This is a genomic window from Deinococcus seoulensis, assembly GCF_014648115.1.
In the GTDB taxonomy this organism is placed as follows: Bacteria; Deinococcota; Deinococci; order Deinococcales; family Deinococcaceae; genus Deinococcus; species Deinococcus seoulensis.
This window is the reverse complement of the sequence record NZ_BMQM01000023.1, coordinates 1-56409: the sequence shown is the minus strand read 5'-3', so window position 1 is coordinate 56409 and position 56409 is coordinate 1. Positions and strand designations below refer to the sequence as shown.

Sequence of the window (56409 nt, the reverse complement as noted above, 5' to 3'; positions counted from 1 at the left end):
CGAAGGCCAGTCCGAACAGGCCGCCGAACAGCGCGCCGAACAGCAGCATGACGATCCAGTACACCTGCTGCCGCGTGACGACCGCGTGGATCAGGCCGATGATTGCCAGCAGGCGCAGGAGGTTCAGCAGGAAGGGCAGGTAGGGTTGCAGGGCGTCCACGGGTACATGGTACGGAAGGTGGGATGGGTCTGACCGTCAGCGCGGCTGGAATGGTCAGGTGCGGCCGGTTGTCATCAGGTCAGGTGAAGATGCGGATGGGGCAGTCAGGCGCGCAGACCGGATTGATTCCAGCGTGCGGCTGGGGCATACTTCCGGCACATCAGTAGACCGGGCGCCAGGACGCCGGGCGCGGCTCCTGCCGGCAGTTGACCTGTCATGGCGCGCGGGGGTATACTGTCCTGTGCTGACCATGATGGGTCGGGCAGGAGCTAGTTGCGGCGAACGGGTCTGCAAAACTAAGCCTTAATTCAGGGACCGCGACCGGAGGGGTTGCGTGTTCCGCCTGCGTCTTTTCCAGCCCCGGAAGGCGCAGCGCAGGACCCAGGGTGCGTGCGAGGTGGACATGAGTTTGACCGGTAAAGGACCCCGCATCGAGCGTTTCGGTGACATCGCGGAAGTGATTCCCCTTCCCAACCTGACGGAAATCCAGGTGAACTCGTTCCGCGCGTTCCTCCAGGCCGACAAGGCCCCGGAGCAGCGTGAGAACGTGGGCCTGCAGAGTGCGTTCAAAGAAGTCTTCCCCATCGACGAGACCGAGAAGGGCCGCAGCACGGGCCTGGTCCTCGATTACCTCGAGTACCGTCTGGGCGAGCCGCCCTACACGCCCGAGGAATGCCGCGAGAAGGACGTCACGTACCAGGCGCCGATGTACGCCAAGCTGCAACTGATCCACAAGGACAGCGGCCTGATCAAGGAAGACCAGGTGTTCCTGGGCGACCTGCCCCTGATGACCGAGGACGGGTCTTTCGTCATCAACGGCGCGGACCGCGTGATCATCTCGCAGATCCACCGCAGCCCCGGCGTGTACTTCACCTCGTCCTACAAGGGCATCAAGAAGATGTACACCGGCGCGATCATCCCCATGCCCAAGCGCGGCCCCTGGATCGAACTGGAGTTCGCGGGCGGCATCCTGGAAATGAAGGTCAACAAGCGCAAGTTCCCCGTGGCGATGCTGCTGCGCGTCCTCGGCTACGACGACACCAGCCTCAAGGCGCTGTTCACGGAGTTCGAGCCGGACATGGAACTGCCCGAGGACAAGAGCGCGGGCATGGGCGCCGACGAGGCGCTGCTGCGCCTGTTCACGGTGCTGCGCCCCGGCGATCCGCCCAAGCGTGACAAGGCCATCCAGTACCTGTACGGGCTGCTGGCCGACCCGCGCCGCTACGACCTGGGCGAACCCGGCCGCTTCAAGATGAACACCAAGCTGGGCGTGCAGCGTGAAGAACGCACCCTGCTGAACTTCGAGGACGGCAAGTTCACGGACGCCGGTCTGGTGGACACCATCCGTTACCTGATGGCGCTGCAGTACGGCCGCGAGACGGTCAGCATGGAAGGCGCGGACGGCGTGATGCACGACGTGCTGGTCGGCGAGGACGACATCGATCACCTCGGCAACCGCCGCGTGCGCACCGTGGGCGAACTGCTCGCCGATCAGCTGCGCGTGGGCATGGGCCGCATGGCGCGTGGCGTGCGCGAGCGCATGCTGCTCGGCAACCCGGACGCCGCGACCCCCACGAAACTCGTGAACAACCGCCCCATCGTGGCGGCCGTGCGCGAATTCTTCGGGCGCAGCCAGCTCTCGCAGTTCAAGGACCAGACCAACCCCCTGTCGGACCTGCGCCACAAGCGCCGTATCTCCGCGCTGGGGCCGGGCGGTCTGACCCGCGAACGCGCGGGCTTCGACGTGCGTGACGTTCACCGTACCCACTACGGCCGCATCTGCCCGATCGAGACGCCGGAAGGCGCCAACATCGGCCTGATCAGCAGTCTGGCCTCCTACGCGAAGGTGAACGGCCTGGGCTTCATCGAGGCGCCGTACCGCCGCGTCGAGAACGGCCTGGTCACCAGCGACGTGGTCTACATGACCGCCGACATCGAGGACCGTTACACCGTCGCGCAGGCCAACAGCCCGCTGAACGACGACGGAACCTTCAGTGACGAGCGCGTCCTGGCCCGCCGCAAGGGCGATCCCCTCTGGTACACGCCCGAAGAAGTGGACTTCATGGACGTGTCCCCGAAACAGATCGTTTCGATCAACACCAGCCTGATTCCCTTCCTGGAGCACGACGACGCCAACCGCGCCCTGATGGGTTCCAACATGCAGTCGCAGGCCGTGCCGCTCGTGCGTGCCGACAGCCCCGCCGTGGGGACCGGCGTCGAGAGCCGCGTGGTGACCGACAGCGGCACCAGCGTCGTCAGTGACGTCACGGGCAAGGTCACGTACGTGGACGCCCGCAACATCCAGGTCACCCTGACCGAGGATGCGCCCGGCATCGGCTACAGCGCCGGTAACGTCCGCACCTTCGAACTCGTGCGCTTCACGCGCAGCAACCAGGGCACCAACCTCGACCAGCACCCCATCGTGGACATCGGTGACATGGTCAAGGCCGGTCAGGTCATCGCGGACGGTCCCGCCAGCGACCTGGGCCGCCTCGCGCTGGGTCAGAACATCACGATTGCGATCATGCCCTTCGACGGCTTCAACTTCGAAGACGCGATCTGCATCAGCGAGGGTCTGGTCCGCAAGGACTTCTACACCAGCGTGCACATCGAAAAAGACGAGATCGAGGCGCGCGACACCAAGCTCGGGCCCGAGAAGATCACCCGCGACATCCCCGGCCTGAGCGAGGCCGCGCTGCGCGACCTCGACGAGGACGGCATCGTGCGCGTCGGGGCCGAGGTCAAGCCCGGCGACATCCTGGTCGGCAAGACCTCCTTCAAGGGTGAAAGCGAACCCACCCCGGAAGAGCGTCTGCTGCGCTCGATCTTCGGTGAGAAGGCCCGCGAAGTGAAGGACACCAGCCTGCGCGTGCAGTCCGGCCAGGGCGGCATCGTCGTGAAGACCGTGCGCTTCCGCCGCGGCGACGAGGGCGTGGACCTCAAGCCCGGCGTGAAGGAAATGGTCCGCGTGTACGTGGCCCAGAAACGCCAGCTGCAGGTCGGCGACAAGGTCGCGAACCGCCACGGGAACAAGGGCGTGGTCTCCAAGATCATGGCCCCCGAGGACATGCCCTACCTGGAAGACGGCACCCCCGTCGACCTGGTGTTCAACCCGCTGGGCGTGCCGTCCCGCATGAACCTCGGGCAGATCCTGGAAACCCACCTCGGTGAAGTGGCCCGCCTGACCGGACAGAAGTTCGAGACGCCCGTGTTCGACTCCGTGACCGAGGCGTCCATCAAGGAAATGCTGGAAGTCGCGGCGGCCGAACGCCTCCAGGCCCGCAAGGACGACGGTTTCGAGCTCGACAAGCGCGAGCAGGAAGTCCTCGACCGCGCCGGGAAGGTCGGCGTCGTCGACGCGCCCGAAGGCGACTACGAACGCGCCCAGATGCAACTGGCCCGCACCGGCAAGAGCGTCCTGTACGACGGCCGCAGCGGCGAACCCATCAGCGGCCCGGTCGTGGTCGGCACCATGTACGTCATGAAGCTCTACCACATGGTGGAAGACAAACTGCACGCCCGCTCCACCGGCCCGTACAGCCTCATCACCCAGCAGCCCCTCGGCGGGAAGGCCCAGTTCGGCGGCCAGCGCTTCGGGGAGATGGAAGTGTGGGCGCTCGAAGCGTACGGCGCCGCGCACGTCCTGCAGGAAATGCTGACCATCAAGTCCGACGACATCGACGGCCGCGACGCCGCGTACCAGAGCATCGTCAAGGGCGAGGAAGTCTCGGGCAGCACCATCCCCGAGTCGTTCAAGGTGCTCGTCAAGGAACTCCACTCGCTGGGCCTGGACGTCGAAGTGCTCGACGCGTACGACAAGAACGTCGACATCTTCGAAGGCATGATGCCCAAGCGCTAAGGCGCACTGACATGCGCCGCAGATGGCTGAGAGCAGATGGCAGATGGCCAACCGCACTCCAGCACAGGCCTGAATCCCGCTTCTCGCCATCTGCCATGAGCCTTCCGCCTTCCGCCTTCTCTGAAGGAGAGTCATGAAAGATTTCAGCAAAGTTCGTATCGCCATCGCCAGTCCGGAGAAGATCCGCGAGTGGTCGTTCGGTGAGGTCGAGAAACCCGAAACCATCAACTACCGCACCCTGAAACCCGAGCGGGAGGGTCTGTTCGACGAGCGTATCTTCGGGCCGCAGAAGGACTACGAGTGCGCCTGCGGGAAGTACAAGCGTCAGCGGTACGAGGGCAAGGTCTGCGAGCGCTGCGGTGTGGAAGTCACGAGCAGCAAAGTGCGCCGCTACCGCATGGGTCACATCGACTTGGCGACGCCCGCCGCGCACATCTGGTACGTGAAGGACACGCCCAGCAAGATCGGCACGCTGCTGGACCTGAGCGCCGGTCAGCTGGAGAAGGTGCTGTACTTCAGCTCCTTCCTGGTCACCACGCCCCGCAACGCCCAGAAGGACGGCCGCCCGCTCAAGCGCGGCGAACTGCTGAGCGACGACGAGTACCGCGAACTGCGGTTCGGTCGTCAGGAAACGTACGCCCTGACCGGCGGCGTGGAAGCCGAGGTGCGTGACGGCGAGTACGTCACGCGCGGCCAGATCCTGGGCGGCAACGTGGTCAGCAAGATGGACGGCCTGGCGCAGTACCGCTTCCCGCGCCGCGCGGTCATCGCGTACGCCGAGGAAGTCGAGGCCAGCCTGCCGCTGCCCGCCGACGCGCTGGTCGAGCAGGACGCCTTCCGCGCCGGGGAGATCCTGGCGGAACTGGAAGCCGACGTGCAGATCACCGCTCCGGTGGACGGCACGGTGTTCCTGCACGAGATGGGTGAGGACAGCGTCATGGTCGAGATCCGCGAGACCCTGGCCGCCGCGCCTGCCGCTGACGACGAGGAAGAGGCCGCCGCGCCCATGGGCGAGGTCCTGAGCCGCGTGTACGTGCCTCACGGCATGAACGTGCAGGTCGTGCACGGCGAGATCATCGAGGCCGGAGCCGTGCTGGCCGACGCCGCGAGCGGCACCCGCCTGCGCGTCAGCCGTGACAGCCGCCTCTCGGCCGTCACCTTCCCCAAGAAGAAGGGGGACGTGCAGGTCACGGCGCACTGGACGCGCCGCGCCGAGTACGGCATCCAGCCGCAGATGCACGTCCTGGTCGGAGACGGCAGCGAGGTCCGCCGTGGTCAGAAGATCATCGGCGCCATCGACAAGGAAGAGGAAGTCGTGGCGGAAGCCGACGGCGTCATCACCCTGCACAACCCCGCCAGCATCATCGTCAGCAAGGCCAAGGTGTACACCTACGACGACGAGCCCCTCGTCGTGAACGGTGACCGCGTCGAGCCCGGCGACGAGCTTGCCGACGGTGGCAACCTCCAGAGCGACATCAGCGGCCGCATCGAGATCGACCTGGTCCGCAAGCAGGTCCGTGTGATCGAGTCGTACGACTTCGAGGCGAAGATGGGCGCCGAGGCCGTCAAGGAACTCCTGGACGACCTGAACCTCGACGAGCTGGAAGTCGAACTGAACGAGATGATGAAGGACTCCAGCCGCCACAAGCGCGCCAAGGCCCGCAAGCGCCTGGAAGTGACCCGCGCCTTCAAGCGCAGCGGCAACCACCCCAGCTGGATGATCCTGAACACCGTGCCCGTCATGCCCCCGGACCTGCGTCCGATGGTGCAGGTGGACGGCGGCCGCTTCGCGACGTCGGACCTGAACGACCTGTACCGCCGCCTGATCAACCGCAACAACCGCCTGAAGAAACTGATGAGCCAGGGCGCGCCGGACATGATCATCCGCAACGAGAAGCGCATGCTTCAGGAAGCGGTGGACGCCCTGATCGACAACGGCCGCCGCGGCAGCCCCGTCACCAACCCCGGCAGCGACCGCTCGCTGCGTTCCCTGACCGACCTGCTCGGCGGGAAACAGGGCCGCTTCCGTCAGAACCTGCTCGGGAAGCGCGTGGACTACTCCGGCCGAAGCGTGATCGTGGTCGGCCCGCAGCTCAAGCTGCACCAGTGCGGTGTGCCCAAGCGCATGGCGCTCGAACTCTTCAAGCCGTTCCTGTTCAAGGTGCTCGAAGAGAAGGGCGAGGTCACGAACATCAAGCAGGCCCGCAAGATGCTCGAACGCTACCGCGACACCCGCGACAGCGTCTGGGACGCCCTGGAAGAGGTCATCGAGGACAAGGTCGTGCTGCTCAACCGCGCGCCCACCCTGCACCGACTGGGCATCCAGGCCTTCGAGCCCGTGCTGGTCGAGGGTCAGTCCATCCAGCTGCACCCGCTGGTCTGTGAAGCCTTCAACGCCGACTTCGACGGCGACCAGATGGCCATCCACGTCCCCCTGAGCGCCCAGGCGCAGGCCGAGGCGCGCATCCAGATGCTCAGCGCGCACAACCTGCTGTCCCCCGCGAACGGCGAGCCGAACGTCAAGCCCAGCCGCGACATCATCCTGGGGATCTTCACGCTGACCCTGCTGCGCACCGACAACCTCGGCGCGGGCAGCGAGTTCAGCAGCGAGCAGGACGCCCTGGCCGCCCTGGACGCCGGGAAGATCGCGCTGAACAGCGCCATCACCGTGAACGGCCGGGAAACCAGCGCCGGACGCCTGAAGTACGTCTTCAGCAACCCGGACGAGGCCATCATGGCCGTGAACCGCGGCACCATCGACCACCAGGACTTCGTGCGCATCCGCCTGAACGGCGTGACGTACGACACCAGCGCGGGCCGCGTGATGTTCCGCCGGATCGTGCAGGAGGCGCTGGGCACCCAGGCCGCCCTGGTCGACACCCTCGTGAACCTGGAAACGGCGTACGAGAAAGACCACCTGAAAGACATGATCATGGCGTGCTTCAAGCACCTGGGGATCGAGGCGACCGCCGGGCTGCTCGACGGCCTGAAGGACGCGGGCTTCAAGCTCTCCACGACCTCCGGCATCACCATCGGCATCGACGACATCGTCATCCCGCCCGCCAAGACCGAGATCCTGGCCGAAGCGGACGCCAAGGTCGCCGAGATCGAGCAGAACTTCGAGTTCGGCTTCATGACCGAGGAAGAGCGCTACAAGCAGGTCGTGCAGCTCTGGAACGACACCAAGGACGAAGTCAAGAACGCCATGTTCGACAACTTCGGCAAGAACTACCCCTTCAACCCCCTGTGGATCATGAGCCTGTCGGGCGCCCGTGGTAACGCGCAGCAGATCACGCAGCTCGCCGGGATGCGCGGCCTGATGGCCCGCCCCGACGGCAGCACCATCGAAGTGCCGATCCGCGCCTCCTTCCGCGAGGGCCTGTCCGTGCTGGAGTACTTCATCAGCACCCACGGCGCCCGTAAGGGTGGGGCCGACACCGCGCTGCGTACCGCCGACTCCGGCTACCTGACCCGTAAGCTGGTCGACGTGGCCCACGAAGTCGTCGTGCGCGACGTGGACTGCGGCACCACCGACTACACCGCCATCCCGCTGGGCGCCGTGGACGAGCGCACGGGCGAATGGCGCAGCCGCAAGGCCAGCGAGATCGAAACCAGCATCTACGGCCGCACCCTGACCGACGCCGTGGAAATCGACGGCCACACCATCGAAGCCGACACCATGCTGTCCCTGGAAGACGTCAAGGCGATCACCAGGAACGCCAAGGTCCTCCAGAGCGTGTTCGTGCGCACCCCCCTGAACTGCCGCGTCAAGAGTGGCGTGTGCCAGAAGTGCTACGGCTACGACCTCTCGCAGGCCAAGCCCGTCAGCATGGGCGAAGCGGTCGGTGTGGTCGCCGCCGAATCCATCGGGGAACCCGGCACGCAGCTCACCATGCGTACCTTCCACACCGGCGGGGTCGCCGGCAGCGGCGGCGGGGACATCACCATGGGTCTGCCCCGCGTGATCGAACTGTTCGAGGCCCGCAAGCCCAAGACCAGCGCGGCCGTGGCTGACCGTGACGGCACCGTCCGCATCGAGGAAGAGGAAGAACGCTACCTCGTGCGCATCGAGGCCGACGACGACCAGTACTCCAGCAAGACCGCCACCAAGATCAGCAAGAGCCTGCGCATGATCGTCAAGGACGGCGACCGCGTCGAGGCCGGCCAGCCGCTCACGCGCGGCGCCATCAACCCCCACGACCTGCTGCTGTACAAGGACACCGACGCCGCCCAGCGCTACCTGGTGGAAGAAGTGCAGCGCGTGTACCGCAGCCAGGGCGTGAAGGTCCACGACAAGCACATCGAAGTGATCGTCCGCCAGATGCTCCGCTGGGTCGAGATCACCGACGGCGGCGACACCGAACTGCTCGAAGGGCAGACCGTGGAACGCTGGGAAGTCGACCAGGCCAACGACCTGCTCGAAGACGGCCAGACGCCCAGCTCCTGGAAGCCGGTCCTGCTGGGCATCACCAAGAGCAGCCTGACCACCAAGAGCTGGCTGTCCGCCGCGAGCTTCCAGCACACCACGCACGTCCTGACCGAAGCCAGCATGAAGGGCCAGGTCGACGACCTGATCGGCCTGAAGGAGAACGTCATCCTCGGGAAACTGATTCCCGCCGGGACCGGCCTTCAGACCGTGCGCGACATGCAGGTCGCCGACGACCGCACGCTCGAGAAGTACGGCGAGAACAACACCAGCAGCGACTCCGTCACCGGGGACCGCTCCTACGACGACACCCGCCCGGGCGTCGTGAACGACAACGTCACGTACACCAACTGAACTTGATGACCTGACGACGGTTCAAAGCAGAACCCCCCACCTGACGACGGGTGGGGGGTTTTCTGCTGTGATGGTGTTGCCTGGGCCTCATACGGGTTCCGTTTGTTTCGTTGACCCGGAAGGGCGCCGGGTTGCCAACTCCACGTCCGGAACCCGCTTCGACTCCTACTCGCTCCGCTCGGATTCAACGGGCTTTGCAGCCCATTCAATCAGAGTCCATATCAGCCGGGCGTGACGGTCACGGTCACGTCCCGCCCCTCCTCCAGCACCTCGGCGCGGCGCACGGCAACCTTGACCGGCAGAAGGTACCCACCGTCCTTCGGGAAGATGGCCGTGCGGAAGGTCGTCCCGCCCACCCGCGCGTGGCAGGGAATCATGCCCCAGCCGTACGTGACCAGCCGCGCCGCGCCGCGCAGGTCCGGCACCAGTTCATCCGGCACGCGCAGGAAGTAGTGCGGGGCCGGGCCGCGCCACTGGAACAGGGTCGCCGTGAAGGTCAGGGACATGCGGGTAGCGTAGCGGGTCGCGGGCAGATGATCACGCGTCGAGTTGCTCGCCGACGTCTTTCATCAGACGCTCGTCGTACAGTCCGGCGTAGTGTTCGCCGAGCGCCACCAGGAATTTCATTTCCTCGCGGGTGGTGCTGGCGCTCAGGCGCGTCTCGAAACTCAGGAGCAGCGCGCCGTACGCGAGGCTGCCGGACCCGGCAATGGCGATCATGACCGGCAGCAGGCCCGCGCTCTGGCCCAGCAGGGCGCTGCCGCCGATCAGGATGCTGGTCAGGACCAGCAGTGCCACGGCGAGGTACAGGGCGGTCATGGCGCGCACGATGATGCGGCTGCGGCGGGCCAGTCGCGGGAGTTGCTTGACGATCAGGCGTTTCTCCTCGCGGGCGAGGCCCTCCTGGCGGCCGTCCTCGGTCACCAGAACCTTGAAGCGGGCCGTGAGTTGCCGCACGCGGTCCGTCACGCGGCCCAGGCGACTGCTGGTGCTCATGAGGAGGGTGCCGGCGCCGCTGATCAGAACGGCCGGAGTGATCATGGATGTCAGGACCTGCAGGCCGGAATCTGCCATGCCTTCAGGGTACGCGCTGCGGCACGCGGGAACTGCCGTGCGATCTGGATTCCGGCCGCGCGGCGGGATGGACGGCAGGCTCTTTTATCCATCTGGGAGGGATCACACAGGTTTTCTAAGGGTTCGTTCAAGGGGGGGCCGTGAACTTCGATAAATCTGCATATTCCCTGCACGGTCCCTGCATGCCCGGGGCGCATTCTCTATCTCAAGACGGGAGGCAGCCACGAGGCGCACCCGCCACCCAAGGAGAACCACCATGAAAAAGACCCTGATGACCGTGACCGCCGCTCTCGCCCTGACCTTCACCGCCGCTCCCGCCTTCGCCGCGACCGTGTACGCCACTGACGGCAACGGCCAGGAGTTCAGCGCGCTGTACACCGAGTCGAGCTGGATGGCCATCGAGGTGCCCCTGGCTGACCTGGGCGGCACGCTGCCCGGCGACCTGAGCCTCACCACCACCGGCCTGAGCAAGGGCACGACCATCACGCTGAACAGCAGCGAGGTCATGGGCGACCGCGCCCTGCTGTACGTGACCGTGGAACGCGACGACACCAGCGCCGTCGTGAACGACATGGCCAGCATCACCGTGAACGCCTCGGGCAAGGCCCTGACCACCGTGACCATCCCGGTGTACGGCGCCGCGTACGACCAGTAATCTACGCAGGAAACGCAGGGACAGGGGGTCCACTTCTCAGGAGGTGGACCCCCTCGCCTGCGTTGCCTGTTCTGCGTTGCCTGTTCTGCGCGCCCTGGCCTGGGGATGCCTGGGCTACCCTGGGGGCATGTGGCTGTCAGGACGGGCGGAAGCGGTGCCGGGAAGCGTGTTCGCGTTGATGGACGCGGCGAAGGGGCGGGCGCGGGCGGCGGGTCTGAGCGTGACTGACCTGAGTATCGGCAGCAGTGACCTCCCCCCGCCGGACGCGGTGCTGGACGTGCTGCGCGACGCGACGCGGGACGCCGGCACGTACCGGTACCCGCTGTTCAGTGACACGGCCCCGCTGCGGGAGGCGGCTGCCGACTACCTGCGCCGTCGGTTCGGGGTGACGGTGAACGCGGATGCGGAGGTGCTGCCGCTGATCGGCGCGCAGGAGGGGTTGGCGCACCTGCTGCTGGCCGTGACGGACCCCGGTGACACGCTGCTGCTGCCGGACCCGTGCTACCCGCCGTACCTGGGCGCGGCGGCCGTGGCGGGCCTGAACGTGGTGACGTTGCCGCTGCGGCCCGAGCGGGACTTCCTGCCGGACCTGGAGAGCGTACCGGACAGCGTGCGTCCGCGTGTGCTGCTGCTGAATTACCCGAACAATCCGACGTCGGCGGTGGCGGACGCGGCGTTCTTCCGGGAGGCGGCCGCGTGGTGCCGGGCGCGGGGCACGCTGCTGGTGCATGACAACCCGTACGCGGAACTGACGTTCGGGGAGTACCGCGCGCCGGGTGTGCTGGAGGCCGGGCTGGACGGCGTGGTCGAGCTGCACTCGCTGAGCAAGACGCATCACATGGGCGGGTTCCGGGTGGGGTTCGCGGCTGGGGATGCCGGGGCGGTCGCGGCGCTGGCGCGCGTGAAGGGCGCCGTCGATTTCCACCCGTACCTGGGGATTCAGCGGGCGGCGGCGCACGCGCTCTCGCTGCCGGACGCGGTGGGCCGGGCGGGCGCGGCGGTGTTCGAGGCGCGGCGGGACGCGCTGATTCCGGCGTTGCGGGCGCTGGGCTGGGAGGTGGCGACGCCGCAGGCCAGCATGTACGCCTGGGCGCGCGTGCCGGGCGTGCGGGACAGCGTGTCGTTCGCGGTGCGGGCGGCCGAGCAGACGGGCGTGGCCGTCAGTCCCGGCGCGGCGTTCGGGGCGGGTGGCGAGGGCTTCGTGCGTTTCGCGCTGGTGCAGCCGCCGCAGGTGCTGCGCGAGGCGGCGCGCCTGCTGGGGACCGTCCCGGTCGGCTGACAACAGCCGTGAGGCGCGGGCCGTTCATATCGGCTGCGCCTCACGGCACCTCTAACGGCACTTCTATCTGCGTGGCCTTCTGCCGACAGCCCACAGGAGCGCGGGGGTGCAGGCGAAACAGGCGGCAGAACGTATTTATACGGATTCCGTCTGTTTCGTTAACAACCCGGAAGGGCGCCGGGTTGCCAACTCCACGCCCGGAATCCTCTTTGCTCCTACTCGCGTCCGCTCGGATTGAATAGTTTTTGCAAACCATTCAATCGGAGTCCGTATTACTTGTCGAACTTGCCGTACCCGGCGGCGCTGCGGCGCTGCGCTCCGCGGGCGTAGTCCATCTGCATCTCGACGGTGTCGTGCTTGCCTTCGGTGAAGGTGCTGTCGTGAATCCAGTAGTTCAGGCGGTCGTCTCCGAGTTGCACCCAGAACTTGTGTTCGTCTTCGGGATCGCGCCAGAAGGCGACGTGTTCAAAGGCGTTCTTCTCGGCCCAGACCTGAATGTCCGTGAGGACACGGGCGGCCTTGGGGTGAGTCATCTCGAATTCCTTGCCGTCTGCCTCGTTGCGGAACTTGATCTCGACCATGGTGGGTGTAGCGTAACAGACCGGACGGGCGGCCGGAACAGGAACGGACTGAGCGTCCCTTCAGACGCGCCGGCGGGCGGCGGGCGGTATGCTCCGGCGCGATGACGGAACTGGAACTGGACCGGAGCGTCGGCCTGAAGGTCACGACCCTGAACGTGAACGGGCTGCGCAGCGCGCTGCGTAAGGGCCTGCTGGACTGGGCGGCGCGGGAACGGCCGGACGTGCTGCTGCTTCAGGAGGTGCGGGCCGACCCGATGCCGGACGCACTGGCGGGTCTGGGGTATCAGGGCGCGTGGTTCCCGGCGCAGAAGGCCGGGTACAGCGGCGTGGCGATCCTGGCGCGCCGCCCGCTGGAGGACGTGCAGACCGGCATGGCGCACGCCGAGATGGACGCCGAGGGCCGCGTGATCAGCGCCGTGGTGGGGGGCGTGCGCTTTGCGAGCGTGTACCTGCCGAGCGGCAGCAGCGGCCCGGAACGTCAGGGATTCAAGGACCGCGTGCTGGGCGACTTTCAGACCTGGACGGACGCGCTGCTGGCCGGGGGGATGCCGGTGGTGATCGGCGGGGATTACAACGTCGCGCACCGGGAGGTGGACCTGAAGAACTGGCGCGGCAACCAGAAGAACAGCGGGTTCCTGCCGCACGAGCGGGAGTGGATGACCCGTCACCTCGCGTCGGGCCTGACGGACACGCACCGCGCGTGGCTGGGCGAGCAGGCCGAGTACACCTGGTGGAGTAACCGCGCGAACGCCTACGCGAACAACGTGGGGTGGCGCATCGATTACCTGCTGGCCGCAGGTGTGGACGTGCGGGACGTGCGGGTGGGCCGGGACGCCCGCCTGAGCGATCACGCGCCGCTCAGCGCGCAGGTGCTGCCCGGCGCGGCGGCAAGGGCGGCGGGTGAAGGACCGGTCAGGTGAGAGCGGCGCGGCGCGTGTTATGCTGACCGTGCTGCCGGGTTCAGGACAGCGCCCCCATCACGCCCGTTGCCGGGCAACTGCCAGTTCGGGCGGTGGGTTCAAGGCGCAACCCGAGGAAGCGAAAACCAGTTCCCGTGGGCGGGTTGCGCGCGTGTTCCGCGTGCCAGATGCAGGCAGACTGACCGCGTCCCAAACGAGTTCACCCCCACGGGCGCGTCCTGAGTGACCAGGTACGTTCCATGCCGAAAACGAAGAAGACGGAAGCGGTGCCAGCGACCAAGCGTGCTGGCACCGAGGCCACCAAGAAAGTGCAGCGCAAGCAGAAGCAGCGGCCGGACGTGACCGCGACCCACTCCGAGGCGGACGCCACGACCCCCACGACCAGCCAGCCGGACGCGCGCACTGCGCCCGGCACCTCCAGCGCGGCCCGGCAACCTGCCGGCGCAGGCCGCAGCAGGACGTCCAGCGGCGCTCAACCCAAGCCGGAGGCGAGTGCATTGGCAGAAACTCCCAGAAAAACAACCCGCAAGGCCGCCCCCACGGCCGTCACGCCCGACCTCACCGGCCCCGCAGTGACCGGCAGTGACATCACTGACCGCGAGGTCCCCGCGCAGGCGGACGCTCCCGCGAAGCAGAAGAAATCTGCCCGTGCGGCCAGCCCGAAGAAAGCGACCAGCACGCAGAAGGCGACCGGCACGCAGAAGGCAACTGGCACGGCCCGCCGACCCAGGGCGACCGGGGCGGAGCCGCAGGTGGCGCCCGCACCGGAAGCTGCTGTGGCCGCACCGGAAACCCCGGTGAGGCGCGGCCGTGGCCGGCGTGCCATCACCGCTGACAGCGCCGTTGCCGCCGTGCCAGAGCCGGTCGCCATGCCAGAACCGGTCGCTGGGCCAGAACAGGTCACTGCGGCGCAGAGCACCGAGCCCGTGCAGGCGAAGTCCGGGCGTGGCCGCCGGGCCGCCGGGCCTTCCGCGACGGCTGTGGCCGACCCCGCCGCTGACACGGCCGGACCGCCCGCCAAGTCCCGTCGTGGCCGCCCGCCCCGCGCGCAGGCAGTCTCCCCCACTGCGGACGCACCTGCGGCCGGACAGGTCACGGACGAGGCACCTGTGCAGCAGGAGCCCGTGCAGGCAGTGCCGGTGCAGGAGGCGACCACCGTTTCGGCGGATGACCAGCCGGTCGTGGACGCACCTGCACCCCGCCGGGGTCGTGGGCGTCCCCCCGGCAAGAAGCAGACGGTCAGTGCACAGACTCCCGAGCCTGCCGCTGAACCGGCCACCGGGCCTGCTGCCGAGGCTGAAACGGACGCGCAGAGCGGCGCGGCGCAGGAGTCGGTGCGTCCGGCCCGCCGTGGCCGCAAACCCCGCGCGCAGACGGTGACCGGGGCTTCCGAGGAGCCTCAGGAGGCCCCGGCTGCCGGGCTGGAAGAGCCGTCCGGGCCGCTGATTCTGGAAGTGCCGAAGAAGCGGGGCGGGCGTGGTCGCCGCGCGGCGCTCGCGGCGGATCAGGCGCTGCCGGACGTGCTGTCGGGCGTGGAAGCCATCCCCACACAGGTAGAGTCCGCACAGGTAGACCCCGTACAGGCAGAGTCCGCTCTGGCAGACGTGGCCCAGGCGACCGTGTCGGACCCGGCGGGTACGCCGGAGCAGCAGAAACCCGCGCGGCGTGGCCGTAAGCCGCGCACGCAGGACGCCGGGCAGCCCACCGTGCAGGCCACTGAGGACACGGTGGCCGCTGCGGCGCAGACGCCCGCGGTGGACGGGAGCGACGGCACGGACGACATGGAGCGTGCCGGGCCGGAGGACGCCCAGGACGGTGACGACTCGCTGCTGGAGGCGAACCCGGCGCGGGACATCGTGGTGGCGCAGCTGCGTAAACTGGGCCGCCCGGTGCACGTCAAGGATCTGGAACGGACCTTCACGCGGCAGACCATCCGCCGCCTGGGGGACTGGCGGGACCTGACGGACCTGCTGGAATCGCTGGTCGAGCAGGGGCAGGTCATCCGCACGCGCAAGAAGACGTACGGGCTGCCCGAGGCGATGAGTCTGATCCGTGGGCGGTTCCAGGCGTCGGCGGCGGGCTTCGGCTTCGTGATTCCGGACAGTGGCGGCGACGACTACTACATTCCGGCCGAGCAGACCATGGAAGCCTGGAACGGCGACATCGTGCTGGTCCGCATGGAGGGCCGCGGCGACACGGGCCGGGGCGGCGGGCCGCGCCGTGGGCAGAAGGGCGACGGGAACCCGCGCGCCAGCGTCGTTCGCATCGTGCAGCGCGCGTACAAACAGCTGGTGGGCACGCTGGAATTCCATCACGGGCACCCGATCCTGAAACCCGACGATCACCGGGCGCGGCACCGCATCCTGGTGCTGCCTGACGGGCTGGGCGAGCTGGAGGCCGGCGCGCGCGTCGTGACCGAGCTGTTCTGGCCGGAGAACACTGGCGAGGACGAGGTGTTCGGGCAGGTCACGCGGGTGCTGGGTGCCGAGGACGATCCCGTGACCGAGACGGAAGCGGTGATCGTGAAGTTCGGGCTGCGCGGCGAGTTCCCGCCCGAGGTCGAGGAGCAGGCGAACGCCATTCCCTCGCAGATTCCCGAGGAGGCCCTGCGTGGGCGCCTGGACCTGCGGGAGTTCAACATCTTCACGGTGGACGGCCGGGACGCGAAGGATTTCGACGACGCGATCCACATTCAGCCCACGCCGGAGGGGACGTTCGTGGTCGGCATTCACATCGCGGACGTGAGCCACTACGTGACCGAGGGCACGCCGCTGGACGATGAGGCGTATGCCCGCGCGACCAGCGTGTACCTGCCGGGGCGCGTGCTGCCCATGCTGCCCGAGCACCTGAGTAACGGCGTGTGCTCCCTGGTGCCGTACGAGGACCGCCTGACTATGACGGCCATGGTGGAACTGAGTGCCGAGGGTGAGATCCTGAAGGTGCAGATCGCGCCCAGCGTGATCAACTCCAAGGCCCGCCTGACGTACGACGAGGTGCAGGCGTACAGCGAGGCGACCGCCACGCTGCCCGAGCAGGCCCGTCAGCTGGAAGGGGACCTGCACCTGCTGCTGAAGATCACGACCAAGCTGCGCCAGAAGCGTCTGCGTGAGGGGTCGCTGGACTTCAAGCTGCGTGAGGTGAAGGTGGACGTGGGGGCCGACGGCCGCATGGAACTCATCCCGATCCGGGAGGAGACGGCGCGCGGCATGATCGAGGACCTGATGCTGCTGGCGAACAAGGTCGTGGCGCACGAACTGCTGCAACGCGAGATTCCGGCGCTGTTCCGCATTCACGAGGAACCGACCCTGCAACGCTTCCAGGACGTGACGAACGCCATCGGGCGGCTGGGCTTCTCGTTCCCCGGTGGGGAGCCGACGCCGCAGGCGTACCAGGCGGTCCTGAAGCAGGTGCGGGGCACGCCGCGCGAGAGCGTGGTGAACACGCTGCTGCTGCGGTCCATGCAGCAGGCGAAGTACGCCGGGGAGAACCTGGGGCACTTCGGGCTGGCGTTCGACGAGTACCTGCACTTCACCAGTCCCATCCGCCGGTACCCGGACCTGCTGGTGCACCGCGTGCTCAAGGGCATGCTGAGCGGTGAACTGAAAGCCGGGAACCGTGAGGTGGCGCAGCTTCAGGGCCGCCTGCCCGCCATGGGCGACCACACCAGCGACCGCGAGCGCACGGCCAGCGAGGCCGAACGCGACCTGACCAAGTACTACCAGGCGAAGTGGGCTCAGGAGCACCTGGGCGAGAGCTTCATGGGGAACGTGTCGGGCGTGGTGGCCAGTGGCCTGTTCGTGGCGCTGGAGAACGGCGTGGAAGGTAAACTGCACATCAGCAACCTGGACGACGACTACTACGCGTTCATCGAGGACGCGCAGATGCTGCGTGGCCGCAGCCGGGGCCGTTCGTACCGCCTGGGCGACCCGGTGCACGTGACCATCGGTACCGTGAACCCGCTGGCCCGCCAGACGGATTTCACGCTGGCCGACCCGACCAGCCCGGACTACCGACCGGGCGACATTCATCAGGAGACCGACATGGATTCACCCGTTAAACCGCGCGCCCGCCGCCGCGAAGACCGCGAGCAGGAGAAACGCGAGAAGTTGCAGAGCGTGCCCGTCAGCGAACCCAAGAAATTCACGCTGGACGAGTCCGGACAGCAGGCCGCCGCGCCTGCCGGGGAACGCGCGCCCCGCACAGGACGCGCTCCCCGCGAGGGCCGTGAAGGCAGCCGTGACGGGGGCCGGGGCCGGACGTTCGGGGGCGTCAGCATGGGCGGGCGCGGCAGTCGCCGTGTGATCACGCTGGAACGCCCGCGCAACGAGCACCTGCGTCCCGTGAACATCACGGTGCAGCGCATGTACTTCGGGGACTGGACGCTGGAGAACATGCCGCCCGAGGACAGTCAGGGTGGCCGTGGTGGCCGCCCGGCGGGCCGGGGCGACCGCGCCGCCGAGCGGGGCGCGGACCGTGGGCGCAGCTTCACGCGTGGCGGCAGTGACCGGGGCGCCGTGCAGCGCGCCAGCGGCCGCCAGGGGCCGCAGGGTGGGCGCGGCGCGCAGAACACCCAGCGTGAATCCGTGACGGCGCAGGTGCCCGACACGGCCGCGACCGGGAACGCCGACGATGCCAAACGCAGGCGGCGACGCCGCGGCCGCCGGGGGAACGGCAGCAGCGGTTCACAGGGCTAAGCGACACACACCGGCCTGACTGGTGACTGGAAGCGGCGCGCGGGGCATGGACCCTGCCGCGCCGCTTTCTGCTGTACCTCTGCGGCGCCGTGTCGGGTGGGGTTCGGGGCGTCCCTGCGGCGGGGCGCGAGCGGAACTGCTCATGTTGCATTGGGGCGGTTCTCATGGTGGGGGGGCGCGTGGCCTCTAGCCTGACGTGATGGCCACGGGTTTTTCATGTGGCGCGTGAAGGAGTGAGATCATGAGCGACTCAGTGCAGGAACGTCAGACGGGGCAGGGTGACCGGTTGCAGTCGAGGCTGGGAGCGCACCTGCTGCCCGGTGAGCAGCAGACCCGCTTCCGGGTGTGGAGTACCCGCGCCTCGCAGGTGCAGGTGCGGGTGAATGGCGAGCTTCACCCGATGGAAGCGCTTCCCGGTGCGTACTTCGAGACGGTACTGCCGGTCGGGGCGGGGGCGCGCTACCAGTTCGTGCTGGACGGGCAGGCCCTCCCGGACCCCTACGCGCGGTCCCTGCCGGACGGCGTGCACGGCGAGGCCGAGGTGGTGGACCTGACCTCGTTCGCGTGGCAGCACACGGACTGGGCGGGCCTGCCGCTGGACGCGTGCGTGTTCTACGAGTTGCACGTGGGGACCTTCACGCCGCAGGGAACCTTCCGGGCCGCGCTGGAGCGCCTGCCGTACCTGAAGGATCTGGGCGTGACCGCCATTCAGCTGATGCCGCTGGCGGCCTTTCCCGGCACGCGCGGCTGGGGATACGACGGGGTGGGCATGTACGCGCCGTTCGCGCCGTACGGCCGCCCGGAGGACGTGATGGCCTTCGTGGACGCCGCGCACGGGCTGGGGCTGGCGGTGTTCGTGGACGTGGTATACAACCACTTCGGGCCGGACGGAAACTACCTGCTGTCGTACAGTCCGTCGTACTTCACGGACCGTTTTCATACCGCGTGGGGGCAGGGACTGGATTACGCCGAGGAGCACATGCGCCGCTACGTGACCGGGAACGCCCGCATGTGGCTGGAGGACTACCGCATGGACGGCCTGCGCCTGGACGCGACGGCCGCCATGCAGGACGACAGCGAGGAGCACATCCTGTGCGAACTGGCGCGCGAGGTGCACGCGCTGGGCGGCTCGCACGTCATGCTGGCCGAGGATCACCGCAACCACCCGGAACTCGTGACCGGGTACGGCCTGGACGGCATCTGGGTGGACGACTTTCATCATGAGGTGCGGGTCTCGCTGACCGGCGAGCAGGAAGGGTACTACGGCGGGTTCCGGGGCGGCGCGGCCGAACTGGCGCAGGTCATCAACCGTGGCTGGAAGTACGAGGGGCAGTTCTGGAACGTGACGGGCGAGGAGCACGAGCGTGGCAGGCCCGCCGACGCGCTGGAAGCGCCCAGTTTCGTGTACTGCATCCAGAACCATGATCAGGTGGGGAACCGGGCGCTGGGCGACCGACTGTACCAGTCGCAGGGCGTGACCCTCGAAGAGTACCTGGGGGCCAGCACGCTGCTGCTGACGCTGCCCATGACGCCGCTGCTGTTCCAGGGGCAGGAGTGGGCGGCGGGCACGCCGTTCCCGTTCTTCAGTGACCACCACGGGGAACTGGGGCGGCTGGTGACCGAGGGGCGGCGGCGCGAGTTCGCGTACTTCTCGGGGTTCAGCGGGGAGAACGTGCCGGACCCGCAGGCCGAGGCGACCTTCCAGAGCGCGAAACTGGACTGGAACGAGCACACGGGCGCCGGGCATGCGCGGACGCTGGCGCTGTACCGCGCGCTGCTGCGCCTGCGGCGCGAGGACCCGGTCCTGAGCGTGCGTTCACGCCGGGCGATCCGCGCCGGGTCGCTGGACGTGCCGGGCGAGGCGGCCGCCACGGGCCGCCGCGCCGGGACGCTGTGGGTGCAGTGGCAGACGCCGCAGGGCATGCGCGCGTTGCTGTGGAATCTGGGGGAAACGCCGCTGGACACGCCCGGCAGCCTGACTGGCCTGCCCTTCACGCTGCCGGAGCAGGTGATGCTGCGCTCCAGTGACGACCTGACGGGCGGCGCGGCCCCCACCCCGCTGGCCAGGCGGCCCCTGCAACCCGGCGAGGCCGCCCTGTTCGGAGCGGACGCATGACGCCGGCCGGAACGACCGCGCCCATGACGCACCTTCCGGCGGCCACGTACCGCCTGCAACTGCACCGTGACTTCGATTTCGCGGCGGCGCGGCGCACCCTGCCGTACCTGAAACGGCTGGGCGTGACCGACGTGTACCTCTCGCCCATCTGGACCAGCACGCCCGGCAGCACGCACGGGTACGACGTGACCGACCACACGCAGATCAACCCGGAACTCGGGGGGCTGACGGGACTGCGCCGCCTGTCGGGCCGCGCGCGGGAACTGGGCCTGGGCCTGATCGTGGATTTCGTGCCGAACCACATGGGCATCCAGGGTGGGCACAACCCCTACTGGGAGGACGTGCTGCGCCACGGGCAGGCCAGCCGTTACGCGCACTTCTTCGACATCTCGTGGCATCCGCTCAAGCGCGCGCTGGACGGCAAGGTGCTGCTGCCGGTGCTGGGCGACCAGTACGGTCGGGTGCTGGAGCGGGGCGAACTGCGCCTGCAACGCGATGGCGGGCACTTCACGCTGCAGTACTGGGAGCGCACGCTGCCCATGTCGCCGCGCAGCCTGTCACTGCTGCTCGGGTGGGTCGAGGCGGCCCTGCCGCGCGGCACCGATACCGGCGTGCGCGCCGAACTGGCCAGCATCCGCCGCAGCGTGGACAACCTGCCGCGCAGCACCACCGGGGACCTGACCGACACGGACCGCGTGATCCGCGCGCAGGAGGTCGAGGTCATGACCCGCCGCCTGAGCGGACTGGCGCAGGATTCCGGTTCCGTGCGCGCGGCGCTCGATCAGGCCGTGCAGACCGTGAACGACGACCCCGCCCGCCTGGACGCCCTGATCGGCGAGCAGAACTACCGGCTGGCGTTCTGGAAGGTCGCGGCCGAGGAGATCAACTACCGCCGGTTCTTCGACATCAACGACCTCGCGGCGCTGCGCATGGAGGACCCGCGCGTGTTCGCCTGGGCGCACGCCACGCTGTTCGAACTGCTGCGCGAGGGCCTGATCCAGGGCGTGCGGCTGGACCACACCGACGGGCTGTTCGACCCGGCCGGGTACTTCCGGGGCCTGCAGGCGGGCGCGGCGCACGCGCTGGGCCTGGACCCGCAGGCGCTGGAAGCCGGGGAGCCACTGCCGCTGTACGTGGTCGCCGAGAAGATCCTGGAACCCGGCGAGCAACTGCCGCCCGACTGGGCGATTCACGGCACGACCGGGTACGACTTCCTGGCACAACTGAACGGCGTGTTCGTGGACGGCACCAACGAGGAGGAGGTCAGTGCGGTGTACCGGCGGTTCACCGGGGACCGCGCGCCGTACAGCGAGCACCTGTACCACGGCAAGCACCTGATCCAGCGGGTCAGTCTGCCGGGCGAGGTGAACGTGCTGACCGAGCACCTCGAGCGGCTGGCCGAGGCGGACCTGCGCGCCCGTGACTTCACGCTCAGTACGCTGCGCGCCGCGATCCGCGAGGTCATCGCGACCTTCCCGGTGTACCGCACGTACATCCGCGCCGACGGGCAACGCGAACCCGGTGACGACGCCAAGATCGGGCACGCCATCCGGGACGCCCGCGTGCAGAGCCGCCGCTCGGGGGCCGCGCTGGACCCCAGCGTGTTCGATTACCTGCACTCGGTGCTGACCCTGAACGCCCCGGACGAGGCGACGCGCGCGGCGTACGCGGACTTCACCCTGAAATTCCAGCAGCTGACCGGCCCCGTGACCGCCAAGGGCGCCGAGGACACGGCCTTCTACCGCTACGCGCGCCTGCTGTCCCTGAACGAGGTGGGCGGCGACCCGGCGCTGTTCGGCACGCCGCTGCGGTCCTTCCACGAGTCGGTCACGGCGCGCGCCACGCACTGGCCGCAGGCGATGCTGGGCGGCAGCACGCACGACACCAAACGCGGCGAGGACACCCGCGCCCGCATCAGCGTGCTCTCGGAGATGCCGCAGACCTGGGCCGCGTACCTGAGCCGCTGGGCGCCGCTGCTGCGCTCGCTGAGCACCGAACTGGAACTGGGCGCCGCGCCCACCACCCTGGACACCTACGCACTGCTGCAGAACGTGCTGGGCGCGTACCCGCTGGACGGCAACCTGACGGACCTCCCGGACCGGCTGGCCGCGTACATGGTCAAGGCAGCGCGCGAGGCGAAACTGCGGACCAGCTGGGCCGCACCCGACGAGGAGTACGAGGCCGCGCTGGAATCCCTGGTGCGCGGTCTGCTCGGCAACGACAGCTTCATGACGTCGCTGCGGGAACTGCACGGCCGGATCAGTCCGTACGGCGCGCAGAACAGCCTGAGCGCCACGCTGGTCCGCCTGACCGCGCCCGGCGTGCCCGACACGTACCAGGGAAGCGAGGACTGGAACCAGAGTCTGGTGGACCCCGACAACCGCCGCCCCGTGGACTACGCCGCCCTGAACCGCACGCTGGGCCGCCTGGAACGCGGCGCGGGCCGCGCCCTGGCCCACCGCCTGCTGGGCAACTTCGAGGACGGGAACGTGAAGGTCATGGTCACCTGGGCCGCCCTGCACACCCGCGCACAGCACCCGGAACTGTTCCGCAGCGGCACGTACCACGCCATCGACGCCGGACGGCACGCCCTGGCCTTCCGCCGCGAGCACGCCGGGCAGGTGGCCGTGACCGTCGCGCCCCGCCTGACCCTGACCCTGACCCGCGAGCAGACACCGTGGGCCATGGCGGAAACCTGGGGCACCCGCCAGATCAGCCTGCCGACCGGCACGTACCGCAACACCCTGACCGGCGAGAGCCTCAAGGTGCGCGGCGCCCGCATGCCACTCGCCAAGGTCCTCGAGGATTTCCCGCTGGCCCTGCTGATCCGCGAGTAGACCGCGCCGGACCGGGCCGCCTCGACCTTTCCTGATCGAACGGGCGAGGCGGCCTGGGACCATGACCGGGAACGCCCCACGGGGATAAAGGCACGCTCAGGAACCGCCCGCCAAACCGGGAACTCGTATCAGCCTGCCCGCGTACTCTGGAGTGTATGCAGACCTACCCCACCACCCGAACCAACACGACGGATCTTGTCCGCACCTTCATGGCCCGCACGTACTCCTGGATGGCCGCCGGCCTGGCCCTCACGGCCGGCATCGCGTGGCTGACCGCCAGCAACGAGGCCCTGGCGTACCAGGTGCTGAACCTGCGCATGCCGCTGATCATCGCGCAGCTGGCGCTGGTGTTCGTCCTGAGCCTCGGCGCGCAGCGTCTGCCCAGCGCCCTGGCCGGGGTGCTGTTCATCGTGTACGCCGCCCTGACCGGCCTGACCTTCTCCTCGATCCTGCTGGCCTACGACATGAGCGCCGTGACCGCCGCGTTCGCCACGACCGCCGGCACCTTCGGCCTGATGAGCGTGGCGGGCTTCGTGATCAAGAAGGACCTGAGCGCCATGGGCCGCTTCTTCATGTTCGCCGTGATCGGCCTGTTCGTCGCGATGATCGTGAACCTGTTCGTGGCCAGCAGCGCCCTGACGCTGGGCATCAGCATCGTGGGCGTGCTGCTGTTCGCGGGCCTGACCGCCTACGACACCCAGATGCTGCGTAACCTCGCCCTGAGCGGCGTGCAGGGCGAGCAGGCCGAGCGGGCCGCCATCAACGGCGCGCTGGCCCTGTACCTGGACTTCATCAACATGTTCCTGTTCATCCTGCGTCTGTTCGGAATCGGCGGCAGCCGCGACTGACCCACGCACAGGAAAACGCCCCCGCCAGTGCATCGGCGGGGGCGTTTTCCTGTTCCGGTCACTTCGGGTACAGCGTCTTCACGAGCGGGCTGCCGAGGTTCGCGTCGCCGCGCAGCGTCGCGTACGGCAACGTGACGGTCTCGGCGCACACACCTACGGCGTGTGGCAGATCAGTGGGGGTCAGGTTCACCCCGGCGGCACTCAGGTACGCGGTGAAGGCGCTGGCACTGTTCCGCAGGATGTTCAGGCACTCGGTGTCCACCTTTGCTTTCACGCCCGACAGGTACAGCGTCTTCTGCCGCGCGGCACCCAGTTTCGGGAACAGGGTGGTCAGCGGCACGGCGCGGCCCGTGATGCGGTCCAGGATGACGCCCTCGGTCCAGTTGTCCGGGTGCACGCCGCCGCAGTAGTAGTCCACGTCCTCGCGCAGGCTCAGCAGACGGGCGTTCGACAGCGTGATCCCGGCACTCAGGTTGTACCCCTCCTGCGGGTCCTTCTGGGCGGGTTCGGGCAGCATGGCGCGGCAGTCCAGGGCGTCCGCTGCGTGGCGCAACTGGCGGTCCTGCAACGCGGCATTCAGCGCGCCGCTCGCGCCGGGCACGCGCGGGTACGTCACGCCGGACAGCGGCTCGCGCACCGCGCGCGCACCGGGCAGCGTGACCCAGGCGCGGTTCAGTTTCAGGAACGCCAGCGGGTCGTCACGGCGCAGCGCACTCAGCCCCGGCGAGAGGGGCAGCCGCAGCGGCAGGCGCGCAGCGTCCAGCGGCGCCAGGTTCACCTCCAACGCCCTGGCCGCGCCGGGGGCCTGCCACGTTCCCTTCAGGCCGCCGGGGGCAGGCATCAGGGTGAAACAGCCGCTCAGCACGCGCTCACCGTAGTCCCGGCGGACGCTTTCCTCCAGCACCAGCGCGTTCCCGCTGCGGCGCGCCTCCAGGAACAGGTCGAGGCTGCGGCCCTCGTAGAAGTACCGCGACTCGCCCCGGGGGTCAAGGCTCAGGGCGACCGGTAGCGTCCCGAGGGTGCCCCGGAACGTCCCGGCGCGCGCCCAGTCGGGCACCCCCTCGGTACCGCCGCACCCGGCGGCCTGCGCGCCCGCACCGAGAACAAGGGCAGCGGTGAAGATCCAGTTCAGCATGCGTGCAGCGTACACCGTCAGGGTTGCGGGCCTTCCCACACGCCGTCGCCGCGCGCGTCCATCGTGCCGGTCCTCAGGAGGCTGGCCTCGCCCTGACTGAACGGGGTGTGCGTGGCGGCCCAGGTGACGGCCGCCTCTATGTCGTACTCCGTGGCGTGGAAGGTGACGGCCCACTGGCCGTTCAAGCGGTCCAGCTGCGTCCAGCGGGCGCGGGGGTCGCCGTCCACCTGATCGCTGACCGCCCCGGCGTTCACGATCAGCGTGTCGCCCACGCGGGTCGCGCCCGCGCGGTGGGTGTGCCCGCACACGACCACGGCGGCTTCAAGGGGTTCCACCTGGGCACGCAGGGTTCTGGGGTCGCGGGCGCGGTAGTACCCGCCCGTGTCCCAGACCCACAGCAGGCTGTCCCAGGCGCTGTCCGGCGTGCCGTGAAAGGCCAGCAGGTCCCCGGCCCGCGCGGTCAGCGGCAGGGCGGCCACGCGGGCCAGCAACGCCGGGTCGGTGTTCGCCGTGAGCCACTCGCCGTACGACCGTGACAGCGGCGAACGGCGGCCGCCCGGCCAGAGTTTCTCCTCGTTGTTGCCGCGCACCTCCAGCGCCCCACTCCGGGCCAGTTCTGCCTGCATGCTCAGGGCGCGGGCGGGGTCGGCGCTGCCCTCGACCTGATCGCCCAGGTTCACGGTCAGGTCCGGCGCGGCGGCCCGGACCTCGCGCAGCACGGCCTCCAGCGCGAAGGCGTTCCCGTGCACGTCACTGATCACTGCGACCCTCATCCGGCGACCCTCATGGGGTGCAGGGTAGCGTGCCCGCCCCCCCTCCGGCGCCGCTCACCATGCAGGCAGGTCTTTGCTGCCCGGCCGGGCGGCTTGAGGCTCACTTCATCTCTGAAGTGCCGTTCACGCGGCCCGCAGACAGCGCACGCGGCGGCCTGTCAGGGTAAGGGCATGCCTGACAAAGACGACAAGAACAGCGGTCACACCAGCCAGCCCCAGGAGTTCGACCGCAACCGGAAAGAAGTGCATGACATCGCCGACGGTCACGAACCCTCCGTGAAAAGTGCGAACGACCGCGAAGCCCAGGCGCCCCGCAACAACGACGACGGCCTGAGCGACAAGGAACTCAGGGACCGCGAGGAAGCCCGCAACGTTCCCTCCAGCAACGGCTGAACCCGTCTGCACCTTCTGGAGCCTGCGGGCTCCTTTTCTTTTGCCGTGAAATGCGCGAGGCTGCCGCCATGCCCGATCAACCCGCCCGTGAACTTCAGCGGCCCACGCCCGGCGTCCTGCTGCTGAGCCTCCTGTTCGTGGGGGCGGGCGCGCTGCATTTCGTCACGCCGCGCGTGTTCGACAGCATCGTGCCCGGCTGGGTGCCCCTGCCCGCGCGCACCGCCACGCTGATCAGCGGCGCGGCCGAACTGCTGGGCGGCCTGGGGTTGCTGCACTCCGCCACGCGCCCGGCGGCCCGCTGGGGCCTGCTTGCCCTGCTGCTGGCCGTGTTGCCCGCGAACGTGAACATGGCGCAGCATCCGCAGCAGTTCGGACTGCCCGGCTGGGCACTCTGGGCGAGGTTGCCGCTGCAACCGCTGCTGATGTGGGCCGTGTGGCGGGCCGGACGGGACCGCGCGTTCCCGCACGGGTGACCGGGCAACACCTCTAACGCCCGTTAGACTCCGGGCATGAGCAAACTGGTGATCGTGGCGGCGAAGCGCACGCCAATCGGAAGTTTCATGGGCAGCCTGAAAGACGTGTCGGCCGCCGACCTGGGCATCACGGCCGCAAAAGCCGTGCTGGAAGGCGTGAACGGCGCGGACGTGACCGACGTGATCGTGGGCAACGTCCTTCAGGCCGGAAACGGCATGAACGTGGGCCGACAGGTGGGCATCGGCGCGGGCCTGCCCAATGACGTGCCAGGCCTGACCGTGAACCGCGTGTGCGGCAGCGGCCTCCAGTCGGTCATCAGCGCCGCGCAGGGCATCAGGGCCGGGGACGGACAGCTGTACCTCGCGGGCGGCACCGAGAGCATGAGCCGCGCCCCGTACCTCCTCCCCCGCGCCCGTGAGGGGTACCGGCTGGGGCACGCGCAGACACTGGACAGCATCCTCTCGGACGGCCTGACCGACGTGTTCGGGAACTACCACATGGGCATCACCGCCGAGAACATCGCAGAAGCGTGGAACCTGACGCGCGAGGAACAGGACGCCTTCGCGCTGGAAAGCCAGAACCGCGCCGCCACCGCGCAAGCCGGAGGCTTCTTCGCCGATGAACTCGTCAGCGTGGAGGTGCCGGGCCGCAAGGGCCCCACCACCTTCAGCGCCGACGAGTACCCCCGCGCCACCACCGCCGAGGCCCTCGCCAAGCTGAAACCCGCCTTCAAAAAGGACGGGACCGTCACCGCCGGGAACGCCAGCGGCATCAACGACGGGGCCGCCATGCTGCTGGTCGCCAGCGAGGAGTACGCCCAGGCGCACGGCCTGCCGGTCCTGGCCGAGATTGCCAGTTACGCCGCCATCGGCGTGGACCCCGCCATCATGGGCATCGGCCCCGCCAGGGCCGTCCCCGTCGCCCTGACCCGCGCCGGAATGAGCGTCGCGGACGTGGACCTGTTCGAACTGAACGAGGCCTTCGCCGCGCAGTCCCTCGCCGTCGTGCGCGACCTGAACGCCGACCCGGCCCGCGTGAACGTCACGGGCGGCGCCGTCGCCCTCGGGCACCCCATCGGCGCTTCCGGGGCGCGCGTGCTCGTCACGCTGATCCACCAGCTGCGCCGCCTGGGCAAGGAAACCGGCGTCGCCAGCCTGTGCATCGGCGGCGGCATGGGCATCGCCGTCGTGGTGCGCGCGCGGGCGTAACGCTGCGCCAACTGGCAGATTCCACTGTGCAGGCACGTCCCGTACCCTGGGGCGTGCCTCCTTCTATGGTTCAGGTGTCGCCGGAGTCTCAGGGTCTGCCGTCCGGGGCGGTGCTGGCGTGGCTGGACGCGCTGGCGGCGGACGGGCTGGAGCTGCATGGGTTCACGTTGCGGCGCTCGGGTCGGGTGGTGGCCGGGGGGCACTGGTTCCCGTACGGGCCGGAGCGGGTGCATCACGTGTACTCGCTGAGCAAGGCGTTCGCTGCGGTGGGCGTGGGGCTGCTGGTACAGGAGGGTCGTCTGAGCGTGGAGGACCGGGGGGTGGACCTCTTTCCGGACGCCCTGCCGCCGGTGGTGGGTGGGCACCTGCGGGCCATGCGGGTCGAGGATCTGCTGACCATGCGGACGGGGCACGCGGCGGACGTGACGGACGCGTTGGTGGCGACGGGGGACGGGGACTGGGTGACGGCGTTCCTGGCGCAGCCGGTCGAGTTCCAGCCGGGGACGCACTTCGTGTACGACAGTGGCGCGTCGTTCCTGCTGTCGGCGCTGGTGCAGCGCGTGACCGGGGAGACGCTGCTGGAGTTCCTGACGCCGCGCCTGCTGGAGCCGCTGGGGTTCCGGGGGGCGCGCTGGGTCAGCAACGCGCGGGGCGTGAATCTGGGCGGGTGGGGTCTGCACCTGCGCACCGGGGACGTGGCGAGCTTTGGTCAACTGCTGCTGAACCGGGGCATGTGGCAGGGGCAGAGGCTCCTGTCTGCGGCGTGGGTGGACGCCATGAGTGCCGCGCACGTCCCGCCCGGCACGAACCCCGGCGACGAAAACAGCGACTGGGCGCAGGGGTACGGGTATCAGGTGTGGCGCTGCCGTCACGGCGTGTACCGGGCGGACGGGGCGTTCGGGCAGTTCTGCGTGGTGATGCCGCAGCAGGACATGGTGCTGGCCGTCACGGCGGGCGTGAGGGACATGGGGCGGGTGCTGGATCACACCTGGACGCACCTGCTGGGCGCGGGGCAGCCCTCTCCCCTGCCACCCGGCGCCGACACGGAGGCGCTGCGGGTGCGTTGTGAAACCCTCACGCTGGACGTGCCGGAGCTCCTCGATCCGCCCCCGCTGCGGGACGTGCAGGCGCACTTCACGTTCGACCCGAACGACGAGGGCTGGGAGAGTGCGACCCTGACCATCGCGGGTGAACGCGGCACACTCGCACTTGATGGGCCGACATCGAACACGGTCCGGTTCACGCTGAACGCCTGGGAGGAGCAGACGCTGGACACCTGGGGCACCACCGTCGCCCTGACCGTCCGGGCAGGCTGGCAGGCCGACGGAACGCTGGCCCTGACGCTGCTGCTGATCGAGGACGGCGCCCGCTGGGAGGTGCGCTGGCCCGCGCCCGACGCGTCCCTGTCGGTGGGGCGGTGCGCCCCGCACTACGGCGAGGGCCACACGCTGAGTGCCCGACCCTCTACCCTGGGCGCATGACTGACGGAGCTGGTGAGGTGGTGGGGGACCGCGAGGCGGCGTTCTTCCTGGCGATCAAGACGCGCGACGAGGCACTGCTGCGCGCCCTGGTGGACGGGGACGCGGGGCTGTTGACCCTGCCCAGCCCGATGGGTGTGAGTCCGGTGCTGTTCGCGGTGTACTACGGCCGGGCGGACATGGCGCGCGTGCTGGTGGAGCTGGGCGCGCCCCTGGACGTGTTCGAGGCGGCGGCGCTGGGCGACGAGGCGGCCCTGACGCGCGCACTGGACGCCGACCCGGCACTGGTCAGTGGCGTGAGCGGGGACGGGTTCAGTCCGCTGGGTCTCGCGGCGTTCTTCGGGCAGGCGGGGGTCGCGGAGGCGCTGTTGTCGCGCGGCGCGGACGTGAACGCGGTGAGCCGCAATGCGATGCGGGTGCAGCCGCTGCACTCGGCGGTGGCGGGCGGGCACGGAGCACTCGCGCGGGCGCTGGTCATGGCGGGCGCGGACGTGAACGCCACGCAGCAGGACGAGTTCACGCCGCTGATGGCCGCCGCGCAGAACGGCGACGCGGGACTGGTGCTGTTCCTGCGTCAGCGCGGCGCGGATGCGGAGGCCCGCACGGGGGACGGTCGCCGCGCCGCCGACTTTGCGCGCGAGGAGGGGCACGCGGTCCTGGCCGACTCGCTGGATGGGCCCCTCCCGGCGTGATCAGCGCTGCGGTTCAGCCTTCCTGAACGGTTCCGTTCGGCCGTCTGAAGAAAGCCGGAAGGCAGCGCGGGTGGGGCGGGGGCAGACTGGCGGCATGACCAATCACGATGACCGCAACCCGCCCGTGACGGGCGAGCACGGCGCGCAGACGGGCTTCGACACGCCCGACCGCAAGGACGACCACCAGGAGGCGTACACGACGACGCCCGCCGGGGACCGCGTGGGGGCCGCCGATCAGGGCCTGGGCGCGTCGGCCCAGCCGCACGGCGCGAAGGACGTGACTGGCGTGTTCGATCACCTCGCCACGCGTGACGTGGTCGCCATGGAGCACGCGCCGCAGGACGCCGAGTTCGCCGGGGCGCAGACGGTCGCCGGGCTGGGCGGCGAGAACCTCGACACGATCATCCCGACGGCGGGCGTGGGCATCAACGCGTCCACGACGATGGCGCTGGAATCCCACCAGCGGGCCGTCGACCCGAATCCCGGCTACACGCCCCCCAGCGAGCAGGGTCCGCCTCACGTGAGCCAGCGCCCCGGCGACCTGCCCGAGGGTGAAACGCCGGAACTGCAGAGTCAGGTGCATGGCGACACCGAACGCGGCTTCTGAACGGAAGAGTGGAGGGGGACGCCGTGACGGTCACGGCGTTCCCCTTTTGCTGTGTGGTTACAGCTCGGAGACGTACAGCTGGCCGTCCTCGACCTGCGTCCGGTAGAGCTTCACGGGCTTCACGGCGGGCAGCGTCTTGGCCTTCCCGGTCGCGAGTTCGAATTTCGCGCCGTGCTTCTCGCAGGTGACGCGGCCCATGCTGACGTCGCCGCCCAGCAGCGGGAAGTCCTTGTGGGTGCAGTTGTTCCGCAGGGCGTAGTACGTGCCCTCGAAGTTCACGACGAGCACGCTGACGCCGTTCAGGTCGACGGCAGTCTGGTGCCCTTCGGGCATCTCGGCGGTGTGTCCGGCCAGGACTCGGGTGGGGTCGCTCATGACTGCCGAGTGTAACGTCCGGCGGGGCGGCGTTCAGGCACCGCAGCCGCTATCGAGGGGCGTGGCGCGCAGTCCGGCGGGCGTCCATTCCTGCACGCTGAAGCCTGCGCCCTCGTAGTAGGTGTCGTGCAGCGCGAGTTCCATGCGGCCGTCGCCGTTCAGGTCGGCCACGCCGGCCAGTCGGTACTGGGTGGCCAGGGGCATGGGGTCGCTGCTCTCGGGGTTCCAGGGGGTGGGGGGCGCGACGTACTCGCCCAGCGTGGTCGTGACGACCCGGCCGTCGGTCACGTGCCGCAGCAGCAGCAGGCTGTAGTCGCCGGGTTGCCCGGTGGGCGGCGGGAAGTCCCGGTTGCCGTCCCGGAAGTGGCGGGCCTCGATGATGATTTCCTGCGTGCCGTTGCCGTCCAGGTCGGCGCGGGTCAGGCGGGTCAGGGTGACCTGCGGGGACCGGACGCCCCGGCGGATCAGTTCGTCCCGCACGATGCGTTCGTACGTGGCGTTGCGGGTCGGCAGGTCCGTGACGGGGCGGGGCTGGGCGTTCAGGGTGGCGGGCGCCAGGACGGCCAGTCCGGGCGGCAGGGCCGGGACGGGCACCTCGAACGTTTCCTCGCACGGCTCGCCCAGGGAGGTGGCGGGCCCTCCGGCGCGCAGTGGGGTGGGGGCCGCGCCGGGCGCGAGGCGGCGGTACTGTTCGTTGCCGCGCAGGCGGGCGCGGGTCTGCGTGGCGTTCAGCCAGCGGCTGCCCTCCCAGCTGCCCAGCAGGTACGCGGTGGGCGTATCGGTGCTGGGGCTGCCGGGCATGACGGCCAGCGTGGGGTGCAGTCCGGCGGGCGCGGCGGCGTGCGCCGTGACGAGCGGCAGGGTCAGCAGGGTCAGGGCCAGCGGGAGGGAGCGGAGGAAGGGGCGCATGATCCAGCGTACCCTCTTGCGTCCGGGGCGAGGTTCAGTCCGGGGCGAGGTTCGGCCCAGTGTCGCTGTTCGGCCCAGCTCGGCCCAGTGTCGCCGTTCGACCCAGTGTTCCCGCTCAGCCCTGCGTCACGGTCAGGTGGTTGCCCCAGGGGTCGGTGAGGGTCAGGGAGTCCGGGCTGTGCTGGACGTCCGGGCGGCCGCGCAGGTGGGCGCGCAGGGGTTCCAGGTCCGGGCTGAGCAGCGTGAAGGCGCGCAGTCCGGCGGCGGGTGTGGTGGGGGCGGGCTGCGCGGCGCTGTGCCATTCGTTCAGGCCGATGTGGTGGTGGTATCCGCCCCAGGACAGGAAGGCGGCGCTGCCGAGGTCGGCGACCACATCCAGGCCCAGGGTGCCTGTGTACCAGTGGGCAGCCTGGGCGGCGCTGCCGACTTTCAGGTGAATGTGCCCGACGGTGGTGCCGGCGGGGGCGCTGAAGGGCTGGGCGCCGTCCAGGGTGGCGGGGTCGATTCCGGCGGCCTGGAGGACTCCGGCGGCGTCCACGGCGTTCGTGGCCATCTGCACCTGTCCGCTGCGCCAGGTCCAGGTGTCACGGGGGCGGTCGGCGTAGACCTCGATGCCGTTGCCTTCGGGGTCGCCCAGGTAGAAGGCCTCGCTGACGAGGTGGTCGCCGCTGCCGATGCGGTGGCCCATCCGCGCGGCGTGCGCCAGCCAGCGGCCCAGGTCGGCGCGGGTGGGGAGCAGGAAGGCGGTGTGGTACAGGCCGGGGCGGGAGGGGGCGGGAGCGGGCAGGTCGGGCGCGGCGTGCAGGTGCAGCAGTGGGGTGCCGTGGGCGCTCAGGACGGCCTGGGTGGGGTCAGGCCAGAGGACGTGCAGGCCCAGCAGGTCGGTGTAGAAGCGGGTGAGGCCGGGCAGGTCGCGGGCGTTCAGGTGGACGGCGCCGACGTGGGTGCTGGCGGGCAGGATGGGCGGGGTGGGGGCGTGGGTCATGGCTGCATTCTGAACCCGATGGTTTAAAAAATCAAGCAGTTTACTCTATGGGGGATTGGGCGACCCTCCCCCACTCCGGGCGTCACGCACCCCAGCGTTCCGGCAGACGCAGCGCCGCCTCCAGCGCCTCCCGCGTGCGCGACAGGTACCCCGCCCCGAACATGTTCACGTGCGCCAGCAGCGGGTACAGGTTCCACAGCGCCACCCGGTCCTCCCAGCCCTCGGCGGGCGGTAACGCCTCCACGTACGCCGCGAACACCCGCGCCGGCACCCCCCCGAACAACCGCATGGCCGCCAGGTCCACCTCCCGGTGACTGAACGCGGCGGCCGGGTCGATCAGGGCCGGGCCGCGCGCCGTGAACAGCAGGTTCCCGTGCCACAGGTCGCCGTGCACCAGCGACGGCGGCTCCGGCGGGATCAGGCGCGGCAACCGCTCCCGCAACTCCGCGAACCGCGCCCGGTCCGCCGTGCCCAGCGCCGCCCCCGCCCGCTGAAGCTGCGGCCACAGCCGACTGCACCAGAAGAACTGCGCCGCCGAACCCGCCGCCAGATTCTGCTGCGGCAGCGACCCGAACAGGTTGTCCGGCGTGCCCCCGAACCCCGGCGCGGCCAGTGCGTGCAGCGCCGCCAGTCCCCGCCCCAGCGCCCCGTGCAGGGCGGGCGTGTCGTCGGCGGGCGTCAGGTACGACAGCAGCAGGTACTGCCAGCCGCCCGGCCCGTCCCCGAACGCGATCACGTCCGGCACGGCCAGCGGTCCCGCCGCGCGCAGCAGCGCCAGCCCCTCGGCTTCCGGCGCGTACATGGGCAGGTGCGTTCCTCCTGCGGGCCGCGCGGCCTTCAGCACGAAGTCGCCGCGCGTGGTCCGCAGGCGGTACGCGGCGCTGATGTCCCCGCCGTGCAGGCGCACGCCGCCCTGCACGGCCGCGCCCAGGTGCATCTCGATCAGGGGAGTCAGGGGACGCAGGGCGTCCGGCAGCACCGTGTTCATGGCTCAACCGTGTTCATGGCTCAGCATGCACTGCAGGCCACTGGCAGCGGTGCAGCGGACCGTTACCGTCCCTTACGACAGCGGGCGGCAGGCGACCGGGATCACCCGCCGCCCACCGCCCGCGCCGCTCGCTTACGTGAACAGCGTGCTGACGCTCGCGCCGGTGTGGATGTTCGTGATGGCGTCCGCGAACAGCGGGGCCACGTCCAGCACGGCCAGCTTGCCGCCCGCCGCTTCCTGCTTGTCCTGGCTGACGTGCACGGTGTTGGTACTGGCGACCTGCGTGACGTCCAGGGCCGCGATGCGCTGGATGGCGGGGCCGGTGTACACGCCGTGCGTGACGGCCACGTACACGTCCTTGGCGCCCATGCTGCGGGCGATGTTCACGGTCTCCACCAGCGACCCGGCGGTGCTGATCTCGTCGTCCACGATGAACACGGTCTTGCCGTCCACGTCGCCGATCAGGGCGCGGGGGCGGACCTCGGTGTCCGAGATGCGTTCCTTGTCGATCATGGCCAGCCCACTGTCGAGGCGGCGGGCGATCTGAGAGGCGCGCTTGATGCTGCCCGCATCCGGCGCGAGGACCACGCCGTTGTGCGCGTCGGGCACGCAGCTCTTGAAGTGCTGACTGAGGACCAGATCGGCGGACAGGTGATCGACCGGCACCTTGAAGAAGCCGTGCACCTGCGGGGCGTGCAGGGTCATGGTCAGGATGCGGTCCGCGCCCGCCTCCTGCAACAGGTCCGCGACGAGGCGCCCCGCGATGGAGATGCGGGGGCTGTCCTTCTTGTCGCTGCGCGCGTACGAGTAGTACGGAATGACGGCCGTGACGCGCCCGGCGCTGGCGCTCTTGGCGGCGTCGATCATCAGCATCAGTTCCATGATGGCGTCGCTGACGGGCGTGCTGAAGGTCTGCACGATGAACACGTCACCTTCACGCAGGGATTCCTCGTAGTGCACGATGATGTTGTCGTTCGTGAACTTCTCGGTCTTGCTGCGCCCCAGCGGCACCCCCAGGTGGTCGCAGATGGACTGGGCCAGGGCGCGGTTGCTCTGACCGGCGAACACCAGCAGGGGGGAACGACGACTGTTCAGCAGTTCGGACGGGGCGCGGTGTGAAACGGGCAAGGGGTGATCCTCCGGAAGGAAAGGGGGGGCGGGGGCGGTGAAGTGGGCGTGCTCGTCACGCCGGACCCGCCCCGCGAACGCCGGGTGGGGGGGTCGGACGAACCGCCAAGCAGCATACCCGTCCGCCGCGCCGGGTGTCAGAGTGCGGGCGTGCCCGCGCCGGGAACACGGCCCGCGCCGCTCATGAACGTCTGTTCAACAGGGACGGCCCGCGCCGGGCGGTACGCTGCGCGCATGACCGCTCCTCCCGCAGGACCGCCCGCCGCGCTGGACGCGGTGATCGTCGGGGCCGGACCGAACGGCCTGTCGGCGGCCGTGACCCTGGCCCGCGCGGGCCTGCGCGTGCAGGTGATCGAGGCGCACGCGCAGGTGGGCGGCGGCCTGAGCAGCGCGCCCATGACCCTGCCCGGCTTCGTGCATGACTTCGGGTCCGCGATTCACCCGCTGGCCGCCGCGAGCCCCGCGTTCCGGCAGTGGCCGCTGCATGCCTTCGGGCTGGACTGGATTCACCCGGACGCGCCCGTGGCGCACCCATTGCCGGGCGGGCGCAGCGTGACGCTGGAACGCGACCTGCACGCCACCGCCGACGCGCTGGGCCGCGACGGCCCGGCCTGGGTGCGCCTGATGGCCCCGCTGCTGGCCGACTGGGAGGGCCTGCTGCACGACATCCTGCGCCCGCTGCCGCGCGTGCCCTCGCACCCGCTGACCCTGGCGCGCTTCGGTGTGCGGGGCCTGCCACCCGCCGCGCTGCTGGGAGACACCCTGTTCCGCACGCCCGAGGCCCGCGCCCTGTGGGCCGGACTGGCCGCGCACAGCTGCCTGCCGCTGAGTACGCCCGGCACGTCCGCCATGACGCTGGTGCTGGCGCTGCTGGGCCACGCGGTCGGCTGGCCGTTCCCGCGTGGCGGCGCGCAGGCGCTGGCCGACGCGCTGCGCGCCTACCTGGAGTACCTGGGCGGCACGGTCGTGACCGGCGTGACCGTCAGGGACGCCCGCGACCTGCCGCCCGCCCGCGTGACCCTGGTGGACAGCAGTCCCGCTGTGCTGCTGGGCATCCTGGGCGACCGCGCCCCCACCCACTACCGCGACGCGCTGGAAGGCTACCGCTATGGCCCGGGCATTCAGAAGTTCGATTACGCCCTGTCCGGCCCCATGCCCTGGCAGGACCCGCGCGTGGCCCGCGCCGCCACCGTGCACATCGGCGGGCACGCGGCCGACATCGCCGCGTCGGAAGCCGTCACGCAGGCGCACCTGCACCCGCGTCCATACGTGCTGGCCGCGCAGCACACCCTGTTCGACCCGGGCCGCGCCCCCGCCGGGCGGCACACCTTCTGGGCGTACGCGCACGTCCCGAACGGCAGCGACCACGACGCCCAGGCGCAGATCGAGGGGCAGATCGACCGGTTTGCGCCCGGCTGGCGCGACCTTATCCTGGCCCGCACCCGCACGACCGCCACGCAACTCCAGGCTTTCAGCCCGGTCTTTCATGGCGGCGACGTGAACGGCGGGCGCGGCGACCTGCCCGGCCTGCTGGCCCGCCCGGTCCTCACGCCCACCCCGTACCGCACGCCCGTGAAAGGGGTGTACCTGTGCTCCAGCGCCACGCCCCCCGGCGGCGGCATTCACGGCATGGCCGGACACCACGCCGCGCTGACCGCCATGCAGGATGAATTCAGGTTGAAAGTCGAAAGTTGATGGTTGACAGAATTTGACTCCTGCAACCATCAACTTTCAACCATCTACTCTCTACTCCCTTACTCGCCCCGGAAGATCTTCCCGACCTTGCCGAGCAGGCTCTCGTGCCGCTCGTTCACCTCGTCCCCGACGGCGCGGGCGTAGGCGTGCAGGGCCTCGCGCGCTTCGGGGGTCAGCTGGGCGGGTCTGGGCACGATGACGTCGTACTCGACGATCAGGTCGCCGCTGCCGGACCCCTGGAGGCGCGGCATACCCTGGCCGCGCAGGCGGTGCAGTTCGCCGTGCTGCGTGCCGGCCTTCACCTCGACCGTCTGCGGGCCGTCCAGGGTGGGGACCGTGATCTGCCCGCCCAGCGCGGCCTTCGCGAACCCGATCTTCGCCGGGTAGATCAGGTGCTCCTGCTCGCGGCGCAACTCCGGGTGTTTCTCCATCTCGATGTGCACGTACAGGTCGCCGTTCCCGCCCGGTCCCTCGTTGCCCATGCCGCTCACGCGGATGCGGTAGCCCTCGTCGATTCCTCTGGGGAGTTTCACGCTGACCTGCTCGGATTTCAGGGTGCGGCCCCGGCCCTTGCAGACCGTGCAGGGGTCCTGAACGATCTGACCCTCGCCCCGACAGGTGGGGCACGCCTGCTGCGTCTCGACCACGCCGAAGATCGTGCGCGCCTGCGCCCGCACCGCGCCCGCGCCGCCGCAGGTCGAGCAGGTTTTCGGGGGTTTCCCGCCCGGCTCGGTTTTCGTGCCGTGGCAGTGATCGCAGGCGGTCAGGCGGTCCACGCTGACCTGAATCTCCTCGCCCGCGCGGGCCTGGGCCAGCGTCACGTGCGCCTCGGTTTCCAGGTCGTCGCCGCGTGCCGGGCCACGGCGGCCACCCCGGCCGCCCACCGCGCCGCCGAACAGCTGCTCGAAGATGTCCATCGGGTCGAAGCCCGCGCCGCCCATCCCGCCGAACGGATCGCCGCCCGGCATTCCGGCGCCCGGCGCGCTGCCGTACCGGTCGAAGTGCGCGCGTTTCTCGGCGTCACTGAGGACTGCGTAGGCCTCGTTGATCTGCGTGAACTTCTCGGCGGCGCCCTCTTCCTTGTTGCGGTCCGGGTGGTACTTCAGGGCCAGTTTGCGGTAGGCGGATTTGATTTCATCGGCACTTGCCGTACGGGCCACGCCCAGCAGTTCGTAGTAGTCCATGATTCGTTTATCGCCTCGGCGCCTTCCAGACTCCCACAGGCAGCGTCACGCCGCCAGGGCCGGTGCCGGGCCTCCAGCAAGCAGGTTAACACGACCACACTCAGGAAAAGTAGGCACGGGAGCACACGGTGGGGGGCAGGGGAGAGTGGACAGCGGCCAGTGGCCCCCCACCCACTCTCCCCTGCTACGGCCGGGCCGCCGCCTCTGTCAGGTGCAGCGCGGCCCGCACCTGCGCCAGCGTGTGCGCGGCGACCTCGCGGCCCCGTTGCGTTCCCTCGCGCAGCAGCGTCATGACCGCCTGCGGGTCCTGCGCGTACGCGGCGCGGCGTTCGCGGATGGGGGTCAGTTCGGCGTCCAGCACGTCCAGCAGGTGCCGTTTGACCTTCACGTCGCCCAGGCCCCCGGCGCGGTAGTGGTCCTTCATGGCCTGCACGCGCGCCGCATCCGGGTCGAAGGCGTCCAGGTACGCGAACACCGGGTTCCCCTCCACCTGTCCGGGGTCACTGGCGCGCAGGTGCGCCGGGTCCGTGAACATGCCCATCACCTTTTCCCGCAGTTCGTCCGGCGGGTCGCTCAGGTACGCGGCGTTCCCGAGGCTCTTGCCCATCTTCGCCTGCCCGTCCAGACCCGGCAGGCGCGGCGACGCCGAGAGCAGCGCCTGCGGTTCCACCAGCACGTCCGTCCCGTCGGCGGCCGGCCCGTACAGCCCGTTGAAGCGCCGCACCACCTCACGCGTCAGCTCCAGCATGGGCAACTGATCCTCGCCGACCGGCACGACCTGCGCGCCGAACGCCGTGATGTCCGCCACCTGCGCCGCCGGGTAGATGAAGAACCCCGCCGGAACCGACTCGCCAAAGCCCTTCTGCGCGATCTCGGTCTTCACGGTCGGGTTCTGCCGCAGCTTCGACACGGTCACCAGATTCAGCAGGTACACGGTCAGCTCGGTCAGTTCCGGCACGCCCGACTGCCGCACGAACGTCACCCGCGCCGGGTCCAGGCCCGCGCCCAGGTAATCCAGCATCACCTCCGGAATGTTGCGGCGCAGCACGTCCGGCCTATCAAAGTGATCGGTCAGGCCCTGCACGTCCGCGACCAGCACGAACACCTCATGCGAGTCCTGCAACGCCACCCGCGACCGCAACGACCCCGCCAGATGCCCCAGGTGCAGACGCCCCGTCGGGCGGTCCCCGGTCAGCACGCGCGGCCTCTCCCCCATTCCCTGCCCTGCTGCAATTTCATTCGACATGATCCACTCCTCCATGAGAGACACAAACGAGAGACACAAAAAAGCCGCGCCCGGACACTGAATCCGGGCGCGGCGCGACGATGAACGTCAACAGGCAAAGGCACCCGGATCACCGGGCCACCACACCTGAACGAGAACGCTCATGCGCCGCAGCATGCCGCACGAGGGGAACATGAAACATCCGCCAGATGGCGAAGGGGTGTGCGAATCGCGAAAGATCACCACATGCCACCTTCCCGGCGACCCGCGTTTACTCCCAGTTCAGGATGACCTTGCCGCTCTGGCCGCCGAGCATGGCGTCGAAGCCTTTCTGGTACTCATGAATGGGGTAGTGGTGCGTGATGATGGGGGTCAGGTCCAGGCCGGACTGGATCAGGGCGGCCATCTTGTACCAGGTTTCGAACATCTCGCGGCCGTAGATGCCCTTGATGGTCAGCATCTTGAAGATGACGGCGTTCCAGTCGATGTCCACGCGTCCGGCGGGAATGCCGAGCAGGGCGACCTTGCCGCCGTTGTTCATGACGTCCACCATCTGCGCGAAGGCGGGACCGCTGCCGCTCATTTCCAGGCCCACGTCGAAGCCCTCGGTCATGCCGAGTTCCTGCATGACGGTGCGGAGGTCCTCCTGGGCGACGTTCACGGCGCGCGTGACGCCCATCTGGCGGGCGAGGTCCAGGCGGTAGTCGTTGATGTCGGTGATCACGACGTTGCGCGCGCCGACGTGCCGGGCGACGGCGGCGGCCATCACGCCGATGGGTCCGGCGCCCGTGATCAGGACGTCCTCGCCCACCAGATCGAAGCTCAGGGCGGTGTGCACGGCGTTCCCGAAGGGGTCGAAGATCGCGGCGATGTCGTCGGGGATGTCGTCCGGGAGTTTGAAGGCGTTGAAGGCGGGCAGCACGAGGTACTCCGCGAAGGAACCGGGGCGGTTCACGCCGACGCCCAGGGTGTTGCGGCACAGGTGGCGGCGCCCGGCGCGGCAGTTACGGCAGTGCCCGCACGTGACGTGGCCCTCGCCGCTGACGCGGTCGCCGATCTGGAAGCCCCGGACCTCGCTGCCGATGGCGGCGACCGTGCCGACGTACTCGTGCCCGACGATCATGGGGACGGGGATGGTGTTCTGCGCCCAGGTGTCCCACCGGTAGATGTGCACGTCGGTGCCGCAGATGCTGCCCTTGCGGACCTTGATCAGAATGTCGTTCGGGCCGGGCGTGGGCACCGGCTCCTCGGTCATCCAGATGCCCTCCTGGGCGTGTTGTTTGCTCAGGGCGCGCATGGTAGCGGGGGCGTCGGTGGGGGTGGTCACGGGCGCAGTTCTACCCCCCGGCGCGGGGCGGGCGCAACGGCCAGGCTTACAGGGGGGTCGCCTGGGCCGGACAGCCGGGCGGGGTGCGGGAGTCGCAAGTGTGACTTAAGGTCCGGCCCGGCGGGGTGCCGTAGGCTGGGGGCATGATCAAGTACCGTCGTCAGAACCCGCTGGAACCCGAGAAAGATGCCGAGATCAGCGTGAACCTGCTTCCCCTGCTGTTCTTCGTGGTGGGGTTCCTGGCTGTGCGCGCCCTGACCCGCACCATTCAGAGCGAGTAGTTTCAGGGCGAGTCGTTCGCAGCCTACCCGCGCCGGGCGGCACTGTCGGAACCGTGTGACCGTTCAGGCGGTAGTCTGTAGCGCATGACTGATCCCGCCCCGCAGCAGTTCAAGAGTGCCAGCAGTGGTCGCCTGGTGGTTCCGGGCTGGATGAACCTCGTATCCGGCCAGAACGACAAGGTCGAGATTCAACTGGATGTCGCCAAGGGCGACCTGAGCCGCACGCAGGCGAGCCTGCTGATCGAGTACTGGGCGACCCCGGACGACCTGACGCTCCAGAGCGTCCTGCCGGTCCGGGCATTCACGGCCGCGCCGGAAAGCTGGTGCGCGTTCGTTCCGGCGCAGGGGCGGGTGCTGGTGCGCGCCATCGACCCGCAGCCGAACCCGCCGGTCCTGGCGAGCCACTGGATCAACGTGGACCCCGCCACGCCCGCCGGGACGACCGTGAACGTCACGGTCAGTTTTCCCGCGCAGACCACGCCGATCCAGTCCCTGATGAACCCGAACTGATGAATCCGAACTGAGCCGTCCTGCTGGACCGATCCCGCGCCGCCCCCAGTCCATTGGGGCGGCGCGGTTCAGTCCAGCGCGATTCAGTCCAGCAGGGTCAGCAGGGCGGCCTCCACGCCCCGGCGGGTGGCGGCCAGGGCCTGCGGGATGCGCCACGCGGCGCGGTCGCGGGGGCCGACGGGGTTGCTCACGCCGCGCACCTCCAGGCTGGGCACGGCGGCCAGCCGCGCGGCGTGCGCCACCCCGGCCCCCTCCATGCCCTCGGTGAGGGCGCCGGGGTGGCGGGCTTCCAGATGTCGCGCGGCCCGGTGGTCGCCCGTGACGCTGCCCAGCGTCAGCAGCGGCCCCAGCTGCGCCCCGGCGCGCGCGGCGACCTGCGCGGCCTTCTCCCAGGCGGGAAAGTGCCCGGCGGTCACGGCCGGGTCGGCGGGCGGCGCGGCTCCCTCCGTTGCGGGTGGCAGTACGGACAGGCCCAGCGCCGTGAACTCCAGGAACTGCCCGTCATCCCACGCGCCCAGGTCCGCCTGGATGATGCGGCTGGACACCGCCAGGTCGCCCGGTTTCAGGCCCGAGGCGGGGTACGCGCCCCCGATCCCGGCGCTGATCGCCAGGGCGTACGGGGCGGCCAGCAGGGCACGCTGCGTGGCGAGGGCCGCCGCGACCGGCCCGACCCCGCTGACCGTGACCTGCACGCGCAGCCGCTCCCCGAAAGCCCCGGTCAGGGGGGTCAGGTGCGCGGCCTCGCCGGACGTGGCGACCACGATCAGGACGGCCGGTCGGTGCGGGTCTGGCGGGGTGGGGTTGGGCCGGGTCATGCGGGCAGGGTAACGCGTACCCGGCGGGCGCGTGGGGGCGGGTGTACCCTGGTGGGTATGACGCTGTTTCGACTGGACGGCAGGCGCGCGCTGGTGACGGGTGGCAGTAAGGGGATCGGGCTGGCGGCGGCGCACGACCTGATCCGCATGGGGGCGCACGTGACGGTCGCGGCGCGCGGCGAGGACGCCCTGAAACGCGCCGCCGACGCCATCGGGGCGCGCTGGGTGGTGGCGGATGTCAGCACCCCGGAGGGCGTGGAGGCGGCCGTGGCGGCGGCCGGTGACGTGGACATCCTGGTCAGTAACGCGGGCGGCCCGGCGGCCGGACTGCCCAGCGGCGTCAGCGAGGATGCCTGGGCGCAGGGCTTCCAGACGACCTTCATGAGCACCGTGCGGCTGGCGAACGCGACCGTGCCGGGCATGCGCGCACGCGGGTGGGGGCGGGTGATCGCCATCACGAGCCTGACGGTGGGCCGCCCCTCACCCACCCTGCCGGTCAGCAACGCACTGCGGGCCGGGGTGACCAATTACCTGCGGACGCTGGCGCTGGAGGTCGCCCCGGACGGCGTGACCTGCAACACGGTCGCCCCCGGTTACACCGCCACCGAGCGCCTGCGGCAGCTGCACGCCGACCCGCAGGACGCGCAGAAGCTCGCGGCGCGCATCCCGGCCCGGCGCTTCGGGGAGCCGAACGAGGTGGCGGCCGCCGTGGCGTTCCTGGCCTCGAAGGAGGCGGCGTACATCACGGGTCAGGAACTGCTGGTGGACGGCGGCTGGAGCATCTGACGCCCAAGACATGTGCCGCCCTGCACGGCGTTTACGCTTCCCTGACCGGCCCCCATTAAGGTTTGATAGGTAAGCTGCGTCTGATCCGATCCGGGCGTCATCGCATACCTTCATGTCAGAGGAGCTTCCGCCCGGCCACGAGGCCGGACGCTTCGGCCCCCCCTTCCCTACCCCCGACCTCATTCACCCGTGGCCGCGCACCTGCCCGGCCCGCAAGGAGCCACATCATGGGACCCCTCGAAATCATCCTGATCGTTGTCGTCATCGCCCTGATCTTCGGCGCCCGCAAACTCCCGGAGCTCGGCAAGGGCCTGGGACAGGGCATCAAGGAATTCAAGAAAGAAACGCACGAGCCGGTCGTGCCTGTCACGGACGTCGCCTCGCGTCAGCTGGACCCCGTGACGGGCGCGCCCATCGTCACCGAGCAGGCCGCGCCCGTCACCGAACGGCGCAACTGAGGACCGGACCATGACCGCCGATCCCAACGCCAACCTGAAAAGCGCGCCGCTGTTCGACCACCTGGAGGAACTGCGTAAACGCATCGTGATCAGCGCGGTCTTCCTGGTGATCGGCATGGTCGCCGCCTTCCAGTACCGCCTGCAACTGCTGGAACTGGTCAAGGTGCCCCTGAACGCCTCGGTGCTGTACCAGCAGGACAAGGTGCAACTGGTCACGCTGAACCTGACCGATCAGTTCATCCTGAGCCTGAACCTGTCGTTCTGGGCGGGACTGGCGATCGCGCTGCCGTTCATGCTGACGCAGGTGTGGGCGTTCATCGCGCCGGGCCTGTACGACCACGAGCGCCGCTGGGCGCTGCCGTTCATCATCGGGGCGGGCTTCTCGTTCATCGTGGGCGCGATCTTCGGGTACACGCTGGTCCTGCCGACCATGGTGCGGTTCCTGCTGGACTTCCTGAACGGGGCGGTCACACCGATCCTGAGTCTGGGCAGTTACATCGGGACGGTCACGACCTTCCTGGTGGCGTTCGGCCTGTCGTTCGAGCTGCCGATCCTGGCCGTGATCCTGACCCGGATCGGGATCGTGAACCACGTGCTGCTGCGCAAGGGCTGGCGTATCGCGCTGGTCGTGATCATGGTGTTCGCCGCGATCATCACGCCCACCCCGGACCCCACCAGCATGCTGATCGTGGCCGTGCCGCTGTACGTGCTGTACGAACTGGGCGTGATCCTGTCCCGCGCGTTCCGCCTGCCTCCCCCCGAGACGGCGCCCGACGAGACGCCCGCGCTGGGCCTGTAACCCTCGTCCCTCTCCCCCTTCACTTGGCGCGTCCAGGCTCGCAGCAGCCGGACGCGCCTTTCCCTGACTGCCGGATCCCGGGCGCAGTGGCCCGGACCCTGGCGGGCAGAAAGCCCTAGACTGCGAGGCACGTATGGATCCTGTATTTCTTCAGATAGGCAGTTTCACGATTGCCTGGTATGGCGTGCTGATCACGCTCGGCATCGTGGCAGGCGTGTGGGTCGGCACGAAAATGGCGCGCGAACGCGGCCTGAACGTGGACCTGTTCAACGACATGATTCTCTGGATGATCATCTGGGGCCTGGTGGGCGCGCGGATCGTGTTCGTGGCGACCTCCTGGCACCAGTTCGAGAACACGCCGTTCCCGCGCGTGCTGCTGGACATCGTGAACCTCCGGCAGGGCGGCATCAGCATTCACGGCGGCCTGATCGGCGGGATTCTGGTCATGCTGTACTACGCGCGGCGCAAGGGCATGGACTTCTACCGTTACGCGGACCTGTGCGTGCCCGGCGTGGCGTTCGGGATCATCGGTGGGCGCATCGGGAACATCATGAACGGCACGGACACCGTGGGCCGCGTGACCGGCTGGGCCGTCGGGTACCGCTGGCCCGACAGCGCCCGCGCGTTCCACGAGGGCATGTGCATCAAGAACCCCAACCCGGACCTGGACCTCTCGCAGTACTGCCAGCAGATCGGCGGGCAGATCGTCATGACCGCCCCCGTGCACTACACGCAGATGTACGGCGTGATCATCGGCGTGATCCTGTCGGTCGCGTCGTACTTCTGGCTGCGTAGCCGCATTCCCGGCTGGGCGTTCTGGCAGTTCTGGCTGTGGTACTCGGTGCTGCGCGCCGGGTGGGAGGAAACTTTCCGCCTGAACCCCCTGTCGCCCAAAGCGTACCTGAACCAGGGTCTGGACGCCCCCGGCATCGGCCTGTTCACGGACACGCACGTGATCAGCATTCCGCTGATCCTGGTCAGCATCTGGATGCTGGTGCGCCTGCGCCGCCAGGGTGCGCCTGCCGCTGCGCCGGCCGACACGACCCTCAAACCTTCCTGAACCACCCACCTGCCGGGGCCGCCACGTTGAACGCGTGGCGGCCCCGCTGCCGTTCCGGGCGGCCCGGCGCCCTGACCGCGAGCAGTGTGGGTGCGCTGGTACACTGCTGGGCGGTATGACTGATACGAACCGTCCGCTGGACGTGGTGATCCTGGCCGCCGGTCAGGGCACGCGCATGAAATCCTCGCTGCCGAAGGTGCTGCACCCGGTCGCGGGCCGCCCGATGGTCGCGTGGGCCGTGAAGGCCGCGCAGGAACTGGGCGCGCGCAACGTGGTCGTCGTGACCGGGCACGGGGCCGGGGCGGTCGAGGCGGCCCTGGCCGGGAGCGGCGTGGTGTTCGCGCGCCAGGAGCAGCAGCTGGGCACCGGGCACGCGTTCCTGGCGGGCATGGACGCCCTCGACGACCACCGGGAGGCGGACGTGCTGGTGCTGTACGGCGACACGCCGCTGCTGCGCACCGAGACGCTGCGCGACCTGCTGGCCGACCACCGCGCGCGCAGTGGGGCGTTCACGGTCCTGACCGGCGTGCTGCCGGACGCGACCGGGTACGGCCGGATCATCCGGGACGCGCAGGGGAACGTGGAACGCATCGTGGAGCAGAAGGACGCCACGCCCGAGGAACGCGCCGTGGGTGAATTCAACTCCGGCGTGTACCTGATGGACGCCCGCGCGAACGAACTGGCGCACCGCATCACGAACGAGAACGCCAGCGGCGAGTACTACCTGACGGACCTGCTGGGCCTGTACCGCGCCGAGGGGGCCGAGGCGCACGCCTTCCGCCTGAACGACCCGGACGAGGTCATGGGCGCCAACGACCGCACCGGGCTGGCCGAGGCCGAGAACATCATCCGGGCGCGCATCACGCAGGCGCACATGCGGGCCGGGGTGACCATCCACATGCCGGAGACGGTGTACATCGAGGACACGGTCGTGCTGGGCCGCGACGTGACCCTGGAACCCGGCGTGATCCTGCGCGGCGCCACGCGCGTCGCGGACGGCGCCCAGATCGGCGCGTACTCGGTGGTCACGGACAGCGTGCTGGAAGGGGGCGTGATCGTGAAGCCGCACAGCGTGCTGGAAGGCGCGCAGGTGGGTGCGCGCAGTGACGTGGGGCCGTTCGCGCGCCTGCGCCCCGGCACGGTGCTGGGCGAGGCGGTGCACATCGGGAACTTCGTGGAGACCAAGAACGCCCGTCTCGCGCAGGGCGTGAAGGCCGGGCACCTCGCGTACCTGGGCGACGTGAGCATCGGCGACGAGACGAACGTGGGGGCCGGGACCATCATCGCGAACTTCGACGGCGTGAACAAACACCCCAGCCGCATCGGGGCCGGCGTGTTCATCGGCAGTAACTCCACCATCGTCGCGCCCCGCGTGATCGGGGACGCCGCCTTCATCGCGGGCGGCAGCACCGTCCACGACGACGTGCCCGAGGGCGCCCTGGCCGTCGCACGCGGCAAGCAACGCAACCTCGAAGGCTGGTCCCACCGCTACTGGACCGGCCTACGCGAGAAGGTGCAAACGAAACTGCCGTGGCTGGCCGGGTGGCTCGACCGGCAGGACTGAAGAACGGAATGTGAAGGGGGGACGCCATCGGTCGGCGTCCCCCCGCTGCTGCCGGATTCATACGGGTTCCGTCTGTTTCGCTCCCACTCGCATCCGCTCGGACTGAACGGTTTTTACAAACCATTCAGTCGGAGTCCGTATCACGCCGTCAGGGGCGGCGCTTCGGGCAGCGGGTCCTCCACGCGGCGCAGGTGCGGGTTCAGGAGTTGCGCGGTCGCCAGGACGGCCATCAGCACTCCGGTCCACAGCAGGATCGACCCGGCCCCCACCCGCGCGGCGAGCAGCCCGGCCAGCGCGGTACTGAGCGGCGCGGTGAACTGCGCGATCAGGCGGCGCACGCTGAACACCCGGCCCTGCAGTTCCGGCGCGACCTGCGCCTGCCAGATGCTCTGCGAGTGCGCGTTCATGATCGGCGTCATCACCCCGAAAGCCAGCACGCACGCGGCCGTCAGCGGCAGGCTGCCCGCCACGCCGCTCAGGGCGTGCGCAGTCCCGGCGGCGATCATGGGCAGCAGCACGCCCAGCACCCGCCGCCGCTTCAGGCCGCCCGTCACGCTGACCAGCAGGCCGCCCAGCAGGCCCCCGGCACTCAGGGCCGTCCAGACGGTCGCCAGGGCCGCGGCGGTCCCGTCGGCCGGGACGCCCAGCGTGAACCGCACCAGCAGCGGATGCAGGACGCCCACGCCGCTGGTCAGCAGGTTCACGCCCGCGAAGGTCAGCAGCAGGTGCAGCAGCGCGGGCCGCCGCCCGATGAACGACCACCCGAAGCGCATGTCCTGCGCCAGCGAGGGCCGCGCGCTCCCCCCGTCCCGGCGGTGTGGTTGCGGCCAGTGCAGGCGCGACACCACCAGCGCCGCCAGCAGGAACGACGCCGCGTCGATCCCCAGCGCCAGCGCCACGCCGTCCGGCAGGCCCGCCAGCGCCCCCGCCAGAAGGGGCACCTCTCCCTGCCGCGCCAGGGCTGGCAGTCCGATCAGCAGCGCCGCCAGCGCCGGACTCAGCAGCCCGGACAGGCTCCAGAGGGTCTGCATCAGGCCGTTCGCGCGCGGCAGGCGGTCCCGCGTGACCAGCGACGAGTAACTCGTGTCGAACGCCGACCCGTGAAACGTACCGACCAGACCCAGCCCCGCCGTGAACAGCGTCAGCAGCCACACGGGCGGCGTGCCCAGCGTGACCATCAGCACGCCCAGCACCAGCAGCAGCGCCCCCAGCAGGTCGCAGGTGATCATCATGCGCCGCCGGTTCCAGCGGTCCGCCAGCGCCCCCGCCAGCGGCGCCCCCAGGATCGCCGCCGCGCCCCACCCCAGCCCGGTCAGGGCCAGCGCCGCCGCCAGCTCCGGCTTCTGCGCCTCCAGCGGAAAACGTGACTGCGTCAGGTAGATGTTCATGGCAAACGCACTCAGGCCGCCCCCCAGCACACTCAGCGCCTGCGACCCCCACAGCCACAGGAACGTCCGCCAGCGCGCCGCGTCCGACAGGGCGGGCGGGTCGGGCAGGGGGGCAACAGGCGGCAGCGTCATACGCCCAGCGTAAGGCAGCGTCCACCGCCGCGAATCCGCACACTGGCCGATGCACCCCCGCAGCCCGCCCCTCTACCCTGCCGGGCATGCTGCGCCTCCACACCCCGCTCACCCCAGAGACCGACGCGCTGCTGGCCCGCGCGATGTACCCGGACCCCGCCCGCGTTCAGGCCACCCTGCGCCGCTACCGCACCGACCCGGACTGGCAACTGCACACCTGGGAGGTCGGCGGCCTGCCCGTCAGCGCGGCGGGCCTGACCATCAATGGCGACGCAGGCACCGTGCAGCACCTCGGCACGCACCCCGACCACGCCCGGCAGGGCCACGCCCGCGCCCTCCTGCACAGCCTGATGACCGCCCTGAACCTGGGCACCCTGAGCGCCGACACCGACGGGGACGCCACCGACTTCTACCGCCGCAGCGGCTTCCGCATTCAGGAACTCCCCAGCCCCTGGGGCCGCCGATACTGCTGCACCCTGGCGCGCTGAGCTACTTCTGCCGGAGTTTCTTGCGTTCCTGCACGGCGAGTTCGTCGACGCGTTCGTTCTCGCCGTGCCCGGCGTGGCCCTTGACCCACACGAACGTCAGGGCGTGCGTTCTGGCCTGCGCGATCAGTTCTTCCCAGAGGTCCTGGTTTTTCACGGGGTCCTTGGCCGCGGTTTTCCAGCCGTTGCGTTGCCAGTTCAGGATCCAGCCGTCCGTGAAGGCCTTGCGGAGGTACTGGCTGTCGGTGACGACCGTGACGTGGCAGGGGCGTTTGAGGACTTTCAGGCCTTCAAGCAGGCCGCGCAGTTCCATGCGGTTGTTGGTGGTGCCTTCCTCGTTTCCGCTGAGGACGAGTTCGCGGCCTTTGCAGTTGAGGATGGTGGCCCAGCCGCCGTGTCCGGCCTGGGTGTCGCAGGCGCCGTCGCTGTACAGTTCGACGTGGTCGCCCACCACGGGTTGCGCGGGTTGAATGCCGGCCGGGAGGGGCTGGCGGTCACGCGCGGCGGCCTGCGCTTTGCGCGCGGCGGACTGGGGTTGGTGCGGGCGCGACATTCTGGGAACTGTAGGGAGGTGCGGGGCGTACTGTCAAGCATGAGCCGTTCCCTGCCTGTCATTCCGGAATCCGACCGTACTGCGGCGATCGTCACGCACCTGTCGCCGCTGGCGGGGTTTGTGCTGCCGACCCTGGGGAACGTGCTGGGGCCGCTGGTGGCGTGGCTGGCGTTCCGGGACCGCAGCGGCGCGCTGGACGAGCAGGGGAAGGAAGCCCTGAACTTTCAGCTGAGTTTCTGGCTGTACGGGCTGGTGGTGGGGGTGCTGGCGTTCATTCTGTTCAGCGCGGGTCTGATCGGTGGGGCGGTGGGGGCGGCGGCGGGGACGCCGGACCTGGGGACGCTGGCGTTCCTGGGGACGTTCGGGGCGTTCTTCCTGTTCTTCCTGCCGGTGATGGCGGTGCTGGGGTTGGTGCCGTTCGTGTTCATGCTGGTGGCGGTCGTGCGGGTCAGTGCGGGGCAGCCGTACCGGTACCCGCTGAGCATCCGCTTCCTGCGCTGAGGAAATCGGGCGTGGGCGGGTATGCTGTGTCGCATGCGGATCATGGCTGTGTTTGCGCACCCGGACGACGAGATCGGGTGCATGGGGACCCTGGCGAAACACGCGGCGCGTGGCGACGAGGTCATGCTGGTCTGGACGACACTGGGCGAACTGGCCAGTCAGTTCGGGGACGCGCCGCACGCGGAGGTCACGCGGGTGCGCCGCGAGCACGGCGCGTGGGTGGCGGCGCAGATCGGGGCGCAGCATCACTTCTTCGACATGGGGGACAGCCGCATGACCGGCGGGCGGGGCGAGGCGCTGCAACTGGCGCGGCTGTACGCGCGGTTCCGGCCGAACGCCGTGATCACCTGGAGTGACGATCACCCGCACCCGGATCACCGCATGACCGCGAAGATCGCCTTCGACGCGATCACGCTGGCCCGCATTCCGAAGATCGTGAACGAGGTGGGCGGCGGGGCCGCCATGCCGCCCGCGCCGGACCTGAGCGGCGACGACGCCATCGAGAGCGGCGAGGACGTGCGCCGCCTGGATGCGTGGCGGGAACCCGTGCGCTTCTACCAGTACTACGCGCCGGCCAGTCCGTACCCGGAGGTCAGCGTGGACATCACGGACACCATCGACGTGGCGGGGCGTGTGATGGAGTACTACCACGACTTCTACCGCTGGCAGTGGACGAAAGAGCAGTTTCTGGAGGGCCGCGCGGGCGTGGGACGGCTGACGGGCGTGCGCTACGCCGAGCGTTTCAACCTGCGTGTGTCGCAGCTGCCGGCGCGGGCCTACTTGGACTGACCGTCCCCGCGCGGGTGTGGGCGGCTTCGCGCTACAGTGACGGTTACTATGTCCGAGTCCATCAGTATCAAGCAGACCATCGTGGTCAGGGCCCGTCCGGACGTGCTGTACCGGCTGGCGCTGGAGCCCAGGCGGCGCGTCAAGTGGGACCCCAACCTCGCGAAAGCCGATTATGAGGGCGAGAATGCCCGGCTGGCGAACAACGCGCTGGTGCGGTTCAAGTTCACGCGCCGCCTGCTGGGCCTGAGTTTCACTGCGAAGTACGGGCAGTTGCAGGCGCCGCAGCGGGGCGGCTGGGAGAGCGTGCGGAACGTGGGGCCGCTGGAGAAACTCACGCAGGGCTGGACGTTCAAACCCATGCCCGGCGGGACCGAGGTGACCCTGACCCTGAATGCCCGCGTGATGTACCGCTGGATCAGGACGCCCATCGAGCGGGTGCTGCACAACATGGTCGCCACGACCCTGCTGGAATTGCAGCGCAGCGTGGACGCCCAGGGCGCGCAACTGCTTGAGGACATGGGCCGCGAGATGCAGGAGCGTCAGAAGGCCGAGCAGAAAGCCGCGAAGGAGGCGGCGAAGGCCGCGAAGAAGAAACGCTGAACCTCAGCTATTGAGAAACACGCGCCCCGCACGGAAGCTGCGGGGCGCGTGCCTTCCGGTAGACAGGCGACAATCAGCCGGGTTGCAGGGCTTCCAGCGCGACGCGCAGGACGGGGGGCAGGGGCGCGGGGCGGCGGGTGTCGCGGTCCACGTACACGTGCACGAAATGCCCCTGCGCGCAGGCCACATCGTCCCCTTCGCGGAACACGGCCAGTTCGTAACGGACGCTGCTGCTGCCCAGGCGGCCCACGCGCAGGCCCACGCTGAGGGATTCGGGGAACGCGGCGGGCGCGAAGTACGCGCAGCCGCTCTCGACGACCAGCCCGATCACCGCTCCGGCGTGAATGTCCAGCGCGCCGCGCGCCGCGAGGTAGGCGTTCACAGCCGTATCGAAGTATGCGTAGTACGTCACGTTGTTCACGTGCCCGTACACGTCGTTATCCGCCCAGCGGGTCGGGGTGGGGTGGTGGTATGGGTACTCGGCGCGGGTGTGCGGGACGGGGCGGGTCATACGGACTCCGGTTGAATGGGCTGCAAGGACCATTCAATCCGAGCGGATGCGAGTGGGAGCAGGGCGGGTTCCGGACGTGGAGCTGATAATCCGGTGAAGTTCCGGATTGTCAGCGAAACAAACGGAAGCCGTATCACGCGGACTCCCCGACGCTCAGGAGCAGCGTGGTGCCGTCACGCGTCCCGAAGGCCGTCCAGGGCTGCTCCGGGGTCACGTGGTAGCCCTCGCCGGGGCGCAGGCGCACGAAGTTCCTCAGGGGCAGATCCACGACCGCCTCGCCGGTCAGGCACACCAGCCAGCCGGGCGTGGCCGGGCCGGTCAGCGTGCCGGTCAGGGTCACGACCTGCACGTTCCCGCCGGGCAGCCGCACCCACTCGCCGGGTGTGCCCTGCGCCAGCCGGGGCAGGTGCAGGGCCTGGGGGGTGTCGGGGTGGGTGCGGGTGGGCACGTTATTCTCCGCGCGCCGCCTGGTTCAGTTTCTTGCTGGCCTGCAACGCCATGCCCTTGGCTTTCTTGACGTCCAGGCCCAGTTCGGGGGCCACTTCCTCGACCTTGCGGCCCTGTTCGCGGGTGGCGGTCACGAGTTGCTGTTCCTGGGCACTCAGGACGCCCAGGTGGGCCTTGAGTTGCGCCCAGGTGAAGGTCGCCTTGGCGGGCGCGGCCTTCGCGGCGGGTTTCTTGGCAGCCGCCTTTCCGGTACTGGTCTTGCCAGCGCTGGCCTTGCTGGCGGCGGGTTTCTTGGCACCCGCCTTGGCCGGGGCTTTGGCGGCCGCTTTCTTGGGGCTGGCCTTGCCGGGTTTCTTCTTCGGTTCCTTGCCGCGTTCCTCCAGGATTTCCAGGGCGCGTTCGGCGCTCAGGGTGCCCTCGTCCTCGCCCTTGCGCAGCGTGGCGTTGCGTTCCCCGTCGGTCAGGTACGGTCCGAACCGGCCGGATTTCAGCAGGATGGGCGCGCGGCCCTCGATCTCGAAGGTCTGGAGGGGCGGGGCGGCCACGCGGCCCTTCCCGAAGCGGGGTTGCAGGAACAGCGCCTCGGCCTCCTGGATGCCGACCTCGAACAGGTGCTCGTGGCTGGTCAGGCTGCGGCTGTCGGTGCCGCGCTTGAGGTACGGGCCGTACTTGCCGTTCAGCGCCCAGACTTCCTCGCCGCCGCTCGTGCCGACCAGTCGGGGCAGGCTCAGGAGTTTCAGGGCGCGTTCCAGGCTCAGGGTGTCCAGGTCGTCGGTGGGGAACAGGCTGGCAGTGCGCACCGGGGGGTTGGTGTCGCCCAGCGTCACGTACGGGCCGTAGCGTCCGGCGCGGGCCACGACGGGCAGGCCGGTGTCGGGGTCCACGCCCAGGGGGCGTTCGCCGCTGGGGCGGGCCATGATCTCCTCGGCCTTCCCGGCGGTCAGTTCGTCGGGGGCCATGTCCTCGGGCAGGTTGGCTTTCTGCTCGCCGCGTTCCATGTACGGCCCGTAGCGGCCCACGCGGACCTCGATGCCGGTGCCTTCCAGTCGGGGCACGTTGATGGTGGCGATGCTGCGCGCGTCGATCTCGCCCATCTGCCGGTCGATCAGGGGCCGCAGGGCCATGCCCTCGCCGTCGTCACCCAGGTAGAAGCGCCGCAGGTACGGCACCCGCTGGGCGCGGCCGCCCGCGATGTCGTCGAGGTCCTCTTCCATCTTGGCGGTGAAGTCGTAGTCCACCAGCGACGCGAAGTGGTGTTCCAGCAGCGCGCTGGTGGCGAAGGCCGTCCAGGACGGCACCAGCGCCTGCCCTTTCTTGGTGGCGTACCCACGGTCCTGAATGGTGCCCAGGATGCTGGCGTACGTGCTGGGGCGGCCGATGCCCGCGCCTTCCAGCGACTGCACCAGTGACGCCTCGGTGTAGCGGGCGGGGGGCTGCGTGTCGTGACCCTCGGGCTTGACGCTCTCGGCGGTGACGCGCTCGCCTTCCTTCAGGGGCGGCAGGGGCGTCTCGCGGTCTTCCAGCGCGGCGCTGGGGTCGTCGCTGCCCTCCACGTAGGCGCGCAGGAAGCCGGGGAAGTCGATGGTGCGGCCCGAGGCGCTCAGGGCGACCACCTCGCCCGCCTTCGTCTGTCCGCCCAGGCGCACGCGCAGGCTGCGGCCGCGCGCGTCGGCCATCTGGCAGGCGACGGTGCGTTTCCAGATCAGGTCGTACAGGCGCCACTCGTCGCCGCTCAGTTCGGCGCGCAGGCTCTCGGGCGTGCGGAAGGCACTTCCGGCCGGGCGGATCGCCTCGTGGGCCTCCTGGGCGTTCTTGGCTTTCTTGGCGTACACGCGCGGCTGCGGCGACAGGTAACTGGGGCCGTACATCTGCGTGACCTGCGTGCGGGCGGCCGTGACCGCCTCGGTGCTCAGGTTGGTGCTGTCGGTGCGCATGTACGTGATGTAGCCCTGCTCGTACAGGCGCTGCGCGGCGCGCATGGTGCGCGTGGCGGCGAAGCCCAGCTTGCGGCTCCCCTCCTGCTGCAACGTGGACGTGATGAACGGCGGGTACGGGCGCTGCGTGAAGGGTTTCTCCTCGGCGCTCGTGACCGTCAGCGGCTGCCCGGTCAGGCCGTCGGCCAGGGCGCGGGCCTCGGCCTCGCTCAGCAACCGGGCCGTCACGCCCGCTTTCAGCCGTCCGGTCAGCGGGTCGAAGTCACGGCCCAGCGCCAGCTTCTGCATCTGTCCGTCGGGGCCAGCCACGTCGGTCAGGCGGGCCGGGAAGGTCTGCTCGTCCGCCGTCTTCCCCGTGACCAGCAGGTCCCACCACGACGCACTGACAAAGCGCATGCGTTCGCGTTCGCGTTCCACCAGCATGCGGGTCGCCACGCTCTGCACGCGGCCCGCCGAGAGCTTCGGCTTGACCTTCTTCCACAGGACCGGACTGACCTCGTAGCCGTACAGGCGGTCCAGGGCGCGGCGGGCCTCCTGCGCCTCCACGAGGTTCGTGTCAATCTGGCGCGGCGCGGCAATCGCGGCCTGAATGGCTTCCCTGGTGATCTCGTGGAACACCATCCGCTTGACCGGCACCTTCGGGTTCAGTTCCTGAAACAGGTGCCACGCGATGCTCTCACCCTCGCGGTCATCGTCGGTCGCCAGGATGATCTCGTCCGCCTCGGCCGCCAGCTTACGCAGTTTCGCCACGTGCGCCTTCTTCTCGGGCGACACGACGTACAGCGGCTGAAAGTCATGCTCGACATCCAGACCAAGGCGCGCCCAGGCTTTCCCCTTGTACTTCTCCGGGATGTCCGCCGCACTTTTCGGCAGGTCGCGGATGTGCCCGATGGAAGACTCCACCGCGTACCCCTTTCCGAGGTACTTCTCGATGGTGCGGGCTTTGGCAGGCGACTCGACAATGACAAGGGTTCTGGGCATAAGTAAGGTCTCTTCCCCGTGAGCAGGGTCCCGTGAGCAGGGGCTCCCGTAATCAGAGGTACGGGCCGAGCGTAGCACGCGTTCCCGTTCACGCTCCGGCACAGGTTCCACACTGCCACGGAAAATCACTGCCACGGAAAGTTCCGCCCGGCCACTGAACGCCATGCCCGGCCACCGGCCCTCAAACCGTCAGGCTTATCATTTCCTTCATGCTACGCTGCCGCTGATGCGTTCCCGGGGCGCCACCCTCACCCTGCTGCCACTGGCCGTGGCGGCCCTGCTCGTTGCAGGATTCGTCCTGACACCCAACCTCCGCGTCCCGAACGCCACCACCCCCCACCCCACCCTGGTCGTCCTGGGCGCCGCGCAGTACGCCGGGAAACCCAGCCCCGCCTTCCAGCGCCGCCTGGACCACGCCCTGACCCTCTACCGCGCCGGAGGCGTGCAGCGGGTCGTCGTCACGGGCGGCCGCCGCGACGGCGACCCCTACACCGAAGGCGGCGTCGGCACTGCCTACCTCGCCCGCCACGGCGTGCCCACGGGCGACCTGATCGCCGAGGAACGCAGCCGCACCACCGTGCAGAACCTCCAGAACGCCCGCGCCGCCCTGCCCCCCCACACCCCCCTGACCCTTGTCACCGACGAGGCCCACGCCCCCCGCGCCCTCGCCCTGGCCCGCGCCATCGGCCTGAACGCCAACGTCAGCGCCAGCCCCCTCAGCCCCCAGGTAAACCGCTCGTACCTGCTGCGCGAGAAAGTCGCCCTGGCCGCCTACTCCCTGATCGGCATCCGACTGTAGCCGTGAAGGTTCGCTGGTACGCCCTCAGCGGCCTGCTGCTACTGACCAGCGTGGCCCTGCTCAGCCAGCAACGCGCAGCAAAGGCTGAACTCACATTGGTGACATTCAGGAAAAACGGCGTTCAGGTTGCCGTGCTGGCCCGCCCGACCGGTGAGCAGACGGTGGCGATCACGGCAGTCTTTACGCCCCAGCCCGGGTTCCACATGTACAGCGTTGATCTGCCTGCAGAGGGGATCGATGGTCTGGGTCGCCCCACCCGATTCGAATTGGCGGCTCCATCCACCGGAGAACTGTCTCCGCAGTTCACAGTCACGCCTGAAGAGATTCACGTGGTCTCCGCCGCAAGCCCCGAGCCAATGCCTGTCTACCCTGCCGGGCCAGTTCGCCTTACCCGGCAGTTACGACTGGACTCGACGTCATCTGCGGTCACCTTGGACGCCCGGTTCAGCTATATGAGTTGTGACGATGCCCGTGGTTGCACTGTGCCTGTCCGTGACCACCACGAACGTATCGACCTCAAAGGAATCCGATGAATAAGACCCTGCTGACCCTGACCACCCTGACCCTGCTGGGCTGACCGCCTGACAGATTTTATGAGATGAAGTGAAAACTGACGTGCCAGCCGTTCTTGAGTGCT

The 56409-nt window shown here is 69.5% G+C and carries 49 protein-coding genes (1 of these 49 only partly in view); 29 read left to right on the top strand and 20 right to left on the bottom strand.

The genetic code is table 11. From position 1 onward, the window contains the following. Positions 1-160: the 5' end (the start) of a hypothetical protein gene (locus tag IEY70_RS15135; protein WP_189065872.1), read on the bottom strand. It extends 632 nt beyond the left edge of the window; 160 of the gene's 792 nt are visible here — the first part of the coding sequence; its start codon is at positions 158-160; its stop codon lies off the left edge, out of view. Between the two features lie 403 nt (positions 161-563). Between IEY70_RS15135 and rpoB the strand changes: the two genes are divergently transcribed. Both rpoB and IEY70_RS15125 read left to right on the top strand, forming a co-directional pair. Next, complete coding sequence (rpoB, locus tag IEY70_RS15130; RefSeq protein WP_189065871.1) at positions 564-4019, top strand: DNA-directed RNA polymerase subunit beta; 3456 nt, start codon at positions 564-566, stop codon at positions 4017-4019. Positions 4020-4152: 133 nt separating this feature from the next. Continuing rightward, a complete protein-coding gene (locus tag IEY70_RS15125) occupies positions 4153-8799 on the top strand; it encodes a DNA-directed RNA polymerase subunit beta' (protein ID WP_189065870.1) in 4647 nt (1548 codons plus the stop codon). A 221-nt stretch (positions 8800-9020) separates the two neighbouring features. On the opposite strand, the gene IEY70_RS15120 is transcribed toward IEY70_RS15125, so the two are convergent. Then, positions 9021-9305 carry a DUF1905 domain-containing protein gene (locus IEY70_RS15120; protein ID WP_189065869.1) on the bottom strand — a complete coding sequence of 95 codons (285 nt, stop codon included), beginning with the start codon at positions 9303-9305 and terminating at the stop codon, positions 9021-9023. A 31-nt stretch (positions 9306-9336) separates the two neighbouring features. Continuing rightward, positions 9337-9873, bottom strand: a complete 537-nt coding sequence (locus IEY70_RS15115) for a DUF2721 domain-containing protein (protein ID WP_189065868.1) — start codon at positions 9871-9873, stop codon at positions 9337-9339. A 256-nt stretch (positions 9874-10129) separates the two neighbouring features. Between IEY70_RS15115 and IEY70_RS15110 the strand changes: the two genes are divergently transcribed. Both IEY70_RS15110 and IEY70_RS15105 read left to right on the top strand, forming a co-directional pair. After that, entirely contained in the window at positions 10130-10528 is a 399-nt protein-coding gene (locus IEY70_RS15110) for a hypothetical protein (RefSeq protein ID WP_189065867.1), read from the top strand. A gap of 127 nt (positions 10529-10655) precedes the next feature. After that, positions 10656-11807: an aminotransferase class I/II-fold pyridoxal phosphate-dependent enzyme gene (locus IEY70_RS15105; RefSeq protein ID WP_189065866.1), complete on the top strand. Its 1152-nt coding sequence runs from the start codon at positions 10656-10658 to the stop codon at positions 11805-11807. Positions 11808-12079: 272 nt separating this feature from the next. On the opposite strand, the gene IEY70_RS15100 is transcribed toward IEY70_RS15105, so the two are convergent. After that, the gene (locus IEY70_RS15100; protein ID WP_189065865.1) at positions 12080-12388 is read right to left on the bottom strand and encodes a hypothetical protein; all 309 of its coding nucleotides are present in this window, start codon (positions 12386-12388) and stop codon (positions 12080-12082) included. Positions 12389-12489: 101 nt separating this feature from the next. Here IEY70_RS15100 and IEY70_RS15095 point away from each other — a divergent pair, with 101 nt between their 5' ends. The 5 genes from IEY70_RS15095 (at position 12490) to IEY70_RS15075 (ending at position 23803) form a co-directional block, all read left to right on the top strand. Further along, positions 12490-13308, top strand: a complete 819-nt coding sequence (locus IEY70_RS15095) for an exodeoxyribonuclease III (RefSeq protein WP_189065864.1) — start codon at positions 12490-12492, stop codon at positions 13306-13308. A 239-nt stretch (positions 13309-13547) separates the two neighbouring features. Beyond that, positions 13548-18002 carry a ribonuclease R gene (gene rnr / locus IEY70_RS15090; RefSeq protein WP_189065863.1) on the top strand — a complete coding sequence of 1485 codons (4455 nt, stop codon included), beginning with the start codon at positions 13548-13550 and terminating at the stop codon, positions 18000-18002. A gap of 241 nt (positions 18003-18243) precedes the next feature. Beyond that, positions 18244-20118, top strand: coding sequence for a malto-oligosyltrehalose trehalohydrolase (treZ, locus tag IEY70_RS15085; RefSeq protein ID WP_189065862.1), 1875 nt, complete (start codon positions 18244-18246; stop codon positions 20116-20118). After that, positions 20115-22955, top strand: a complete 2841-nt coding sequence (treY, locus tag IEY70_RS15080; protein WP_189065861.1) for a malto-oligosyltrehalose synthase — start codon at positions 20115-20117, stop codon at positions 22953-22955. The genes treZ and treY overlap by 4 nt, the downstream gene beginning before the upstream one ends. Positions 22956-23110: 155 nt before the next feature. Beyond that, positions 23111-23803 carry a Bax inhibitor-1/YccA family protein gene (locus IEY70_RS15075; RefSeq protein ID WP_189065860.1) on the top strand — a complete coding sequence of 231 codons (693 nt, stop codon included), beginning with the start codon at positions 23111-23113 and terminating at the stop codon, positions 23801-23803. 58 nt (positions 23804-23861) lie between these two features. On the opposite strand, the gene IEY70_RS15070 is transcribed toward IEY70_RS15075, so the two are convergent. Beyond that, on the bottom strand, positions 23862-24938 hold the full coding sequence (locus IEY70_RS15070) for a hypothetical protein (RefSeq protein WP_229777965.1): 1077 nt from the start codon (positions 24936-24938) through the stop codon (positions 23862-23864). A 17-nt stretch (positions 24939-24955) separates the two neighbouring features. Next, positions 24956-25711 carry a metallophosphoesterase family protein gene (locus tag IEY70_RS15065; protein ID WP_189065859.1) on the bottom strand — a complete coding sequence of 252 codons (756 nt, stop codon included), beginning with the start codon at positions 25709-25711 and terminating at the stop codon, positions 24956-24958. A gap of 171 nt (positions 25712-25882) precedes the next feature. Between IEY70_RS15065 and IEY70_RS15060 the strand changes: the two genes are divergently transcribed. The 6 genes from IEY70_RS15060 (at position 25883) to IEY70_RS15035 (ending at position 30563) form a co-directional block, all read left to right on the top strand. Further along, entirely contained in the window at positions 25883-26104 is a 222-nt protein-coding gene (locus tag IEY70_RS15060) for a hypothetical protein (RefSeq protein WP_189065858.1), read from the top strand. A gap of 68 nt (positions 26105-26172) precedes the next feature. Beyond that, the gene (locus IEY70_RS15055; protein ID WP_189065857.1) at positions 26173-26577 is read left to right on the top strand and encodes a DoxX family protein; all 405 of its coding nucleotides are present in this window, start codon (positions 26173-26175) and stop codon (positions 26575-26577) included. Positions 26578-26613: 36 nt separating this feature from the next. After that, a complete protein-coding gene (locus IEY70_RS15050; protein ID WP_189065856.1) occupies positions 26614-27786 on the top strand; it encodes an acetyl-CoA C-acetyltransferase in 1173 nt (390 codons plus the stop codon). 53 nt (positions 27787-27839) lie between these two features. Then, positions 27840-29267, top strand: a complete 1428-nt coding sequence (locus IEY70_RS15045; protein ID WP_189065855.1) for a serine hydrolase domain-containing protein — start codon at positions 27840-27842, stop codon at positions 29265-29267. Continuing rightward, positions 29264-29956, top strand: a complete 693-nt coding sequence (locus tag IEY70_RS15040; protein WP_189065854.1) for an ankyrin repeat domain-containing protein — start codon at positions 29264-29266, stop codon at positions 29954-29956. Before IEY70_RS15045 ends, IEY70_RS15040 begins: the two co-directional genes overlap by 4 nt. 94 nt (positions 29957-30050) lie before the next feature. Then, positions 30051-30563, top strand: coding sequence for a hypothetical protein (locus IEY70_RS15035; RefSeq protein WP_189065853.1), 513 nt, complete (start codon positions 30051-30053; stop codon positions 30561-30563). Between the two features lie 57 nt (positions 30564-30620). On the opposite strand, the gene IEY70_RS15030 is transcribed toward IEY70_RS15035, so the two are convergent. The 5 genes from IEY70_RS15030 to IEY70_RS15010 form a co-directional block, all read right to left on the bottom strand. After that, complete coding sequence (locus IEY70_RS15030; protein WP_189065852.1) at positions 30621-30938, bottom strand: non-heme iron oxygenase ferredoxin subunit; 318 nt, start codon at positions 30936-30938, stop codon at positions 30621-30623. Between the two features lie 33 nt (positions 30939-30971). Continuing rightward, positions 30972-31847: a hypothetical protein gene (locus tag IEY70_RS15025; RefSeq protein WP_189065851.1), complete on the bottom strand. Its 876-nt coding sequence runs from the start codon at positions 31845-31847 to the stop codon at positions 30972-30974. A 115-nt stretch (positions 31848-31962) separates the two neighbouring features. Beyond that, positions 31963-32832, bottom strand: coding sequence for a VOC family protein (locus IEY70_RS15020; protein ID WP_189065850.1), 870 nt, complete (start codon positions 32830-32832; stop codon positions 31963-31965). Positions 32833-32914: 82 nt separating this feature from the next. Continuing rightward, on the bottom strand, positions 32915-33820 hold the full coding sequence (locus IEY70_RS15015; protein ID WP_189065849.1) for a fructosamine kinase family protein: 906 nt from the start codon (positions 33818-33820) through the stop codon (positions 32915-32917). 132 nt (positions 33821-33952) lie between these two features. Next, positions 33953-34948: a ribose-phosphate diphosphokinase gene (locus IEY70_RS15010; RefSeq protein WP_229777963.1), complete on the bottom strand. Its 996-nt coding sequence runs from the start codon at positions 34946-34948 to the stop codon at positions 33953-33955. A 234-nt stretch (positions 34949-35182) separates the two neighbouring features. On the opposite strand from IEY70_RS15010, the gene IEY70_RS15005 reads away from it, so the two are divergent. Then, entirely contained in the window at positions 35183-36643 is a 1461-nt protein-coding gene (locus tag IEY70_RS15005; RefSeq protein ID WP_189065848.1) for a phytoene desaturase family protein, read from the top strand. A 59-nt stretch (positions 36644-36702) separates the two neighbouring features. Here the strand turns inward: IEY70_RS15005 and dnaJ are convergent, their stop codons facing one another. From dnaJ to tdh, 3 genes are all read right to left on the bottom strand, one after another. Next, positions 36703-37827, bottom strand: coding sequence for a molecular chaperone DnaJ (gene dnaJ / locus IEY70_RS15000; protein WP_189065847.1), 1125 nt, complete (start codon positions 37825-37827; stop codon positions 36703-36705). Between the two features lie 184 nt (positions 37828-38011). Beyond that, complete coding sequence (trpS, locus tag IEY70_RS14995) at positions 38012-39073, bottom strand: tryptophan--tRNA ligase (protein WP_229777961.1); 1062 nt, start codon at positions 39071-39073, stop codon at positions 38012-38014. 250 nt (positions 39074-39323) lie between these two features. Beyond that, the gene (gene tdh / locus IEY70_RS14990; protein WP_189065883.1) at positions 39324-40349 is read right to left on the bottom strand and encodes an L-threonine 3-dehydrogenase; all 1026 of its coding nucleotides are present in this window, start codon (positions 40347-40349) and stop codon (positions 39324-39326) included. A gap of 173 nt (positions 40350-40522) precedes the next feature. Between tdh and IEY70_RS14985 the strand changes: the two genes are divergently transcribed. Further along, positions 40523-40660 (top strand): hypothetical protein, encoded by a 138-nt coding sequence (locus tag IEY70_RS14985; protein ID WP_189065846.1) that lies wholly within the window; start codon positions 40523-40525, stop codon positions 40658-40660. Between the two features lie 84 nt (positions 40661-40744). After that, on the top strand, positions 40745-41170 hold the full coding sequence (locus IEY70_RS14980; protein WP_189065845.1) for a uracil-DNA glycosylase: 426 nt from the start codon (positions 40745-40747) through the stop codon (positions 41168-41170). Between the two features lie 83 nt (positions 41171-41253). On the opposite strand, the gene mqnB is transcribed toward IEY70_RS14980, so the two are convergent. Beyond that, a complete protein-coding gene (mqnB, locus tag IEY70_RS14975) occupies positions 41254-41985 on the bottom strand; it encodes a futalosine hydrolase (RefSeq protein WP_189065844.1) in 732 nt (243 codons plus the stop codon). A 57-nt stretch (positions 41986-42042) separates the two neighbouring features. On the opposite strand from mqnB, the gene IEY70_RS14970 reads away from it, so the two are divergent. The 5 genes from IEY70_RS14970 (at position 42043) to glmU (ending at position 46652) form a co-directional block, all read left to right on the top strand. Beyond that, positions 42043-42771, top strand: a complete 729-nt coding sequence (locus tag IEY70_RS14970) for an SDR family oxidoreductase (protein WP_189065843.1) — start codon at positions 42043-42045, stop codon at positions 42769-42771. Between the two features lie 227 nt (positions 42772-42998). Next, entirely contained in the window at positions 42999-43229 is a 231-nt protein-coding gene (locus tag IEY70_RS14965; RefSeq protein WP_055363530.1) for a twin-arginine translocase TatA/TatE family subunit, read from the top strand. A gap of 10 nt (positions 43230-43239) precedes the next feature. Beyond that, positions 43240-44028: a twin-arginine translocase subunit TatC gene (gene tatC, locus IEY70_RS14960; RefSeq protein ID WP_189065842.1), complete on the top strand. Its 789-nt coding sequence runs from the start codon at positions 43240-43242 to the stop codon at positions 44026-44028. Positions 44029-44161: 133 nt separating this feature from the next. Beyond that, on the top strand, positions 44162-45088 hold the full coding sequence (locus IEY70_RS14955; protein ID WP_189065841.1) for a prolipoprotein diacylglyceryl transferase: 927 nt from the start codon (positions 44162-44164) through the stop codon (positions 45086-45088). 115 nt (positions 45089-45203) lie between these two features. Further along, positions 45204-46652: a bifunctional UDP-N-acetylglucosamine diphosphorylase/glucosamine-1-phosphate N-acetyltransferase GlmU gene (glmU, locus tag IEY70_RS14950; RefSeq protein ID WP_189065840.1), complete on the top strand. Its 1449-nt coding sequence runs from the start codon at positions 45204-45206 to the stop codon at positions 46650-46652. Positions 46653-46792: 140 nt separating this feature from the next. Here glmU and IEY70_RS14945 read toward each other — a convergent pair whose 3' ends face one another. Beyond that, the gene (locus IEY70_RS14945) at positions 46793-48172 is read right to left on the bottom strand and encodes an MFS transporter (protein WP_189065839.1); all 1380 of its coding nucleotides are present in this window, start codon (positions 48170-48172) and stop codon (positions 46793-46795) included. An 86-nt stretch (positions 48173-48258) separates the two neighbouring features. Here IEY70_RS14945 and IEY70_RS14940 point away from each other — a divergent pair, with 86 nt between their 5' ends. After that, complete coding sequence (locus IEY70_RS14940) at positions 48259-48660, top strand: GNAT family N-acetyltransferase (protein WP_189065838.1); 402 nt, start codon at positions 48259-48261, stop codon at positions 48658-48660. 1 nt (position 48661) lies between these two features. Here the strand turns inward: IEY70_RS14940 and rnhA are convergent, their stop codons facing one another. After that, positions 48662-49210: a ribonuclease HI gene (gene rnhA / locus IEY70_RS14935; RefSeq protein ID WP_189065837.1), complete on the bottom strand. Its 549-nt coding sequence runs from the start codon at positions 49208-49210 to the stop codon at positions 48662-48664. 39 nt (positions 49211-49249) lie between these two features. Here rnhA and IEY70_RS14930 point away from each other — a divergent pair, with 39 nt between their 5' ends. The 3 genes from IEY70_RS14930 to IEY70_RS14920 are packed head-to-tail and all read left to right on the top strand — an operon-like array spanning position 49250 to position 51100. Then, complete coding sequence (locus IEY70_RS14930; protein WP_189065836.1) at positions 49250-49711, top strand: DUF4870 domain-containing protein; 462 nt, start codon at positions 49250-49252, stop codon at positions 49709-49711. Between the two features lie 33 nt (positions 49712-49744). Continuing rightward, entirely contained in the window at positions 49745-50500 is a 756-nt protein-coding gene (locus IEY70_RS14925; RefSeq protein WP_189065835.1) for a PIG-L deacetylase family protein, read from the top strand. A gap of 48 nt (positions 50501-50548) precedes the next feature. Further along, the gene (locus IEY70_RS14920; protein WP_189065834.1) at positions 50549-51100 is read left to right on the top strand and encodes an SRPBCC family protein; all 552 of its coding nucleotides are present in this window, start codon (positions 50549-50551) and stop codon (positions 51098-51100) included. 73 nt (positions 51101-51173) lie between these two features. Here the strand turns inward: IEY70_RS14920 and IEY70_RS14915 are convergent, their stop codons facing one another. The 3 genes from IEY70_RS14915 to topA all read right to left on the bottom strand — a co-directional run bounded on the left by IEY70_RS14915 (position 51174) and on the right by topA (position 54973). Beyond that, positions 51174-51611, bottom strand: coding sequence for an acyl-CoA thioesterase (locus tag IEY70_RS14915; RefSeq protein WP_189065833.1), 438 nt, complete (start codon positions 51609-51611; stop codon positions 51174-51176). A gap of 133 nt (positions 51612-51744) precedes the next feature. Continuing rightward, positions 51745-52059: a hypothetical protein gene (locus IEY70_RS14910; RefSeq protein ID WP_189065832.1), complete on the bottom strand. Its 315-nt coding sequence runs from the start codon at positions 52057-52059 to the stop codon at positions 51745-51747. 1 nt (position 52060) lies between these two features. Further along, positions 52061-54973 carry a type I DNA topoisomerase gene (gene topA / locus IEY70_RS14905; protein WP_189065831.1) on the bottom strand — a complete coding sequence of 971 codons (2913 nt, stop codon included), beginning with the start codon at positions 54971-54973 and terminating at the stop codon, positions 52061-52063. 226 nt (positions 54974-55199) lie between these two features. Between topA and IEY70_RS14900 the strand changes: the two genes are divergently transcribed. Further along, positions 55200-55772, top strand: coding sequence for a YdcF family protein (locus IEY70_RS14900; protein WP_189065830.1), 573 nt, complete (start codon positions 55200-55202; stop codon positions 55770-55772). 2 nt (positions 55773-55774) lie between these two features. Beyond that, positions 55775-56305 carry a hypothetical protein gene (locus IEY70_RS14895; RefSeq protein ID WP_189065829.1) on the top strand — a complete coding sequence of 177 codons (531 nt, stop codon included), beginning with the start codon at positions 55775-55777 and terminating at the stop codon, positions 56303-56305. Positions 56306-56409 lie beyond the last annotated feature (104 nt).

Excerpts from the sequence above, each read along its gene's own strand:
- rpoB (WP_189065871.1), top strand. The coding sequence starts at position 564 with ATGAGTTTGACCGGTAAAGGACCCCGCATCGAGCGTTTCGGTGACATC.
- IEY70_RS15125 (WP_189065870.1), top strand. The coding sequence starts at position 4,153 with ATGAAAGATTTCAGCAAAGTTCGTATCGCCATCGCCAGTCCGGAGAAG.
- IEY70_RS15120 (WP_189065869.1), bottom strand. The coding sequence starts at position 9,305 with ATGTCCCTGACCTTCACGGCGACCCTGTTCCAGTGGCGCGGCCCGGCC.
- IEY70_RS15115 (WP_189065868.1), bottom strand. The coding sequence starts at position 9,873 with ATGGCAGATTCCGGCCTGCAGGTCCTGACATCCATGATCACTCCGGCC.
- IEY70_RS15110 (WP_189065867.1), top strand. The coding sequence starts at position 10,130 with ATGAAAAAGACCCTGATGACCGTGACCGCCGCTCTCGCCCTGACCTTC.
- IEY70_RS15105 (WP_189065866.1), top strand. The coding sequence starts at position 10,656 with ATGTGGCTGTCAGGACGGGCGGAAGCGGTGCCGGGAAGCGTGTTCGCG.
- IEY70_RS15100 (WP_189065865.1), bottom strand. The coding sequence starts at position 12,388 with ATGGTCGAGATCAAGTTCCGCAACGAGGCAGACGGCAAGGAATTCGAG.
- IEY70_RS15095 (WP_189065864.1), top strand. The coding sequence starts at position 12,490 with ATGACGGAACTGGAACTGGACCGGAGCGTCGGCCTGAAGGTCACGACC.
- rnr (WP_189065863.1), top strand. The coding sequence starts at position 13,548 with ATGCCGAAAACGAAGAAGACGGAAGCGGTGCCAGCGACCAAGCGTGCT.
- treZ (WP_189065862.1), top strand. The coding sequence starts at position 18,244 with ATGAGCGACTCAGTGCAGGAACGTCAGACGGGGCAGGGTGACCGGTTG.
- treY (WP_189065861.1), top strand. The coding sequence starts at position 20,115 with ATGACGCCGGCCGGAACGACCGCGCCCATGACGCACCTTCCGGCGGCC.
- IEY70_RS15075 (WP_189065860.1), top strand. The coding sequence starts at position 23,111 with ATGCAGACCTACCCCACCACCCGAACCAACACGACGGATCTTGTCCGC.
- IEY70_RS15070 (WP_229777965.1), bottom strand. The coding sequence starts at position 24,938 with ATGCTGAACTGGATCTTCACCGCTGCCCTTGTTCTCGGTGCGGGCGCG.
- IEY70_RS15065 (WP_189065859.1), bottom strand. The coding sequence starts at position 25,711 with ATGAGGGTCGCAGTGATCAGTGACGTGCACGGGAACGCCTTCGCGCTG.
- IEY70_RS15060 (WP_189065858.1), top strand. The coding sequence starts at position 25,883 with ATGCCTGACAAAGACGACAAGAACAGCGGTCACACCAGCCAGCCCCAG.
- IEY70_RS15055 (WP_189065857.1), top strand. The coding sequence starts at position 26,173 with ATGCCCGATCAACCCGCCCGTGAACTTCAGCGGCCCACGCCCGGCGTC.
- IEY70_RS15050 (WP_189065856.1), top strand. The coding sequence starts at position 26,614 with ATGAGCAAACTGGTGATCGTGGCGGCGAAGCGCACGCCAATCGGAAGT.
- IEY70_RS15040 (WP_189065854.1), top strand. The coding sequence starts at position 29,264 with ATGACTGACGGAGCTGGTGAGGTGGTGGGGGACCGCGAGGCGGCGTTC.
- IEY70_RS15035 (WP_189065853.1), top strand. The coding sequence starts at position 30,051 with ATGACCAATCACGATGACCGCAACCCGCCCGTGACGGGCGAGCACGGC.
- IEY70_RS15030 (WP_189065852.1), bottom strand. The coding sequence starts at position 30,938 with ATGAGCGACCCCACCCGAGTCCTGGCCGGACACACCGCCGAGATGCCC.
- IEY70_RS15025 (WP_189065851.1), bottom strand. The coding sequence starts at position 31,847 with ATGCGCCCCTTCCTCCGCTCCCTCCCGCTGGCCCTGACCCTGCTGACC.
- IEY70_RS15020 (WP_189065850.1), bottom strand. The coding sequence starts at position 32,832 with ATGACCCACGCCCCCACCCCGCCCATCCTGCCCGCCAGCACCCACGTC.
- IEY70_RS15015 (WP_189065849.1), bottom strand. The coding sequence starts at position 33,820 with ATGAACACGGTGCTGCCGGACGCCCTGCGTCCCCTGACTCCCCTGATC.
- IEY70_RS15005 (WP_189065848.1), top strand. The coding sequence starts at position 35,183 with ATGACCGCTCCTCCCGCAGGACCGCCCGCCGCGCTGGACGCGGTGATC.
- dnaJ (WP_189065847.1), bottom strand. The coding sequence starts at position 37,827 with ATGGACTACTACGAACTGCTGGGCGTGGCCCGTACGGCAAGTGCCGAT.
- trpS (WP_229777961.1), bottom strand. The coding sequence starts at position 39,073 with ATGTCGAATGAAATTGCAGCAGGGCAGGGAATGGGGGAGAGGCCGCGC.
- tdh (WP_189065883.1), bottom strand. The coding sequence starts at position 40,349 with ATGCGCGCCCTGAGCAAACAACACGCCCAGGAGGGCATCTGGATGACC.
- IEY70_RS14985 (WP_189065846.1), top strand. The coding sequence starts at position 40,523 with ATGATCAAGTACCGTCGTCAGAACCCGCTGGAACCCGAGAAAGATGCC.
- IEY70_RS14980 (WP_189065845.1), top strand. The coding sequence starts at position 40,745 with ATGACTGATCCCGCCCCGCAGCAGTTCAAGAGTGCCAGCAGTGGTCGC.
- mqnB (WP_189065844.1), bottom strand. The coding sequence starts at position 41,985 with ATGACCCGGCCCAACCCCACCCCGCCAGACCCGCACCGACCGGCCGTC.
- IEY70_RS14970 (WP_189065843.1), top strand. The coding sequence starts at position 42,043 with ATGACGCTGTTTCGACTGGACGGCAGGCGCGCGCTGGTGACGGGTGGC.
- IEY70_RS14965 (WP_055363530.1), top strand. The coding sequence starts at position 42,999 with ATGGGACCCCTCGAAATCATCCTGATCGTTGTCGTCATCGCCCTGATC.
- tatC (WP_189065842.1), top strand. The coding sequence starts at position 43,240 with ATGACCGCCGATCCCAACGCCAACCTGAAAAGCGCGCCGCTGTTCGAC.
- IEY70_RS14955 (WP_189065841.1), top strand. The coding sequence starts at position 44,162 with ATGGATCCTGTATTTCTTCAGATAGGCAGTTTCACGATTGCCTGGTAT.
- glmU (WP_189065840.1), top strand. The coding sequence starts at position 45,204 with ATGACTGATACGAACCGTCCGCTGGACGTGGTGATCCTGGCCGCCGGT.
- IEY70_RS14945 (WP_189065839.1), bottom strand. The coding sequence starts at position 48,172 with ATGACGCTGCCGCCTGTTGCCCCCCTGCCCGACCCGCCCGCCCTGTCG.
- IEY70_RS14940 (WP_189065838.1), top strand. The coding sequence starts at position 48,259 with ATGCTGCGCCTCCACACCCCGCTCACCCCAGAGACCGACGCGCTGCTG.
- rnhA (WP_189065837.1), bottom strand. The coding sequence starts at position 49,210 with ATGTCGCGCCCGCACCAACCCCAGTCCGCCGCGCGCAAAGCGCAGGCC.
- IEY70_RS14930 (WP_189065836.1), top strand. The coding sequence starts at position 49,250 with ATGAGCCGTTCCCTGCCTGTCATTCCGGAATCCGACCGTACTGCGGCG.
- IEY70_RS14925 (WP_189065835.1), top strand. The coding sequence starts at position 49,745 with ATGCGGATCATGGCTGTGTTTGCGCACCCGGACGACGAGATCGGGTGC.
- IEY70_RS14920 (WP_189065834.1), top strand. The coding sequence starts at position 50,549 with ATGTCCGAGTCCATCAGTATCAAGCAGACCATCGTGGTCAGGGCCCGT.
- IEY70_RS14915 (WP_189065833.1), bottom strand. The coding sequence starts at position 51,611 with ATGACCCGCCCCGTCCCGCACACCCGCGCCGAGTACCCATACCACCAC.
- topA (WP_189065831.1), bottom strand. The coding sequence starts at position 54,973 with ATGCCCAGAACCCTTGTCATTGTCGAGTCGCCTGCCAAAGCCCGCACC.
- IEY70_RS14900 (WP_189065830.1), top strand. The coding sequence starts at position 55,200 with ATGCGTTCCCGGGGCGCCACCCTCACCCTGCTGCCACTGGCCGTGGCG.